This window comes from Streptococcus mitis, assembly GCF_016658865.1.
GTDB lineage: Bacteria > Bacillota > Bacilli > Lactobacillales > Streptococcaceae > Streptococcus > Streptococcus mitis_BT.
Genome location: NZ_CP067992.1, coordinates 1,070,073 through 1,127,743, shown reverse-complemented (window position 1 = coordinate 1,127,743; position 57,671 = coordinate 1,070,073). Strand labels below are relative to the sequence as shown.

At 39.7% G+C, this 57,671-nt stretch carries 53 protein-coding genes and 1 tRNA gene (2 of these 54 cut by a window edge); 41 read left to right on the top strand and 13 right to left on the bottom strand.

From position 1 onward, the window contains the following. Positions 1–790, top strand: partial view of a methionyl aminopeptidase gene (locus tag JJN14_RS05480; protein WP_201058072.1) — the 3' portion only. 71 nt of this gene lie to the left of the window's left edge; only the last 790 of its 861 coding nucleotides appear in the window; its start codon lies beyond the left edge, outside the window; the stop codon is at positions 788–790. A 172-nt stretch (positions 791–962) separates the two neighbouring features. Here JJN14_RS05480 and JJN14_RS05475 read toward each other — a convergent pair whose 3' ends face one another. Next, a complete protein-coding gene (locus JJN14_RS05475) occupies positions 963–1,262 on the bottom strand; it encodes a YbaB/EbfC family nucleoid-associated protein (protein WP_000981526.1) in 300 nt (99 codons plus the stop codon). A 185-nt stretch (positions 1,263–1,447) separates the two neighbouring features. On the opposite strand from JJN14_RS05475, the gene efeO reads away from it, so the two are divergent. The 28 genes from efeO to JJN14_RS05335 all read left to right on the top strand — a co-directional run bounded on the left by efeO (position 1,448) and on the right by JJN14_RS05335 (position 32,037). Beyond that, positions 1,448–2,320 (top strand): iron uptake system protein EfeO, encoded by an 873-nt coding sequence (efeO, locus tag JJN14_RS05470; RefSeq protein WP_201058071.1) that lies wholly within the window; start codon positions 1,448–1,450, stop codon positions 2,318–2,320. Positions 2,321–2,325: 5 nt separating this feature from the next. Beyond that, entirely contained in the window at positions 2,326–3,540 is a 1,215-nt protein-coding gene (gene efeB, locus JJN14_RS05465) for an iron uptake transporter deferrochelatase/peroxidase subunit (protein ID WP_201058070.1), read from the top strand. Then, positions 3,515–5,203: an FTR1 family protein gene (locus JJN14_RS05460; RefSeq protein WP_201058069.1), complete on the top strand. Its 1,689-nt coding sequence runs from the start codon at positions 3,515–3,517 to the stop codon at positions 5,201–5,203. The genes efeB and JJN14_RS05460 overlap by 26 nt, the downstream gene beginning before the upstream one ends. Next, positions 5,204–5,935, top strand: coding sequence for a twin-arginine translocase subunit TatC (gene tatC, locus JJN14_RS05455; RefSeq protein ID WP_201058068.1), 732 nt, complete (start codon positions 5,204–5,206; stop codon positions 5,933–5,935). Continuing rightward, positions 5,919–6,089, top strand: coding sequence for a twin-arginine translocase TatA/TatE family subunit (tatA, locus tag JJN14_RS05450; protein ID WP_020902402.1), 171 nt, complete (start codon positions 5,919–5,921; stop codon positions 6,087–6,089). The genes tatC and tatA overlap by 17 nt, the downstream gene beginning before the upstream one ends. Positions 6,090–6,424: 335 nt before the next feature. Next, positions 6,425–7,132 carry a 2-C-methyl-D-erythritol 4-phosphate cytidylyltransferase gene (locus tag JJN14_RS05445; protein WP_004259627.1) on the top strand — a complete coding sequence of 236 codons (708 nt, stop codon included), beginning with the start codon at positions 6,425–6,427 and terminating at the stop codon, positions 7,130–7,132. 4 nt (positions 7,133–7,136) lie between these two features. Continuing rightward, complete coding sequence (locus tag JJN14_RS05440) at positions 7,137–8,159, top strand: ribitol-5-phosphate dehydrogenase (protein WP_049488776.1); 1,023 nt, start codon at positions 7,137–7,139, stop codon at positions 8,157–8,159. Between the two features lie 16 nt (positions 8,160–8,175). Continuing rightward, positions 8,176–9,045 carry a choline kinase LicA gene (licA, locus tag JJN14_RS05435; RefSeq protein WP_201058067.1) on the top strand — a complete coding sequence of 290 codons (870 nt, stop codon included), beginning with the start codon at positions 8,176–8,178 and terminating at the stop codon, positions 9,043–9,045. Next, on the top strand, positions 9,035–9,913 hold the full coding sequence (locus JJN14_RS05430) for a DMT family transporter (protein ID WP_201058066.1): 879 nt from the start codon (positions 9,035–9,037) through the stop codon (positions 9,911–9,913). Before licA ends, JJN14_RS05430 begins: the two co-directional genes overlap by 11 nt. An 11-nt stretch (positions 9,914–9,924) precedes the next feature. Continuing rightward, positions 9,925–10,614, top strand: a complete 690-nt coding sequence (locus JJN14_RS05425) for a sugar phosphate nucleotidyltransferase (protein ID WP_201058065.1) — start codon at positions 9,925–9,927, stop codon at positions 10,612–10,614. 87 nt (positions 10,615–10,701) lie between these two features. Next, the gene (gene dprA, locus JJN14_RS05420) at positions 10,702–11,550 is read left to right on the top strand and encodes a DNA-processing protein DprA (RefSeq protein ID WP_201058064.1); all 849 of its coding nucleotides are present in this window, start codon (positions 10,702–10,704) and stop codon (positions 11,548–11,550) included. 117 nt (positions 11,551–11,667) lie between these two features. Beyond that, complete coding sequence (gene topA / locus JJN14_RS05415; RefSeq protein WP_201058063.1) at positions 11,668–13,755, top strand: type I DNA topoisomerase; 2,088 nt, start codon at positions 11,668–11,670, stop codon at positions 13,753–13,755. Positions 13,756–13,860: 105 nt separating this feature from the next. Continuing rightward, entirely contained in the window at positions 13,861–14,220 is a 360-nt protein-coding gene (locus JJN14_RS05410; RefSeq protein WP_001220352.1) for a YbaN family protein, read from the top strand. 93 nt (positions 14,221–14,313) lie between these two features. Further along, positions 14,314–14,946 (top strand): copper homeostasis protein CutC, encoded by a 633-nt coding sequence (locus JJN14_RS05405; protein ID WP_201058062.1) that lies wholly within the window; start codon positions 14,314–14,316, stop codon positions 14,944–14,946. A 43-nt stretch (positions 14,947–14,989) separates the two neighbouring features. Then, positions 14,990–15,646 (top strand): MmcQ/YjbR family DNA-binding protein, encoded by a 657-nt coding sequence (locus JJN14_RS05400; protein WP_201058061.1) that lies wholly within the window; start codon positions 14,990–14,992, stop codon positions 15,644–15,646. A gap of 313 nt (positions 15,647–15,959) precedes the next feature. After that, positions 15,960–17,522 carry a 2-isopropylmalate synthase gene (locus tag JJN14_RS05395; protein ID WP_201058060.1) on the top strand — a complete coding sequence of 521 codons (1,563 nt, stop codon included), beginning with the start codon at positions 15,960–15,962 and terminating at the stop codon, positions 17,520–17,522. A gap of 11 nt (positions 17,523–17,533) precedes the next feature. Next, complete coding sequence (leuB, locus tag JJN14_RS05390; RefSeq protein ID WP_201058059.1) at positions 17,534–18,571, top strand: 3-isopropylmalate dehydrogenase; 1,038 nt, start codon at positions 17,534–17,536, stop codon at positions 18,569–18,571. Further along, positions 18,568–18,837: a DUF1294 domain-containing protein gene (locus tag JJN14_RS05385; protein ID WP_201058058.1), complete on the top strand. Its 270-nt coding sequence runs from the start codon at positions 18,568–18,570 to the stop codon at positions 18,835–18,837. Before leuB ends, JJN14_RS05385 begins: the two co-directional genes overlap by 4 nt. 3 nt (positions 18,838–18,840) lie before the next feature. After that, positions 18,841–20,223 (top strand): 3-isopropylmalate dehydratase large subunit, encoded by a 1,383-nt coding sequence (gene leuC / locus JJN14_RS05380; RefSeq protein ID WP_201058057.1) that lies wholly within the window; start codon positions 18,841–18,843, stop codon positions 20,221–20,223. 9 nt (positions 20,224–20,232) lie between these two features. After that, positions 20,233–20,826, top strand: a complete 594-nt coding sequence (gene leuD / locus JJN14_RS05375; RefSeq protein ID WP_201058056.1) for a 3-isopropylmalate dehydratase small subunit — start codon at positions 20,233–20,235, stop codon at positions 20,824–20,826. A gap of 27 nt (positions 20,827–20,853) precedes the next feature. After that, a complete protein-coding gene (locus JJN14_RS05370; RefSeq protein WP_201058055.1) occupies positions 20,854–21,633 on the top strand; it encodes an L-threonylcarbamoyladenylate synthase in 780 nt (259 codons plus the stop codon). 209 nt (positions 21,634–21,842) lie between these two features. Then, complete coding sequence (locus JJN14_RS05365; RefSeq protein WP_201058054.1) at positions 21,843–23,849, top strand: McrB family protein; 2,007 nt, start codon at positions 21,843–21,845, stop codon at positions 23,847–23,849. Next, positions 23,833–25,152, top strand: coding sequence for an McrC family protein (locus JJN14_RS05360; RefSeq protein ID WP_201059139.1), 1,320 nt, complete (start codon positions 23,833–23,835; stop codon positions 25,150–25,152). Before JJN14_RS05365 ends, JJN14_RS05360 begins: the two co-directional genes overlap by 17 nt. A 173-nt stretch (positions 25,153–25,325) precedes the next feature. Continuing rightward, the gene (locus JJN14_RS05355; RefSeq protein WP_078238407.1) at positions 25,326–26,312 is read left to right on the top strand and encodes a GMP reductase; all 987 of its coding nucleotides are present in this window, start codon (positions 25,326–25,328) and stop codon (positions 26,310–26,312) included. Positions 26,313–26,378: 66 nt separating this feature from the next. Then, a tRNA-Arg gene (locus tag JJN14_RS05350) sits at positions 26,379–26,450 on the top strand. Positions 26,451–26,738: 288 nt separating this feature from the next. Next, a complete protein-coding gene (gene rnc, locus JJN14_RS05345; protein ID WP_201058053.1) occupies positions 26,739–27,437 on the top strand; it encodes a ribonuclease III in 699 nt (232 codons plus the stop codon). Further along, positions 27,428–30,967, top strand: a complete 3,540-nt coding sequence (gene smc / locus JJN14_RS05340; protein ID WP_201058052.1) for a chromosome segregation protein SMC — start codon at positions 27,428–27,430, stop codon at positions 30,965–30,967. The genes rnc and smc overlap by 10 nt, the downstream gene beginning before the upstream one ends. A 143-nt stretch (positions 30,968–31,110) precedes the next feature. Continuing rightward, on the top strand, positions 31,111–32,037 hold the full coding sequence (locus tag JJN14_RS05335) for a bifunctional riboflavin kinase/FAD synthetase (protein ID WP_049491741.1): 927 nt from the start codon (positions 31,111–31,113) through the stop codon (positions 32,035–32,037). Positions 32,038–32,120: 83 nt separating this feature from the next. On the opposite strand, the gene JJN14_RS05330 is transcribed toward JJN14_RS05335, so the two are convergent. From JJN14_RS05330 to JJN14_RS10200, 3 genes are read right to left on the bottom strand one after another with little or no spacing between them, the layout of a single operon-like run. Next, a complete protein-coding gene (locus JJN14_RS05330; RefSeq protein WP_201058051.1) occupies positions 32,121–32,936 on the bottom strand; it encodes a TIGR03943 family putative permease subunit in 816 nt (271 codons plus the stop codon). Continuing rightward, complete coding sequence (locus JJN14_RS05325) at positions 32,933–33,838, bottom strand: permease (RefSeq protein ID WP_201058050.1); 906 nt, start codon at positions 33,836–33,838, stop codon at positions 32,933–32,935. The genes JJN14_RS05330 and JJN14_RS05325 overlap by 4 nt, the downstream gene beginning before the upstream one ends. Beyond that, a complete protein-coding gene (locus JJN14_RS10200; protein ID WP_265342526.1) occupies positions 33,839–33,970 on the bottom strand; it encodes an SPJ_0845 family protein in 132 nt (43 codons plus the stop codon). Positions 33,971–34,124: 154 nt separating this feature from the next. On the opposite strand from JJN14_RS10200, the gene JJN14_RS05320 reads away from it, so the two are divergent. The 4 genes from JJN14_RS05320 to JJN14_RS05305 all read left to right on the top strand — a co-directional run bounded on the left by JJN14_RS05320 (position 34,125) and on the right by JJN14_RS05305 (position 37,879). Continuing rightward, complete coding sequence (locus JJN14_RS05320; protein ID WP_201058049.1) at positions 34,125–34,505, top strand: PBECR2 nuclease fold domain-containing protein; 381 nt, start codon at positions 34,125–34,127, stop codon at positions 34,503–34,505. Positions 34,506–34,982: 477 nt separating this feature from the next. Beyond that, on the top strand, positions 34,983–37,112 hold the full coding sequence (locus tag JJN14_RS05315) for a Tex family protein (RefSeq protein ID WP_201058048.1): 2,130 nt from the start codon (positions 34,983–34,985) through the stop codon (positions 37,110–37,112). Further along, entirely contained in the window at positions 37,099–37,548 is a 450-nt protein-coding gene (locus JJN14_RS05310) for a SprT family protein (protein ID WP_201058047.1), read from the top strand. The genes JJN14_RS05315 and JJN14_RS05310 overlap by 14 nt, the downstream gene beginning before the upstream one ends. Positions 37,549–37,606: 58 nt before the next feature. Continuing rightward, positions 37,607–37,879 carry a PspC domain-containing protein gene (locus tag JJN14_RS05305; protein WP_001085048.1) on the top strand — a complete coding sequence of 91 codons (273 nt, stop codon included), beginning with the start codon at positions 37,607–37,609 and terminating at the stop codon, positions 37,877–37,879. 94 nt (positions 37,880–37,973) lie between these two features. On the opposite strand, the gene JJN14_RS05300 is transcribed toward JJN14_RS05305, so the two are convergent. Both JJN14_RS05300 and JJN14_RS05295 read right to left on the bottom strand, forming a co-directional pair. Next, a complete protein-coding gene (locus JJN14_RS05300) occupies positions 37,974–38,621 on the bottom strand; it encodes an ABC transporter ATP-binding protein (protein ID WP_201058046.1) in 648 nt (215 codons plus the stop codon). 1 nt (position 38,622) lies between these two features. Then, a complete protein-coding gene (locus JJN14_RS05295; protein ID WP_201058045.1) occupies positions 38,623–40,617 on the bottom strand; it encodes a DUF1430 domain-containing protein in 1,995 nt (664 codons plus the stop codon). Positions 40,618–41,061: 444 nt separating this feature from the next. On the opposite strand from JJN14_RS05295, the gene JJN14_RS05290 reads away from it, so the two are divergent. Together JJN14_RS05290 and JJN14_RS05285 are read left to right on the top strand one after the other, a co-directional pair. After that, on the top strand, positions 41,062–41,820 hold the full coding sequence (locus JJN14_RS05290; protein ID WP_000173358.1) for an ABC transporter ATP-binding protein: 759 nt from the start codon (positions 41,062–41,064) through the stop codon (positions 41,818–41,820). Position 41,821: 1 nt separating this feature from the next. After that, entirely contained in the window at positions 41,822–43,813 is a 1,992-nt protein-coding gene (locus JJN14_RS05285) for an ABC transporter permease (RefSeq protein ID WP_201058044.1), read from the top strand. A 193-nt stretch (positions 43,814–44,006) separates the two neighbouring features. On the opposite strand, the gene JJN14_RS05280 is transcribed toward JJN14_RS05285, so the two are convergent. Beyond that, the gene (locus JJN14_RS05280) at positions 44,007–44,702 is read right to left on the bottom strand and encodes a VIT1/CCC1 transporter family protein (protein ID WP_094753126.1); all 696 of its coding nucleotides are present in this window, start codon (positions 44,700–44,702) and stop codon (positions 44,007–44,009) included. 229 nt (positions 44,703–44,931) lie between these two features. Between JJN14_RS05280 and JJN14_RS05275 the strand changes: the two genes are divergently transcribed. From JJN14_RS05275 to ftsY, 3 genes are read left to right on the top strand one after another with little or no spacing between them, the layout of a single operon-like run. Next, positions 44,932–45,723, top strand: a complete 792-nt coding sequence (locus JJN14_RS05275; protein WP_201058043.1) for a Cof-type HAD-IIB family hydrolase — start codon at positions 44,932–44,934, stop codon at positions 45,721–45,723. Next, positions 45,723–46,541, top strand: a complete 819-nt coding sequence (locus tag JJN14_RS05270; protein WP_201058042.1) for a Cof-type HAD-IIB family hydrolase — start codon at positions 45,723–45,725, stop codon at positions 46,539–46,541. Before JJN14_RS05275 ends, JJN14_RS05270 begins: the two co-directional genes overlap by 1 nt. Before the next feature lie 3 nt (positions 46,542–46,544). Further along, on the top strand, positions 46,545–47,834 hold the full coding sequence (ftsY, locus tag JJN14_RS05265; protein ID WP_201058041.1) for a signal recognition particle-docking protein FtsY: 1,290 nt from the start codon (positions 46,545–46,547) through the stop codon (positions 47,832–47,834). Between the two features lie 45 nt (positions 47,835–47,879). Here the strand turns inward: ftsY and zwf are convergent, their stop codons facing one another. The 3 genes from zwf to JJN14_RS05250 all read right to left on the bottom strand — a co-directional run bounded on the left by zwf (position 47,880) and on the right by JJN14_RS05250 (position 52,408). Continuing rightward, a complete protein-coding gene (gene zwf / locus JJN14_RS05260) occupies positions 47,880–49,367 on the bottom strand; it encodes a glucose-6-phosphate dehydrogenase (protein ID WP_201058040.1) in 1,488 nt (495 codons plus the stop codon). Positions 49,368–49,517: 150 nt separating this feature from the next. Further along, the gene (locus JJN14_RS05255) at positions 49,518–50,258 is read right to left on the bottom strand and encodes an amino acid ABC transporter ATP-binding protein (RefSeq protein WP_201058039.1); all 741 of its coding nucleotides are present in this window, start codon (positions 50,256–50,258) and stop codon (positions 49,518–49,520) included. Next, positions 50,258–52,408 (bottom strand): ABC transporter substrate-binding protein/permease, encoded by a 2,151-nt coding sequence (locus tag JJN14_RS05250; protein WP_201058038.1) that lies wholly within the window; start codon positions 52,406–52,408, stop codon positions 50,258–50,260. Before JJN14_RS05250 ends, JJN14_RS05255 begins: the two co-directional genes overlap by 1 nt. A gap of 173 nt (positions 52,409–52,581) precedes the next feature. Between JJN14_RS05250 and JJN14_RS05245 the strand changes: the two genes are divergently transcribed. From JJN14_RS05245 to JJN14_RS05235, 3 genes are all read left to right on the top strand, one after another. Continuing rightward, positions 52,582–53,535: a CPBP family intramembrane glutamic endopeptidase gene (locus JJN14_RS05245; RefSeq protein ID WP_201058037.1), complete on the top strand. Its 954-nt coding sequence runs from the start codon at positions 52,582–52,584 to the stop codon at positions 53,533–53,535. 76 nt (positions 53,536–53,611) lie between these two features. Continuing rightward, positions 53,612–55,600, top strand: coding sequence for an excinuclease ABC subunit UvrB (uvrB, locus tag JJN14_RS05240; RefSeq protein WP_201058036.1), 1,989 nt, complete (start codon positions 53,612–53,614; stop codon positions 55,598–55,600). A gap of 22 nt (positions 55,601–55,622) precedes the next feature. After that, a complete protein-coding gene (locus tag JJN14_RS05235; RefSeq protein WP_201058035.1) occupies positions 55,623–56,090 on the top strand; it encodes an 8-oxo-dGTP diphosphatase in 468 nt (155 codons plus the stop codon). On the opposite strand, the gene JJN14_RS05230 is transcribed toward JJN14_RS05235, so the two are convergent. The 3 genes from JJN14_RS05230 to JJN14_RS05220 all read right to left on the bottom strand — a co-directional run. After that, positions 56,087–56,602: a transcription repressor NadR gene (locus JJN14_RS05230; RefSeq protein WP_070843033.1), complete on the bottom strand. Its 516-nt coding sequence runs from the start codon at positions 56,600–56,602 to the stop codon at positions 56,087–56,089. The genes JJN14_RS05235 and JJN14_RS05230 overlap by 4 nt on opposite strands. Before the next feature lie 12 nt (positions 56,603–56,614). Further along, positions 56,615–57,142 (bottom strand): ECF transporter S component, encoded by a 528-nt coding sequence (locus tag JJN14_RS05225; protein ID WP_042751246.1) that lies wholly within the window; start codon positions 57,140–57,142, stop codon positions 56,615–56,617. A 175-nt stretch (positions 57,143–57,317) separates the two neighbouring features. Next, positions 57,318–57,671: the 3' portion of an ECF transporter S component gene (locus tag JJN14_RS05220; RefSeq protein ID WP_000747412.1), read on the bottom strand. 210 nt of this gene lie beyond the right edge of the window; only the last 354 of its 564 coding nucleotides appear in the window; its start codon lies beyond the right edge, outside the window; the stop codon is at positions 57,318–57,320.

The window sequence follows — 57,671 nt, the reverse complement described above, 5'->3', positions numbered from 1 at the left end:
TATCGGCTTACGTGATTTGATTAAGCCTGGCGTAGATATGTGGGAAGTAGAAGAGTATGTTCGCCGTCGTTGTAAGGAAGAAAATTTCCTTCCACTTCAGATTGGGGTTGATGGTGCCATGATGGACTATCCTTATGCTACCTGTTGTTCTCTTAACGATGAAGTGGCTCATGCTTTCCCTCGTCACTATATCTTGAAAGATGGTGATTTGCTCAAAGTTGATATGGTTTTGGGAGGTCCAATTGCTAAATCGGATTTGAATATCTCAAAATTAAACTTCAACAATGTTGAGCAAATGAAAAAATACACTCAGAGCTATTCTGGTGGTCTAGCAGATTCTTGTTGGGCTTATGCTGTAGGTACACCATCCGAAGAAGTGAAAAACTTGATGAATGTAACTAAAGAAGCCATGTATAAGGGCATTGAGCAAGCTGTTGTTGGGAACCGTATTGGTGATATTGGTGCAGCCATTCAAGAATACGCTGAAAGTCGTGGTTATGGTGTAGTGCGTGATTTGGTTGGTCATGGTGTTGGCCCAACTATGCACGAAGAACCAATGGTTCCTAACTATGGTATTGCTGGTCGTGGGCTTCGTCTCCGTGAAGGAATGGTATTGACCATTGAACCAATGATCAATACAGGTGACTGGGAAATTGATACAGATATGAAAACTGGCTGGGCGCATAAGACCATTGACGGTGGACTGTCATGCCAATATGAACACCAATTTGTCATTACTAAGGATGGTCCGGTAATCTTGACTAGCCAAGGTGAAGAAGGAACTTATTAATAAAAAGTGAAAAGGCTGCTGGATGTTGATTTTGATAAAAATTTCAGTAGATCTTTTCATATAAAATAAACGCATTGTATTGATGTTTTCAGGCTTTTGAAGACAACAAAATAGGCTCCATAATATCTGTAGGAGACTTATCTACAGATATTATGGAGCTTTTTTCTTATGCTCAGAATGGCAATTTCCCAGCGAAAGCACCCAGTTTTTTCTTGGTAGTTTCATCGATTTGTTCAAGAGCAGAGTTGATTGCTTGAACGGTCATATCAGAAAGAGTTTCAAGGTCTTCTGGGTCAACGACAGCTGGATTGAAGTCAATGCTGACAACTTTCTTATCTCCAGTTAAGGTCGCTTGGACAAGGTCTTGAGCAGATTTGCCGACAAATTGCATAGCCGCAAGTTCTGCTTGGCTTTGTTCCATTTGTTTTTGAAGTTTTTGTGCTTGACGCATCATATTTTGCATGTTCATCATGGTGATATATAGTTTCCTTTTCCAATTATTTTCTTTTTTATTTTATCAATTTTGAAGTTAAAAGTCTATTATTAGTATAAATTTAAAACATTAAATTTTCTGACAATTCATTGAAAAATGAGTGAAAACATGGTATAATGAAACGTAAAATTAATTCAGGTTTCCTGAACCAATAGGAGTAAACAATGAAAAAACTAGGTTTTGTCCTTTTATCTTCAGCCTTGCTATTGACAGCTTGTGCTAACAACCAATCTAAGCCAAGCAACACAAGTGATTCGTCTAAGGTGACAGCCCTTTCTGAAGACAAGCAAAAAATGCTTGATAAGGCCACTGCTGACTATAAGATTTTTGTGCAAGAGCAAATTGATAAACTCTTGACAGATACGGAAGGCTTTGTCAAACTGTTGAAAGAAGGTAAGTTAGAAGAAGCCAAGAAGGTTTATCCACTGATTCGTATGTCTTATGAGCGTTCAGAACCGATTGCCGAGAGTTTTGGTGAGTCAGATGTCAAGATTGACTTCCGTTTGGCAGACTACATGGACGAAAACAAGACAGAAGAAGGTTGGTCAGGTTTCCACCGTATCGAGCGTATCCTTTGGGAAGACAATACAACTAAAGGAACTGAAAGCTATGGCGATCAATTAGTCAATGATATCAAGGAATTGAAAGCCAAGATTGCAACTGTAGATGTGGATTACAAGGTTATGTTGACTGGAGCAGTTGACTTGCTTAATGAAGTAGCGACAAGTAAGATTACAGGTGAAGAGGAAATTTATTCTCATACAGACTTGTATGACTTCCGTGCCAATATCGAAGGAGCTGAGAAGATTTTCCAACTCTTTAAACCATTACTAGAAAAATCAGATGCTGATTTAGTTAAAGAATTAGAAGTTGATTTCAAATCTGTTAATAGTTTGCTGGATAAACACATGACTGACAAGGAACATTACAAGCTCTACACAGATTTGACAAAAGAAGATACCAAAGAATTGTCAGAAGCTGTGACAAAACTTGGTGAGCCTCTATCACAAATGGGTAAATTTCTTAGTGGAGAATAAGAGTCATGACTGAAAAAGACGAAAAGTTTTTTGAGAAGAAAATGGACCGTCGAGAATTTCTAAAAAAAGCAGGGATTGGAGGGGCTGGTTTAGCGCTAGGACTCTCTGGTGCTTCTGCTTTTTTCGCACCTAAGCTTGGGAATCAGGAAAAAATCTCGTACGGAAATGAAAAAATTGCTTTTTACGGCAAGCATCAAGCAGGCATTAGTACGCCCATGCAAAAGAATATCTATTTTGTTGTCTTGGATTTGCATACGACAGATAAGGATAAGATTATCCAGTTGTTTAAGGATTGGACAGATTATAGTGCCAAATTAGTAGAGGGAGAATTGGTCAAAAAAGATGGCCAGAATGCTCTCTTACCTCCGAGTGATACTGGTGAGACAGTCGGGCTCAATCCGCATCGTTTGACCCTGACTTTTGGTGTGTCTGCAAGTTTCTTGAAAAAGATGAACTTGGAAAACAAGCGTCCTCAATTGTTCAGAGATTTACCGCCTTTTCCTAAGGAGCAATTACGTGAAAAATATACTGGCGGGGATATTGTCATCCAGGCCTGTGCAGATGATGAGCAGGTTGCCTTTCATGCCATTCGCAATCTCATCCGTAAGGGGAGAAATGCAGTGACCCTTCGTTGGAGTCAGTCTGGTTTTGCAGCTATTGGTGACCGGATGGAAACACCGCGTAATCTCTTTGGTTTTAAAGATGGAACAGCAAATCCAACCAAGGAGCAAGACTTTGACCGCGTTATCTGGGCTGATAGTAAGGACTGGATGGAAAATGGTTCTTATATGGCAGTGCGTCGGATTCAGATGTTTTTAGAGACCTGGGACCGCACTAGTCTTGAAGAACAAGAAAATACTTTTGGTCGTTACAAGGAAAGTGGTGCCCCCTTTGGTAAGAAGAACGAGTTTGATGAAGTGGATTTGAGTCTTTTGCCAGATGATTCGCATGTTCGTTTAGCCAAGGAAGTGGACAAGCCCCTTTTGCGTCGTTCTTATTCTTACTCAGATGGGATTGATGAAAAGACTGGTCAGTTTGATACGGGCTTGCTCTTCATTTCTTTCCAGAAGGATCCAGATAACTTTGTCAAGGTTCAAACCAATCTAGGTGCTACAGATAAGATGAATGAATACATCACTCACATCGGTAGTGGACTCTTTGCTTGCTTTGGTGGTGTGAAGAAAGGAGGCTACATTGGTCAGAAATTATTGGAAGGCTAAAAGCTGGTTCTTGGTTTTTGCTCTGTTATTTTTAATCTTTTCCCCAGTAGGTGCCCAAGAGAGTTTGAGTTCTTACTTTGTGAAAATCACAGATGCGTCCAAAGCAGTCAAAAATGGTAATAAGTCTGAGGCCCAGAAACTCGTTACAGAGATGTCATCAGATTTTGAAAGAGTGGAAGATAGCAATTCTGATGCTGGTAAAGTCGTTAAGGAAAAGTTAGCCCATTCAGGTGAGATTACTGAAGACAAACTCACCCAACTTTCTTCAGCCTTATTGGCTTTTGAAAAAGAACAAAATCCTGTTGACTTAGATGCGGAAAAGGAAAAATTGGTTAACCGTCTAAGTCCTCGTTTTGAAGCCTTGGAACAAGCCATTGCCTCCAAAGATTTGGAAAAGGTTCGAGAGGCCTTTAAGAAAATGAATTCTACTTGGACCATCAATGAAAGTGTGGTTCGTGACAACAGTACGGCCTATTATGGACGTGTTGAAACAGCTATTTCCTTTCTACGTAGTAGCATGGAAACCGAGCCTACAGATTTTAACTCGATTCAAACTTCCTTTGAGGACTTGAAAAAGGCTATTGATGATTTTGTGAGTGGAAAAGAAGTCGCAGAAGCATCTTCTGATTTGAGTCTTAAAGACGGCACTGCCCTTTTGAAGAAGGCTTTGGAACAATTCCAAGCTGGTGATTTACCATCAGGAGCAGCTAGTATGAAGGAATTTATTACTATCTGGCCAACTATTGAAGGTTCTGTCAGCACGACCAATCCATCCCTCTATACTAGAGTGGAGAGTGAAAGCCCTGTGATTATGGTCAAAGGAAGTGAGAAGGAATACCAAGAAAAATTAGAAAAACTAATTGCAGATCTATCACAAATTGATACTAGCGCACGTTACAATGCCTTTGATGCTATGCTGATCCTCTTGAGAGAAGGAGTAGAAGCTCTCTTAATCGTTATGGCCTTGGTGACAACCTTGAAAGCAGCCAAGTTGCGAAAAGGCCTCAAGTGGGTTTATGGTGGTGCTATCACTGGAATCATGGCCAGTCTTCTTATTGCTTTTATTCTGCAAATTGCCTTTCCAGCAGTAACATCAGGCTCCAATCGTGAAATCATCGAAGGAGCAGTTGGGATTTTTGCAGTTGCTATGATGATTTTGATTGGAATCTGGCTCCACAGCAAATCTTCTGTCAAAAAATGGAATGCCTTTATGGAGTCGCAAATGGAAACAGTGACTAAAACAGGTTCTTTCATTTCCATGTTTGCCCTCAGTTTTCTAGCTGTTTTCCGTGAGGGAGCAGAAACCATTCTTTTTTATGTTGGGATTTTACCAAGAATTTCCAGTTTTGAATTTGTCTTGGGAATTTCACTTGCCTTGCTGGTTCTGGTAATTATTGCTATTGTGATGAACAAGGCCAGTCAATTCTTCCTGCCTCATAAGGTCTTCTTTATCTTGACTTGGATGATTTATGCTTTGGCATTCAAGATTCTAGGGGTTAGTGTCCACGCTCTTCAGTTGACTAATATGGTACCAAATCACTTGCTGACAGGATTTCCAACAATCGACTTACTTGGAATTTATCCAAGTTGGGAAGGTTTGGTTAGCCAGCTAGTCTTTGTTGTTATTGTCTTGATTGTCACTTTCAGGCAGGGTGAAAAATAGATGGATAGAAAAGAATTGACAATCGTTGAACATTTGGTAGAATTTAGAAAGAGATTATTGGCAGTGGTCATTTGCTTCTTTTTGGTATTCTGTGTCTCCTTGCTTTTTGCAGACCAGATTTACCAGTATGTGACCCAAGCTTTTCAGCAAAAGTTGATTGTTTTAGGCCCTAATGATATTTTATGGATATACATACGTTTGGCTAGTCTGATGGCCTTTACCATCACCTTGCCTTATACGGTGTATCATATTTGGTCTTTCATCAAGCCAGGTCTAAAGAAGGAAGAAGCTAGAGCGATTTTTGCCTATATTCCAGCTAGTTTCCTTTGTTTTCTAGTTGGACTGGCTTTTGGTTTTTACTTTGTAACACCAGTCTTACTTCAGGTTTTATTAGGGCTAGGAGAAGGTCTATTTGAAACGCAGTTAACCGCTCAAAATTATCTGTCCTTTGTTTTTCAAACGACCTTGCCTTTGGCTCTGATTTTTGAATTGCCAGTTATCATTGCCTTTTTAACGTCAATTGGACTCATTGGACCAGAATTATTGATTACTTATCGCCGATATGCTTATTTTATTTTATTGGTACTCGCAGTCATCTTGACACCAGCTGACTTTGTCAGCGATTTGGCAATGACTGCCCCCTTGATATTACTCTATGAATTGAGTATTGCTATCAGCAAACACATTATGAAACGCAAGCAGAAAGGAGAGAGAAATGGGAATCTTACGTGATATCGGAGCACCAGGATTGATTATTATTGTTTTAGGAGCTCTCTTGATCTTCGGACCAAAGCGATTGCCTGAACTAGGAGAGTCAATCGGTAAAATGCTGTCTGAATTTAAAAAAGCAGTTAAAGGAACTGAAAATCAAGATAAGAAAGATTAAGACTGGTGAGTTTTACTAAAAATAAGAAGTTAGGAAGTGTGTCTCTATTGGACATTTATCATTTCCTAGCTTTTTCTTGTATTAAGAAAATATAAATTTAAGCTTTCTTTAAGAAAACTATATTATTCTGAAGAACTCTAAAATTTCACAGCCATTTATTAGTAATGACTATTGAATTCCTAGTCACTACTAGAAATGGACTAGTTTCTTTGAATAATGGAACTGCTTAATCCTCCTATTCTAGAACGGGATGACTAGTATTTCTTTTATGATAGGACTAGATTGTGGTATAATAGAGAGAATAAGTTTTTTTAGTAAGACAAAGGAGAAAATAGATGATTTATGCAGGAATTCTTGCCGGTGGAACTGGCACACGTATGGGAATCAGTAATTTGCCAAAACAATTTTTAGAGCTAGGTGATAGACCTATTTTGATTCATACAATTGAAAAATTTGTCTTGGAACCAAGTATTGAAAAAATTGTGGTTGGGGTTCATGGAGACTGGGTTTCCCATGCAGAGGATCTTGTAGATAAATATCTACCTCTTCATAAGGATCGTATCATCATTACAAAAGGTGGTGCTGACCGTAATACGAGTATTGAGAAAATCATTGAAGCCATTGATGCTTATCGTCCGCTTACTCCAGAGGACATCGTTGTTACCCACGATTCTGTTCGTCCATTTATTACGCTTCGCATGATTCAGGACAATATCCAACTTGCTCAAAATCATGACGCAGTGGACACAGTGGTAGAAGCGGTTGATACTATCGTTGAAAGTACTAACGGTCAATTTATTACAGATATTCCAAATCGTGCTCACCTCTATCAAGGACAAACACCTCAAACATTCCGTTGCAAGGACTTCATGGATCTTTACGGTTCTCTCTCTGCCGAAGAGAAAGAAATCTTAACAGATGCATGTAAAATCTTTGTAATCAAAGGAAAAGATGTAGCCTTGGCTAAGGGTGAATATTCAAATCTGAAAATTACTACAGTAACAGATTTGAAGATTGCAAAAAGCATGATTGAGGAAGAGTAATAAAATGATTAATCAAATTTACCAACTAACAAAGCCTAAGTTTATCAATGTCAAATATCAGGAAGAGGCTATTGACCAAGAGAATCATATCCTCATCCGCCCTAATTATATGGCGGTCTGTCATGCGGATCAGCGTTACTACCAAGGAAAACGTGACCCGAAGATTTTGAATAAAAAACTTCCAATGGCAATGATTCACGAGTCATGTGGAACCGTTATTTCTGACCCGACAGGAACCTACGAGGTTGGTCAAAAAGTTGTCATGATTCCCAATCAGCCTCCTATGCAGAGTGATGAAGAATTCTATGAAAACTACATGATAGGGACCCATTTCTTGTCTAGTGGCTTTGATGGCTTTATGAGAGAATTTGTTTCTCTCCCTAAAGATCGTGTGGTGCCTTATGATGCTATCGAAGATACGGTTGCAGCCATTACAGAGTTTGTCAGTGTCGGTATGCATGCTATGAATCGCTTATTGACACTTGCTCATAGCAAGCGGGACCGAATCGCCGTCATCGGAGATGGAAGTTTAGCTTTTGTGGTTGCCAATATTATCAACTATACTCTACCAGAAGCAGAGATTGTGGTTATTGGTCGTCATTGGGAAAAGTTGGAACTCTTCTCTTTTGCCAAGGAATGCTATATTACTGATAATATTCCTGAAGATTTGGCCTTTGACCATGCTTTTGAGTGTTGTGGTGGTGATGGTACTGGACCAGCTATTAATGACTTGATTCGCTACATTCGTCCTCAGGGAACGATTCTCATGATGGGAGTTAGTGAGTATAAAGTCAATCTCAATACACGCGATGCCTTAGAAAAAGGTTTGCTCTTGGTTGGTTCCTCTCGTTCTGGTCGCATTGATTTTGAAAATGCGATTCAAATGATGGAAGTCAAGAAATTCGCTAATCGTCTTAAAAATATCCTTTATCTAGAAGAACCTGTAAGAGAAATTAAAGATATTCACCGTGTCTTTGCTACCGATTTAAATACAGCCTTTAAAACCGTGTTTAAGTGGGAAGTATAAGTGCTGGAGGTTAATTGTGGAGAAAATCATTAAAGAAAAAATTTCTTCCTTACTTAGTCAAGAAGAGGAAGTCCTCAGTGTTGAACAACTGGGGGGAATGACCAATCAAAACTATTTGGCCAAAACAACAAATAAGCAATACATTGTTAAGTTTTTTGGTAAAGGGACAGAAAAGCTGATCAATCGTCAAGATGAAAAGTATAATCTTGAACTACTAAAGGATTTAGACTTAGATGTAAAAAATTATCTTTTTGATATTGAAGCTGGTATCAAAGTTAATGAGTATATCGAATCTGCGATTACGCTGGATTCAACGTCGATCAAGACCAAATTTGATAAAATTGCTCCAATATTACAAACTATTCATGCTTCTGGCAAGGAATTAAGAGGAGAATTTGCTCCGTTTGAAGAAATCAAAAAATACGAATCCTTGATTGAAGAGAAAATCCCTTATGCCAACTATGAAGCTGTTCGAGAAGAAGTCTTCTCCTTGGAGAAAAGACTGGCTGACTTAGGTGTTGACAGAAAATCTTGTCATATCGATTTGGTGCCTGAAAACTTTATCGAATCACCTCAAGGACGTCTTTATCTGATTGACTGGGAATATTCATCAATGAACGATCCAATGTGGGATTTGGCTGCTCTCTTTTTAGAGTCTGAATTCACTCTTCAAGAGGAAGAAGCCTTCTTGTCTCGCTATGAGAGTGACCAAACACCTGTCTCTCGTGAAAAGATTGCTATTTATAAAATTTTACAAGATACTATTTGGAGTCTATGGACAGTCTATAAAGAAGAGCAAGGTGCAGATTTTGGTGACTATGGTGTAAATCGTTACCAAAGAGCTGTTAAAGGTTTGTCCTATTATGGAGGTTCAGATGAAAAATAAAAATGGAGTTTCCTTCGGCCTACTCTCAGGTGTTTTCTGGGGTTTAGGTCTAACAATCAGCGCTTACATCTTTTCAATTTTTACAGATTTGTCGCCCTTTGTGGTGGCCGCTGCTCACGATTTCTTGAGCATCTTTATCTTACTAGTTTTTCTCTTAGTAAAAGAAGGAAAAGTTCGTCTTTCAATTTTCTTAAATATTCGCAATGTGAGTGTGATTATCGGAGCCTTGCTAGCTGGTCCTATCGGTATGCAGGCCAATCTTTATGCAGTTAAGTATATCGGAAGTTCTTTAGCGTCATCAGTATCGGCTATTTATCCTGCGATTTCAGTTTTATTGGCTTTCTTCTTTTTGAAGCACAAGATTTCGAAAAATACTGTGTTTGGGATTGTCTTGATTATTGGAGGGATAATTGCTCAGACCTATAAGGTTGAACAGGTTAATTCCTTCTACATTGGGATTCTCTGTGCTTTGGTTTGTGCTATTGCATGGGGAAGTGAGAGTGTTCTTAGCTCTTTTGCTATGGAAAGTGAACTGAGTGAAATCGAAGCCCTCTTAATCCGTCAAGTAACTTCATTCTTGTCCTATCTTGTGATTGTGTTCTTCTCTCATCAGTCATTTGCAGAAGTGGCCAATGGGCAATTGCTAGGTCTTATGATTGTCTTTGCAGCCTTTGATATGATTTCCTACTTGGCTTATTATATTGCTATAAATCGCTTGCAACCAGCCAAGGCTACAGGTCTTAACGTGAGCTATGTAGTATGGACTGTCTTGTTTGCAGTTATTTTCTTAGGTGCACCGTTAGATATGCTGACAATTATTACGTCACTTGTCGTCATTGCTGGAGTTTATATTATTATTAAAGAATAAAGGAGATTCGTGTGAAAGCCATCATCTTAGCAGCGGGATTGGGAACTCGCTTGCGTCCTATGACTGAAAATACCCCTAAAGCCTTGGTTCAGGTTAATCAAAAACCTTTGATTGAATACCAAATTGAGTTTCTCAAAGAAAAAGGAATCAATGACATCATCATCATCGTTGGTTACCTTAAGGAACAATTCGATTATTTGAAAGAAAAATACGGTGTTCGCCTCGTTTTCAATGATAAATACGCTGATTACAATAACTTTTACTCTCTCTATCTTGTAAAAGAAGAATTGGCCAACAGCTATGTTATTGATGCAGATAACTATCTCTTTAAAAATATGTTCCGTAATGATTTAACACGTTCGACTTATTTTAGTGTTTATCGTGAAGATTGTACCAACGAATGGTTCTTGGTCTATGGAGATGACTACAAGGTTCAAGACATCATTGTTGATAGCAAGGCAGGTCGTATTCTTAGTGGTGTATCTTTCTGGGATGCTCTAACAGCAGAAAAGATTGTCAGCTTTATCGACAAGGCTTATGCAAGTGGTGAATTTGTTGATCTCTACTGGGACAATATGGTTAAGGACAATATCAAAGAGCTAGATGTCTATGTTGAAGAATTAGAAGGCAATAGTATCTATGAAATCGATAGTGTCCAAGACTATCATAAATTAGAAGAAATTCTTAAAAACGAAAATTAAAAATTCCAACATCTGGCTGAAATAGTCGGATGTTTTTTTGATTTTTTACGAATAAATAGATGAGTAGAAAAAGAAATGGAGTTATTTATGAAAATTACAAACTATGAAATCTATAAGTTAAAAAAATCAGGTTTGACCAATCAACAGGTTTTGAAAGTGCTAGAATACGGTGAAAATGTTGATCAGGAGCTTTTGTTGGGTGATATTGCAGATATATCAGGTTGCCGAAATCCAGCTGTTTTTATGGAACGTTATTTTCAGATAGACGATGCGCATTTGGAGAAAGAATTTCAAAAATTTCCATCTTTCTCTATTTTAGACGACTGTTACCCTTGGGACCTGAGTGAAATTTATGATGCGCCTGTGCTTTTATTTTACAAGGGAAATCTGGATCTCTTGAAATTTCCAAAAGTAGCGGTTGTGGGTAGTCGTGCTTGTAGCAAACAGGGAGCTAAGTCAGTTGAAAAAGTCATTCAAGGCTTGGAAAATGAACTGGTTATTGTAAGTGGTCTTGCTAAGGGCATTGATACAGCAGCTCATATGGCAGCTCTCCAGAGTGGTGGCAAAACCATTGCAGTGATTGGAACAGGGCTGGATGTGATTTATCCTAAAGCCAATAAACGCTTGCAAGACTACATCAGCAATGACCATCTGGTTATCAGTGAATATGGACCTGGTGAACAACCTCTGAAATTTCATTTTCCTGCCCGTAATCGCATCATTGCTGGACTTTGTCGTGGTGTGATTGTAGCAGAGGCTAAGATGCGCTCAGGTAGTCTTATTACCTGTGAGCGAGCAATGGAAGAAGGGCGCGATGTCTTTGCTATTCCTGGTAGCATTTTAGATGGACTATCTGATGGATGTCATCATTTGATTCAAGAAGGAGCAAAATTGGTCACCAGTGGGCAAGATGTTCTTGCGGAATTTGAATTTTAAGACGAAATTTTGCTTTTTAAACCAACTTTTCTTCTATATATAGGAGCTAAGTCTTGACAGTTATGGCAAAATGGTTTACACTTTATAAAGTTTATTACTTTGAAAAGGTGTGATACTGTGGCTACGGCAACAAAAAAGAAAAAATCAACAGTTAAAAAAAATCTAGTAATCGTGGAGTCGCCTGCTAAGGCCAAGACGATTGAAAAATATCTCGGCAGAAACTACAAGGTTTTAGCCAGCGTCGGCCATATCCGTGATTTGAAGAAATCTAGTATGTCCGTCAATATTGAAAATAATTATGAACCGCAATATATCAATATCCGAGGAAAAGGTCCTCTTATCAATGACTTGAAAAAAGAAGCTAAAAAAGCTAATAAAGTCTTTCTGGCGAGTGACCCGGACCGTGAAGGAGAAGCGATTTCTTGGCATTTGGCTCATATTCTCAGCTTGGATGAAAATGATGCCAACCGTGTGGTCTTCAATGAAATCACCAAGGATGCAGTCAAAAATGCTTTTAAAGAACCGCGCAAGATTGATATGGACTTGGTAGATGCCCAACAAGCTCGTCGTGTTTTGGACCGCTTGGTAGGCTATTCGATTTCGCCTATTTTGTGGAAAAAGGTCAAGAAGGGTTTGTCAGCAGGGCGCGTACAGTCCATTGCCCTTAAACTCATCATTGACCGTGAGAATGAAATCAACGCCTTCCAGCCTGAAGAATACTGGACAATTGATGGTGTCTTTAAGAAGGGAACCAAGCAATTTCAGGCTTCCTTCTATGGAGTAGATGGTAAAAAGCTAAAACTGACTAGTAATGATGAGGTCAAGGAAGTCTTATCTCGTCTGACTAGTAAAGATTTTTCAGTGGATCAAGTAGATAAGAAAGAGCGCAAACGCAATGCTCCATTACCCTATACCACTTCATCTATGCAGATGGATGCTGCCAATAAAATCAATTTCCGTACTCGAAAAACCATGATGGTTGCCCAACAGCTCTATGAAGGAATTAATATCGGTTCTGGTGTTCAAGGTTTGATTACCTATATGCGTACCGATTCGACTCGTATCAGTCCTGTAGCGCAGAATGAAGCAGCAAGTTTCATCACGGACCGTTTTGGTAGCAAGTATTCTAAGCATGGTAGCAAGGTCAAAAATGCTTCAGGAGCTCAGGATGCCCACGAGGCTATTCGTCCGTCTAGTGTCTTTAATACACCTGAAAGCATCGCTAAGTATCTGGATAAGGATCAGCTCAAGCTTTATACTCTTATTTGGAATCGTTTTGTAGCTAGCCAGATGACAGCTGCTGTCTTTGATACCATGGCTGTTAAATTGTCTCAAAATGGAGTTCAATTTGCTGCAAATGGTAGTCAGGTTAAGTTTGATGGTTATCTTGCCATTTATAATGATTCTGACAAGAATAAGATGTTACCAGATATGGCTGTGGGAGATGTGGTCAAACAGGTCAATAGCAAACCAGAGCAACATTTCACCCAACCACCTGCCCGTTATTCTGAAGCGACCCTTATCAAGACCTTGGAGGAAAATGGTGTTGGCCGTCCGTCAACCTACGCGCCAACCATTGAAACCATTCAGAAACGTTATTATGTTCGCCTTGCATCCAAACGTTTTGAACCGACAGAGTTGGGAGAAATTGTTAACAAGCTCATCGTTGAATATTTCCCAGATATCGTAAATGTGACCTTTACAGCTGAAATGGAAGGCAAGCTGGATGATGTCGAAGTCGGAAAAGAGCAGTGGCAACGTGTTATAGACTCCTTTTACAAACCATTCTCTAAAGAAGTGGCCAAGGCTGAAGAAGAAATGGAAAAAATCCAGATCAAGGATGAACCAGCTGGATTTGATTGTGAAGTGTGTGGCAGTCCAATGGTTATTAAACTTGGTCGTTTTGGTAAGTTCTACGCTTGTAGCAATTTCCCAGATTGCCGTCATACCCAAGCAATCGTGAAAGAGATTGGTGTTGAGTGTCCAAGTTGTCATCAGGGACAAATCATTGAGCGTAAAACCAAACGTAACCGCCTCTTCTATGGTTGCAATCGCTATCCAGACTGTGAATTTACCTCTTGGGACAAGCCTGTTGGTCGTGACTGTCCAAAATGTGGCAACTTCCTCATGGAGAAAAAAGTCCGTGGTGGTGGCAAGCAGGTTGTATGTAGTAATGGCGACTACGAAGAAGAAAAGATTAAATAAGAGGAGAGTCCTGAAAGTTAATTTCAGGCTCTTTTTGGTTGGAGCTTGACAAAATTCATCATTGTATGCGAAACTAGAAGAAGATTATTTTCACGAGGAGAAGTTATGCGTATTATTTATCTTATTATTGGTTTTTTATCACTGGCCTTGGCTATTGTTGGGGTTGTTTTACCTTTGTTGCCAACAACGCCTTTCCTTTTGTTGTCTATTGCTTGTTTCTCAAGAAGTTCCAAGCGCTTCGAAGACTGGCTTTATCATACCAAGCTCTATCAAGCATATGTAGCTGATTTTCGTGAGACTAAGTCTATTGCGCGTGAACGCAAGAAAAAAATCATCGTATCTATCTACATTTTGATGGGAATTTCAATTTATTTTGCCCCTCTTTTACCAGTAAAAATTGGTCTGGGTGCTTTGACCATCTTTATCACTTATTATCTCTTCAAGGTCATTCCAGATAAAGAATAAGTAAAATTTGTAACTATTTCCCTTGATAAAAATGAAAACATATTCACAACAATATGATATAATAAATTTAAAGTAATCTTCAAGGAGAATCAAATGATTTACGAATTTTGTGCTGAAAATGTGACCTTGCTTGAAAAAGCGATGCAGGCTGGAGCTCGTCGAATTGAACTCTGTGATAATCTAGCAGTGGGAGGAACAACACCAAGCTATGGAGTGACCAAGGCAGCGGTTGAATTGGCAGCTAACTACGATACGACCATCATGACCATGATTCGTCCACGTGGTGGAGACTTTGTCTACAATGACCTAGAAATTGCTATTATGCTAGAAGACATTCGTTTAACTGCTCAGACTGGAAGTCAAGGGGTTGTATTTGGAGCTTTAACTGCTGATAAGAAGTTGGATAAACCTAATCTTGAAAAGTTAATTACTGCATCAAAAGGAATGGAAATTGTCTTCCACATGGCCTTTGATGAATTGAGTGATGAGGATCAACTGGAAGCTATTGACTGGCTTAGTCGAGCTGGTGTCACTCGAATCCTGACTCGTGCGGGTGTATCTGGCGATTCACTAGAAAAACGTTTTGCTCACTATCACAGAATTTTAGAGCACGCTAAAGGTAAGATTGAAATTCTACCAGGTGGGGGGATTGACCTTGACAACCGTCAAACCTTTATTGACCAGCTGGGCGTGACACAATTGCACGGAACTAAGGTTGTCTTTTAAAAAATAGAAAGGAACTGCTAGCTTTGGGTAGCAGTTTTAACTTATGTTTGAAATTTTTAAATCCTATCAGTTGAATCAAGAAAAGGCTTATGATTATGGTTTTGTAGAAAATAGGGGAGTTTGGACCTATAGTTGCCAGATTTTGCAGGGTGATTTTATCATGACTGTGTCCATCACTACTGATAATGTGAGTTTTCAAGTCTTTGACCAGGAGACTGGTGATCTCTATCCTCAAGTCCATATGGAAAGTTTTAAAGGAAGTTTTGTTGCAAGTGTCCGTGAGACTTGTTTGGAGATTCTTTACCAGATTCGGAAGGCTTGTTTTGAGGTACAGGATTTTATCTGTCCTCAGACTAAGCGTATCATGGTTCAGGTTCAGGAAAAGTATGGAAATCAGTTGGAGTATTTGTGGGAGAAATCGCCTGATACAGCAGTGTTAAGACACGAAGGCAATCAAAAGTGGTATGCCGTCTTGATGAAAATTTCTTGGGATAAGTTGGAAAAGGGAAGAGAGGGGCAAGTGGAAGCAGTCAACCTCAAACATGATCAAGTAGCTGATTTACTTTTAAATAAAGGTATTTATCCAGCTTTTCATATGAACAAACGATACTGGATTAGTGTGGCGCTTGATGATACTTTATCAGATGAAGAAGTACTGGAATTGATAGAAAGAAGCTGGAATTTAACCACTAAAAAATGAAATATTTCAAGATTTTTCAAGAAATTTCAATTAGCAAAATATTCTCTACTGAAGAAATTTTCAGAAAATATTGGATTTTTTCTTGACAAGTACTTTTGCCTATGCTAAAATACTAAACAAGATATCAAACGAAGGAGAAAGTCAAACATGAAAGCAGCTAAGTTTAATCAATTTGCTTTGTTGTTGAGGTACTCGGGCTAGTGCAAAAAGCATTAGTCCTGTTTGGCTTACCAAGCGGGAGTGAATCAACATCTCGCTTGGGTTTCTGAGCGAGATGTTTTTTTAAAACCACATTTGGAAAAGGGGAAATCTTATGAGAACAGTTGAATTTCTAGATACCAGCCTTCGGGATGGAGAACAGACACCTGGCGTTAATTTTTCAATCAAGGAAAAAATTGCCATAGCAAGACAGCTGGAGAAATGGGGCATTTCAGCAATTGAAGCTGGTTTTCCAGCGGCGAGTCCTGATTCATTTACAGCAGTGCAGGAGATTGCCAAAGTCTTGAAGAAAACAGCGGTAACTGGTCTGGCTCGCTCTGTCAAGTCTGATATTGATGCTTGTTATGATGCTCTCAAGGACGCCAAGTATCCACAGGTTCACGTCTTTATCGCTACCAGTCCGATTCATCGTAAGTATAAGCTCAATAAGAGCAAGGAAGAGATTTTGGAGGCAATTAGTGAGCATGTCTCTTATGCCCGTTCTAAGTTTGAAGTGGTCGAATTCTCTCCTGAGGATGCGACTAGAACAGAGTTGGATTTCCTCTTGCAAGTTGTTCAAACAGCGGTTGATGCAGGTGCGACTTATATCAATATCCCTGATACGGTAGGATTTACCACTCCAGAAGAGTACGGAGCCATCTTCAAATACCTGATTGAGAATGTCAAGACGGATCGTCAGATTATCTATTCACCACACTGTCATGATGACCTCGGAATGGCAGTGGCTAACAGCCTTTCTGCTGTCAAGAACGGGGCAGGACGAGTCGAAGGAACCATCAATGGTATTGGTGAGCGAGCTGGAAATGCTGCTTTGGAAGAAATAGCAGTGGCGCTCAATATTCGCCAAGATTACTACCAAGCAGAAACTAGTATTGTTTTAAATGAAACCATCAATACGTCAGAAATGGTTTCTCGCTTCTCAGGTATCCCAGTTCCTAAAAACAAGGCCGTTGTTGGTGGCAATGCCTTCTCTCACGAATCTGGTATTCACCAAGATGGAGTCCTTAAAAATCCTCTTACCTATGAAATCATCACTCCTGAATTAGTCGGTGTTAAGAGTAATAGTCTTCCACTTGGAAAATTGTCTGGTCGCCATGCCTTTGTTGAAAAACTAAGAGAATTGGCCCTAGACTTTTCAGAAGAGGATATCAAACCACTCTTTGCTAAGTTCAAGGCGCTGGCTGATAAAAAGCAAGAAATCACAGATGCAGATATTCGTGCTCTGGTAGCTGGAACCATGGTTGAAAATCCAGAAGGCTTCCATTTTGATGATTTACAACTGCAAACCCATGCAGATAATGACATTGAAGCACTCGTTAGCCTAGCCAATATGGATGGTGAGAAAGTCGAATTTAATGCGACAGGACAAGGCTCTGTTGAGGCTATCTTTAACGCTATCGATAAGTTCTTTAACCAATCTGTTCGCTTGGTATCCTATACTATCGATGCGGTGACAGATGGAATTGATGCCCAAGCTCGGGTCTTGGTCACTGTTGAAAACAGAGATACAGAAACCATCTTTAACGCAGCAGGTCTTGATTTCGATGTGTTGAAGGCTTCGGCTATTGCCTACATCAATGCGAATGCCTTTGTTCAAAAAGAGAATGCTGGTGAGATGGGACGTAGCGTTTCCTATCGCGATATGCCTAGTGTGTAAAGGAGAAGGCTATGACAAAGAAAATAGTAGCTCTAGCAGGGGACGGAATCGGCCCAGAAATCATGGAGGCTAGTTTAGAGGTTCTGGAAGCTCTAGCTGAAAAAACAGGTTTTGATTATGAGATTGATAGAAGACCTTTTGGAGGTGCAGGTATCGATGCTGCAGGGCATCCTTTACCTGATGAAACCCTCAAGGTATGTCGTGAAGCAGATGCCATTCTACTAGCGGCTATCGGAAGTCCTCAGTATGATGGAGCAGCGGTTAGGCCTGAACAAGGCTTGCTAGCTCTTCGTAAGGAACTCAATCTTTATGCCAATATTCGGCCTGTAAAAATCTTTGACAGTCTTAAGCATTTGTCACCTCTCAAACCAGAACGAATTGCTGGTGTGGACTTTGTCGTGGTGCGGGAGTTGACAGGTGGGATTTACTTTGGAGATCATATCCTTGAAGAGCGCAAAGCGCGTGATATCAACGACTATAGCTATGAGGAAGTGGAGCGGATTGTTCGCAAATCCTTTGAAATCGCAAGAAGTCGGAGAAAAATCGTTACTAGTATCGATAAGCAAAATGTTCTAGCGACCTCAAAACTCTGGCGGAAAGTAGCTGAGGAAGTCGCACAGGATTTCCCAGATGTGACCTTGGAACACCAGTTGGTGGACTCAGCTGCCATGCTTATGATTACCAATCCTGCTAAGTTTGATGTCATCGTGACAGAAAATCTTTTCGGAGATATTCTCTCTGATGAATCAAGCGTTCTATCTGGCACACTTGGAGTTATGCCATCAGCCAGTCATTCTGAAAATGGACCAAGTCTCTATGAACCCATTCATGGTTCGGCGCCTGATATCGCAGGCCTAGAAATCGCCAATCCTATTTCTATGATTTTATCAGTTGCCATGATGTTGAGAGATAGTTTCGGACGTTATGAGGATGCGGAGCGTATCGAGCGTGCTGTTGATGCAAGTTTAGCAGCTGGAATTTTAACGAGAGATATAGGAGGACAGGCTTCGACCAAGGAAATGACAGAAGCTATTATTGCAAGGTTATGAAGTTAGACGAAAAAATTACTCTAGTCCTTTTGATTTGGAATGTCATGGTTTTCTTGATTTATGGTATTGACAAATCCAAGGCAAGGAGAAGAGCTTGGCGCATCCCAGAGAAAATCTTACTCATTTTAGCCTTTACTTGTGGTGGTTTTGGTGCCTGGTTAGCAGGAATCATCTTTCATCACAAGACTCGAAAATGGTATTTTAAAACAGTTTGGTTTCTCGGGATGGCGACCACACTAGTAGCCTTATATTTTATTTGGAGGTAATGGATGGCAGGAAAATCGATTTTTGATAAATTATGGGACCGTCATGTCATCACAGGAGAAAAGGGGCAGCCCCAACTCATGTATGTGGACCAGCACTATATTCATGAAGTGACCAGCCCTCAAGCCTTTCAAGGTTTGCGAGATGCAGGTCGCAGATTGAGACGACCAGACTTGACATTTGGAACTTTTGACCACAATGTCCCGACGGTCAATATCTACGATATTCGAGATGTCATTTCTAAGGCACAAATTGATAAGCTGGCTGAAAATGTTGAGGAGTTTGGGATTGAACATGCTGCCCACGGTTCCGAAAAGCAAGGAATCGTTCACATGGTTGGTCCAGAGACAGGACGGACCCAACCAGGAAAATTCATCGTCTGTGGAGACAGCCATACGGCAACCCACGGGGCTTTCGGAGCGATCGCTTTTGGGATTGGGACTAGTGAGGTTGAGCATGTCTTCGCTACCCAGACACTCTGGCAGGTTAAACCCAAGAAAATGCTGGTAGAATTCACTGGTGTTCCTCAAAAAGGAGTTTATTCTAAGGATTACATTCTCGCCCTGATTGCCAAGTACGGCGTTGCCTGTGGAGTTGGCTATGTGGTGGAATATCGTGGACAAGCTATTGATGAACTGAGTATGGAAGAACGAATGACCATCTGCAATATGTCCATCGAGTTTGGCTCTAAGATGGGAATCATGAATCCGGACCAAACCACCTATGATTATCTCAAGGGACGGGAATGTGTTCCAGAGGACTTTGAAGAGGCTGTGGCGGATTGGAAAACAATTGTCAGTGATGATAATGCTGTTTACGATAAGGTTATCCAGATGGATATCTCAGACCTTGCTCCTATGGTTACCTGGGGAACCAACCCTGCTATGGGGGTTGACTTTGACAGTAGTTTCCCAGAAATTAAGGATATGAATGATGAGCGAGCCTACAATTACATGGACTTGGAGCCTGGTCAAAAGCCAGCGGATATTGAACTAGGATATATCTTTATAGGTTCATGTACCAATGCTCGACTCAGTGATTTGCAACTGGCTGCTCGATTTGTCAAAGGAAAGAAGATTGCTCCTAACTTAACGGCTATCGTAGTCCCAGGCTCTCGTCCTGTCAAACGAGCTGCGGAGAAGTTGGGTTTGGACAAGGTCTTTCTGGATGCTGGATTTGAGTGGAGAGACCCGGGTTGCTCCATGTGCCTAGGGATGAATCCGGACAAGGTCCCTGATGGTGTTCACTGTGCCTCAACAAGCAATCGCAACTTTGAAGACAGACAGGGATTTGGTGCTAAGACCCACCTCTGTAGTCCAGCTATGGCAGCTGCGGCAGCTATTGCAGGGCGCTTTGTAGATGTTCGACAAATGCCAGAAGCCCAGTAAGGAGAGGATATGGAGAAATTCACAGTTTATACGGGAACGACCGTTCCTCTCATGAATGATAACATCGATACCGACCAAATCCTTCCCAAGCAGTTTCTCAAGTTAATTGATAAAAAAGGCTTTGGTAAGTACCTCATGTATGCTTGGCGTTATCTGGACGAGAAGTATACTGAGGATCCTGACTTTGTCTTTAACCGACCTGAATATCGGAAAGCTAGTATTCTCATCTCAGGGGATAACTTTGGCGCAGGTTCTTCGAGGGAACACGCAGCTTGGGCTCTATCTGACTATGGTTTTAAAGTCGTAATTGCAGGGTCTTTTGGAGATATTCATTACAATAATGAACTCAATAATGGTATGTTGCCTATTGTTCAGCCCAGAGAGGTTCGAGAGAAACTAGCCCAGCTACAACCAAGTGACCAGGTAACTGTAGACTTGGAACAACAAAAAATCATCTCACCAGTTGGAGAATTCACTTTTGAAATCGATAGCGAATGGAAACATAAGCTCTTAAATGGTTTGGATGATATCGGTATTACTTTGCAGTATGAAGACTTGATTGCTGCTTATGAAAAACAACGACCAGTCTACTGGCAGGATTAGAAGAAAATTAGAAAAGGAAATAGAATTATGACAAAACACATTCAATGGAACGGAACACTTTCACAAGAAGGCTATGACATTTTAAAAGGTGAGGGCGGATGTATCGTTTGTCCTACAAAAGTTGGCTACATCATCATGACTAGTGACAAGGCTGGTCTTGAACGCAAGTTCGCAGCCAAAGAACGTAACCGTAATAAACCAGGTGTTGTACTTTGTGGTAGCATGGACGAGCTTCGCGCTTTAGCACAACTCAACCCAGAAATTGAAGCCTTTTACCAAAAACATTGGGACGAAGACATTCTCCTTGGTTGTATTCTTCCTTGGAAACCAGAAGCTTTTGAAAGACTCAAAGCATACGGTGATGGCCGTGAAGAACTGATGACTGACGTCCGTGGTACTAGCTGTTTTGTTATCAAGTTTGGGAAAGCTGGTGAACAATTGGCTGCCAAACTTTGGGAAGAAGGCAAGATGGTTTATGCCTCATCTGCAAATCCATCTGGAAAAGGAAACCGTGGTAAGGTAGAAGGTATCGGAGAACGTATCGAAGGAGCAGTGGACCTTGTCATCGAGGCAGACGACTACGTGGCATCTATCCAGCCTGACAAAACGATTGAAACTCGCTACGAGCAAGGTGTGATGGTGTCTATGGTCGATAAAGATGGTAAACTCATCCCAGAACAAGGAGGAGCACGCTCAACTTCACCAGCTCCAGTTGTAATCCGCAAAGGGCTTGATATTGATAAGATTATGATGCACCTGTCAGACACCTTTAACTCATGGGACTACCGTCAGGGTGAGTATTATTAAGATAAAAAGAGTCTAGTGTTATGAGGTAATAAAGCTCTCTACACTGGGCTTTTTCTTTAGAAATTCTTTTCTTTTTTAAATAGATATGATATGCTAGATGCAGAATATATTAATAGAATGTAGTTTCTGAAAAGTAAAATATCTTACTTTGAACGAAACAAATATAATTTAAGTCTAACAATAAATTTTTAATAAGCAAGGAAAACACAATGGTTTCAAAACAAACTTTCATTGACAGGATAAAAAAAGAATTCCCAGATGCAATTGAAAATCAAACAAAAAGTTATATTTCTTTTCAGGTTAAAAATAGGAAAGGGAAGTTACAAAATTTTATAGAGATTAATTTTCAAAATAAAGGAATAAAGATTGCCGTTCTCTCTAAGAGTCTTCATAATTCAGATATTTTGTTGTTTAATAAGAAGCCTGATTCATTCGGTTGGACACTTGATGCTGAGTATTTTATTGAGGATGAAAATTCATTAAATGAGATTTTACATTTTATAAATAAATCTTATGAATTTGTAAAAAGTGGAATTAAATCAGAGTGTTATAAAGTCTTCAAAGAATTTTTGTCTAAATTTGTGAATCAAGCAAATATCTATAATTCAAAAGATATAGAAATTAAACGTTCTCAAAAATTAGATGGAGCTGAACATATTTACCCTGCTCTGACTATTGAGGGTATTCCGTACAAAGTTGAAATGCTTAACACAGGTCATTTTGGTCCAAAGAGTGGTAATGGATATATTAAATCACCTTACTTTGGTTATCGGCTGAGTGACATGGATAACTCATGGATAAATATAAGGTGTGGTTTTCAGAAATTTAAACTCACAGAATTTAAAATAGTAAAATGGTATAGTAATAATCGAGATGAAGATTTAGATTATAAATACTTTGTCAAGGACTTAGAGTTGGAATCAACTGCTGAACCTAACGATATTTTAAAAGAGTTTTATGATAATTTCACTAGTTTTTATAGAGAATCAGAAAAGGAAGAGATAAACATGTCAGAAAATATCAACGAGTATAAGAATATCTTATTACAATCAAAAAACCTCATCCTCCGTGGTGCTCCTGGTACAGGAAAAACTTATCTTGCTAAAGAAATTGCTAAAGAATTAACGGATGGCAACGAAGATCAAATAGGCTTTGTACAGTTTCACCCATCTTATGATTATACGGATTTTGTTGAGGGTTTAAGACCGGTATCAAATGGGGATGGAGCTATTGAGTTTAAATTACAAGATGGTATTTTTAAGAAATTTTGTCAGAAGGCTAAAGAAGCTCAGAAGATTGGAGGACAAGATAATTTTGATGAAGCTTGGGATCTTTATCTTGAGTATGTAAATAGTAGAGATGAAAAAGAATATTTGACAGAATTTTCCTACCTAACAGTAAATAGTCGAAATAATTTTAATATCAATTATGAAACTAAAGCCCAAGGAACTGTCTTAACAAAATTTTATGTTTATGAACTTTATAAGGATGAAAACTATCTGAAACAGCCCTATTATCGTAACCAAGGAAAAAAAGTCCTTGAAACTTTAAAGAAAAGATTTGGTTTGAAAGACTATATCTCTCCAACAGAGATCAAGACAGACAAGAATTTTGTCTTCATCATTGATGAGATCAATCGAGGTGAGATTTCTAAGATTTTTGGAGAACTATTTTTCTCAATTGATCCTGGCTATCGTGGTGAGAAAGGAAGTGTTTCTACCCAGTATGCTAATTTACATGAGACTGATGAGAAATTTTATATCCCTGAAAATGTCTATATCATCGGAACTATGAATGATATTGACCGCTCAGTGGATACCTTTGATTTTGCTATGCGTCGTCGTTTCCGTTTTGTTGAAGTTACTGCTGAAAGCCAATTAGGTATGCTTGATCCTGCTCTTGGTAATAAAGCTGAAGAAGCGAAAAAACGTCTAAGAAACTTGAATGTTGCTATCGAAAACGTTCAGGAATTAAATAGCCATTATCATATCGGACCAAGTTATTTACGTAATTTAAAAGAATTGGATTATGATTATGAATTACTCTGGTCTGATTATCTCAAGCCACTTTTGGAAGATTATGTACGTGGTTCTTATGAAGAAGCAGAAACTCTTGAAATATTGAAGAAGTCATTTGATCTGACAAAGAATGAGCAAAAAGATCAGGCAGTAGCTGATGACAATGAAGGCGATGAAAACGATGATGCGGATCACTGATAATCAACACAAGATTGTTAAAGAAGAATTTGTTGAAGAATATCCTAAACTAAGCAATCTTCTTTTAGACAGAACCTTGGAAAGTCTATTCCAAGATGAACGTATTTTTATTTTTCCAAATGATTTGAAGAATTCTCCTGACTTAGAAAAGGACCAAAAAATCTTTGAAACAGTTAATAAGGAAGTCAAGACAGGAAATGTAATTGGTTTTCTGGGGTGTGGTCAGGAAAGATTAACGATTTCCTCTCGCTTTTCTGATGAGAGTAATGACCATTTTTTGCATTATCTCTTACACAAGGTTCTTCATATCAATCTCACTAGTTTAGATGTTGCTTTGTCTCGTGAAGAGAGGCTTTATCAACTTTTGATGTATCTCTTCCCCAAGTATCTACAAGCAGCTATTAAAAAAGGTTTTTATAAGGAATACCATCGATTTTCTTATAACGACAGTAATGTTAAGGGAGTGATTGATGTAAGAAACCATCTCAAGAAAAATCTTCCTTTCACGGGAAATATTGCCTACACAACGAGAGAGTTCACCTATGATAATCCCCTCATGCAGTTGGTCCGTCACACTATTGAATACATTAAGAACCAGAAAAGCATTGGTCAAGGGGTTCTTGATAATCTCTTTGCTAGTCGTGAAAATGTAGCAGAAATCGTGCGGGTAACTCCTTCTTATAAACTAGCTGATCGTGTTAAGATTATTCGGGGAAATCAATCTAAACCTATACGTCATGCATACTTTCACGAGTACAGAAAGTTACAAGAACTTTGTCTGATGATTCTAAACCAAGAAAAGCACGGTTTAGGGTATCAAGATCAAAAAATTCATGGTATTCTTTTTGATGTTGCCTGGCTTTGGGAAGAGTATGTTCATACTTTGTTGCCAAAAGATTTCATCCATCCACGAAATAAAGATAAGACGGACGGAATTTCAGTATTTTCTAGTCGAGAAAGAAAAGTATTTCCAGATTTTTATCAAGAAGAGCTTAAAATAGTATTAGATGCTAAGTATAAAAAACTGGAATTGACTGAAAAAGGAATCAACCGTGAGGACTTATTCCAGCTGATTTCCTATTCTTATATTTTGAAAGCTGAGAAGGCTGGTCTTGTTTTTCCGAGCGAGGACAAAGTTGTTGATAATGAGATAGGAAAGCTAGCAGGTTATGGAGCTTTGTTAAAGAAATGGTCTATCCAAATTCCTAGAGAGTCTTCATCCTATCGTGAATTTTGTGAAATGATGGAAAACTCTGAAGAAGCTTTTAAAAGGAATATTACTAAAGAAGTGGAGAGAAAATAATCTCTCCACTTTCTTTTTTTATCCATAGAAGAAAATCCGAACAATATATTTTTATTTATAAAATTATTTGACAAAAACCTTACTTTGTTTTATAATTAATCAAGGAAACGTCAGGAAAGACGTAGGGATGCGCAAGCATAGGTAGGTCATTACAAAAGAAACGAGACATCGATATGTTAAATGAATTCCCAATTTTTGATTACGAAGATATTCAGTTGATTCCAAATAAATGTGTTATTAAAAGCCGTGCAGAAGCAGATACAAGTGTCACTCTAGGAAATCACACCTTTAAACTACCTGTTGTGCCAGCTAATATGCAGACAATTTTGGATGAAAATGTAGCAGAGCAATTAGCTAAAGGTGGCTACTTCTACATTATGCACCGTTTTGATGAGGCAGGACGCATTCCTTTTATCAAACGCATGCACGATCAAGGGCTTATTGCTTCTATCTCTGTCGGTGTTAAGGACTATGAGTATGATTTCGTTAGCCAGCTCAAGTCTGATGCTCCAGAATACATCACGATTGACATTGCTCATGGTCATGCAGATAGCGTGATTTCTATGATTCAACACATCAAGAAAGAATTGCCAGATACTTTTGTTATTGCTGGAAATGTGGGAACACCAGAAGCTGTGCGTGAATTGGAGAATGCTGGTGCGGATGCTACTAAGGTTGGAATCGGTCCTGGTAAGGTTTGTATCACCAAGGTCAAGACTGGTTTTGGTACAGGTGGTTGGCAGTTGGCTGCCCTTCGTTGGTGTGCCAAGGCTGCCCGTAAACCGATTATTGCTGATGGAGGGATTCGTACTCACGGCGATATTGCCAAGTCTATCCGTTTCGGTGCCAGCATGGTCATGATTGGTTCCCTCTTTGCAGGACATATCGAAAGTCCAGGGAAAACGATTGAAGTTGATGGTGAACAGTTCAAAGAGTACTATGGTTCAGCTTCACAATATCAAAAAGGTGCATACAAAAACGTGGAGGGCAAACGAATCTTGCTTCCTGCCAAAGGTCATTTGCAGGACACTTTAACTGAGATGGAACAAGACCTTCAAAGCGCTATTTCATACGCAGGTGGTCGTCAGGTTGCTGACCTTAAACACGTTGATTATGTAATCGTGAAAAACTCCATCTGGAATGGGGATGCTTCTCACTAAGACAGGGCATCTCACCAGAAAAAAACTTGTTATTAGAGCAAATTTCTGTTATAATAAAACAAGTTTCCACCCTTAGTGTAATGGATATCACGTAAGATTCCGGTTCTTGAGATGGGGGTTCGATTCCCTCAGGGTGGATGTAAACATCCTAAGAAGCCTTTAATAGGGCTTTTTCTCTTTACACTCCCCTAAATTTGCCCCTAATACTCTTCGAAAATCTCTTCAAACCACGTCAGCGTCGCCTTACCGTACTCAAGTACAGCCTGCGGCTAGCTTCCTAGTTTGCTTTTTGATTTTCATTGAGTATAAAACTGAAAAACTCTTTTTAAAGAATACCCAAATCCCCTCTAGTCCCGTTTTAAAGTGACTCAGGGGGCTTTTTTTGATATAATAAAAAGGACTGTTATCAGTTAGAAAGAGGTTGGTATGAAAGAATTACAAACTGTACTAAAAAGCCGTTTTGCAATCGAATTTGCAGACAAAAATTTATTGGAAACTGCCTTTACTCATACGAGTTATGCCAATGAGCACCGCCTCTTAAAAATTTCACACAATGAACGCTTGGAATTTTTAGGAGACGCTGTTCTACAGTTATTGATTTCAGAATATCTGTATAAAAAATATCCTAAAAAACCTGAAGGTGATTTGTCCAAACTCCGTGCCATGATTGTCCGCGAGGAGAGTTTGGCTGGTTTTGCGCGTGATTGCCAGTTTGATCAGTTTATCAAGCTGGGTAAGGGGGAAGAGAAGTCTGGTGGACGCAATCGTGACACCATTCTTGGTGATGCCTTCGAAGCCTTTCTTGGTGCTCTCCTTTTGGACAAGGATGTGGCCAAGGTCAAGGAATTTATCTATCAAGTCATGATTCCTAAGGTTGAAGCAGGCGAATTTGAGATGATTACAGACTACAAAACCCATCTCCAAGAGTTACTTCAGGTCAATGGCGATGTGGCTATTCGTTATCAGGTGATTTCTGAAACGGGTCCTGCCCACGATAAGGTCTTTGATGTAGAAGTTCTTGTCGAAGGTAAGAGCATTGGTCAAGGTCAAGGTCGTTCTAAGAAACTAGCAGAGCAGGAAGCTGCCAAAAATGCCGTTGAGAAAGGGCTGGATTCATGTATTTAAAGGAAATCGAAATTCAGGGATTCAAGTCTTTTGCTGATAAGACCAAGGTCATCTTTGACCAAGGAGTGACTGCAGTTGTTGGTCCCAATGGATCTGGAAAGTCCAATATTACAGAAAGTCTTCGTTGGGCCTTGGGGGAGTCAAGTGTTAAGAGTCTCCGTGGTGGCAAGATGCCAGATGTCATCTTTGCTGGAACTGAAAGTCGCAAACCGCTCAATTATGCTTCTGTAGTTGTGACTCTGGATAATAATGACGGATTTATCAAGGATGCAGGTCAAGAAATCAGGGTAGAACGTCATATCTATCGCAGTGGAGATAGCGAATACAAGATTGACGGCAAGAAAGTCCGTCTGCGTGATATTCATGATCTTTTCTTGGATACTGGCTTGGGACGCGATTCCTTCTCTATCATTTCTCAAGGGAAGGTTGAGGAGATTTTCAACTCCAAGCCTGAGGAACGTCGAGCTATTTTTGAAGAGGCTGCTGGAGTTTTGAAATACAAGACTCGTCGAAAAGAAACTGAGAGTAAACTGCAGCAAACTCAGGATAATCTAGACCGCTTAGAGGACATTATCTACGAGTTGGATAATCAAATCAAGCCTCTTGAGAAGCAAGCTGAAAATGCTCGTAAGTTTCTAGACTTGGAAGGGCAACGCAAGGCTATTTACTTGGATGTCCTTGTTGCTCAAATCAAGGAAAATAAGGCTGAACTAGAGTCTACAGAAGAAGAGTTGGCACAGGTTCAGGAACTCTTGACGAGCTACTACCAGAAGCGTGAACAATTAGAAGAAGAAAATCAAACTCTTAAAAAGCAACGCCAAGATTTACAGGCTGAAATGGCCAAAGACCAGGGCAGTTTGATGGATTTGGCCAGTCTGATTAGTGATTTAGAGAGAAAATTAGCCCTATCGAAACTGGAATCTGAGCAAGTAGCTCTGAATCAACAGGAAGCACAAGCTCGTTTGGCTGTTTTGGAGGATAAGAGAAATTCACTCAGCAAAGAAAAATCTGATAAGGAAAGCTCTTTGGCACTTTTAGAGGAAAATCTAGTCCAAAATAATCAAAAACTCAATCGTTTAGAAGCTGAATTGCTGGCTTTTTCAGACGATCCTGATCAGATGATTGAGCTCTTACGTGAACGCTTTGTAGCCCTTTTACAAGAAGAAGCAGATGTCTCAAACCAATTGACTCGTATTGAGAATGAGTTGGAAAATAGTCGTCAGCTTTCTCAAAAACAAGCAGATCAATTAGAAAAGCTGAAAGAACAGTTGGCTACAGCTAAAGAGAAGGCTAGTCAGCAAAAAGAAGAGCTTGAAACTGCCAAGGAGCAGGTTCAGAAACTACTGGCCGACTATCAAATCTGTGCCAAGGAGCAAGAGGAGCAGAAAACTTCCTATCAAGCTCAACAAAGTCAACTCTTTGACCGTCTGGATAATCTCAAAACCAAGCAGGCTAGAGCCCAAAGTTTGGAAAATATCCTGAGAAATCATAGTAACTTTTATGCAGGTGTCAAGAGTGTTCTCCAAGAAAAAGACCGCCTTGGTGGGATTATTGGTGCAGTCAGTGAGCATCTGACCTTTGATGTGCATTATCAAACTGCCCTAGAGATTGCCTTAGGGGCAAGTAGCCAGTATATCATCGTAGAAGATGAACATGCAGCAACTAGGGCCATTGATTTTCTCAAACGGAATAGATCCGGTCGTGCGACTTTCCTTCCTTTGACAACGATCAAGGCGCGTACGATTTCTAGTCAGAACCAAGATGCTATCGCTGCAAGTCCAGGTTTCCTTGGTATGGCAGATGAGTTGGTGACATTCGATAGTAGGTTGGAAGCTATTTTCAAGAACTTGCTAGCAACAACAGCTATTTTTAATACTGTAGAACATGCGCGTGCAGCAGCGCGCCAGGTTCGTTATCAGGTGCGCATGGTGACACTGGATGGGACAGAGCTTCGTACAGGTGGTTCCTATGCAGGTGGAGCCAATCGCCAGAATAACAGTATTTTCATCAAGCCAGAACTGGAGCAATTGCAAAAAGAAATTACTGAGGAAGAAGCAAGTCTTCGTTCAGAAGAAGCATCTTTGAAGACCCTGCAAGACCAGATGGCTTCATTGACAGAAAGATTAGAAGAAATCAAATCTCAAGGAGAGCAGGCTCGTATTCAGGAGCAGGGCTTGTCCCTTGCTTATCAGCAGACTAGTCAGCAAGTTGAAGAGTTAGAAACTCTTTGGAAACTTCAAGAAGAGGAATTAAATCGTCTTTCTGAGGGAGATTGGCAAGTAGACAAGGAAAAATGCCAAGAGCGACTTGCTACTATCGCCAGTGAAAAGCAAAATCTGGAAGCTGAGATTGAAGAAATTAAGTCTAACAAAAACGCCATCCAAGAACGCTATCAAAACTTGCAGGAAGAGGTAGCGCAAGCTCGCCTGCTTAAGACAGAACTGCAAGGGCAAAAACGTTATGAAGTGGCTGACATTGACCGTCTAAGCAAGGAATTGGATAATCTGGATATTGAACAAGAAGAAATCCAGCGTCTTCTCCAAGAAAAGGTTGATAATCTGGAGAAGGTTGATACAGAATTGCTCAGTCAACAGGCGGAAGAAGCCAAAAACCAGAAAACAAATCTCCAACAAGGTTTGATTCGCAAACAGTTTGAGTTGGATGATATTGAAGGGCAACTAGATGATATTGCTAGTCATTTGGATCAGGCTCGCCAACATAATGAGGAGTGGATTCGCAAGCAAACACGTGCTGAAGCTAAGAAAGAAAAGGTTAGCGAGCGCTTGCGTCATTTACAAAGTCAATTAACAGACCAGTACCAGATTAGCTATACTGAAGCTTTAGAAAAGGCGCATGAGTTGGACAATCTCAATCTGGCAGAGCAAGAGGTGCAGGATTTAGAGAAGTCTATTCGCTCACTAGGTCCTGTCAATGTAGAAGCTATTGACCAGTACGAAGAAGTTCACAACCGTCTGGATTTCCTAAATAGCCAACGAGATGATATTTTGTCAGCGAAAAACTTGCTGCTTGAAACAATTACAGAGATGAATGATGAGGTCAAAGACCGCTTTAAATCAACCTTTGAGGCTATACGTGAGTCCTTTAAAGTGACCTTCAAGCAGATGTTTGGTGGAGGTCAGGCGGACCTGATTTTGACTGAAGGAGACCTGCTGACAGCTGGGGTTGAGATTTCTGTTCAACCTCCGGGCAAGAAAATCCAATCTCTCAATCTGATGAGTGGTGGGGAAAAAGCCCTGTCGGCTCTAGCTTTGCTTTTCTCTATCATTCGAGTTAAGACTATCCCATTTGTTATTTTGGATGAGGTAGAGGCTGCGCTGGATGAAGCCAATGTTAAACGTTTCGGGGATTACCTCAATCGATTTGACAAGGATAGCCAGTTTATCGTCGTGACCCACCGTAAGGGAACCATGGCAGCGGCTGATTCTATCTATGGAGTGACTATGCAAGAATCAGGTGTCTCAAAAATTGTTTCGGTGAAGTTAAAAGATTTGGAAGAAACAGTAGACTAGTTACCAAACGATAGCATCTCTTAGGGGATGCTATTTTTTAAAACTAACATCTTGAATGATTTTTTAAGGTCAGTTCAGGGGCAAAAAACGACATTTGGGCTTTCCTTTTAGCGAAAAGGCTTTCTCTATGATATAATAGTTTCATGATTACAACAGTACCTATAAAAAATGAAAAAGACATTGCAGTACCGGATAAAACAGTTCTTGTATTAGGCTATTTTGACGGTATTCATAAGGGACATCAGAAGCTTTTTGAAGTAGCTAGCAAGGCTTCTATGAAAGATTATCTACCAGTTGTCGTGATGACCTTTACAGAGTCTCCTAAGCTTGCTTTGCAACCGTACAAGCCAGAATTAATGCTTCATATTGTCAGCCATGAAGAACGGGAACATAAGATGAAATGGCATGGAGTAGAAGCTCTTTTCTTACTTGACTTTAGTAGTAAATTTGCTAGTTTAACGGGTCAAGAGTTCTTTGATACCTATGTTAGAGCATTAAAACCAGCGATTATTGTAGCGGGATTTGATTACACGTTTGGTTCTGATAAGAAAACTGCGGATGATTTGAAGGATTATTTTGATGGAGAAATCATCATTGTTCCTCCTGTTGAGGATGAAAAGGGGAAAATTAGTTCTACTCGTATTCGTCAAGCTATTCTTGATGGGGATGTCAGAGAAGCTGGTCATTTACTTGGCACTCCTCTACCATCACGTGGCATGGTTGTTCATGGCAATGCTCGTGGACGGACTATCGGTTACCCAACAGCAAACTTAGTTTTAAGAGATCGAACCTATATGCCAGCAGATGGTGTTTACGTAGTCGATGTCGAAGTACAGCGTAAAAGATACCGTGGAATGGCGAGTGTCGGGAAAAATGTTACTTTCGATGGAGAAGAGCCACGTTTTGAAGTCAATATTTTTGATTTTTCAGATGACATTTACGGTGAAACAGTCATTGTCTACTGGCTAGACCGTGTCCGAGAAATGGTCAAATTTGACTCTGTTGAAGAACTGGTAGATCAACTCCAGAAAGATGAAGAAATTGCTCGGAATTGGAAGGATGCTGAGTAGGAAATCGGAGTTTTATATAAAATTATCCATACTTTAGATTCTTATTTCTAAATAGAAAAAGTAGCCCTTTCCAGGCTACTTTTTTAAAACACGCGATACACATAGGGATTCTCTGGTTTATCGACTTTGGTAAAGCTATCGATTTCCAAGGTTGGGAGGTTTTGTTTGAGTTCTTTATGATAGTGATTGACCAGTTTTCCTTTGGCTGTTATCCAGGTGTTATTCTCATACTGACGGGTATTTCCCTTGGTCAGCAATCCATAGACACCGGAATCTGCGATACAGTGGATAATGCCGAAGCGGAACAGAAATTGACTATCAGCATGACTGGGGTCGTTATAGACAAAGCCTGTGAACTGGACTGTCTTACCCTCAAACTCATCTGGATAGTCGTAGATAGCCTCCATGACTTCCATATAGTTTTCATTAGTGATCTGAATACTATCTTGGGATAAGTATTTATCCGCCGCAGTTCGCATTTCCTTTTCATAAGCTGATTTTGAAAAATAAGAACTGGTATCTGGTTTCAAATATTGGCTTGTCGTCCCTTCACTGGTCTGAATGGCTTGATCCGTGCCTTCTGATAAGGGGAAATGATAGCCTTTGGCAGAAACGGTCTGAGAATCCAAGCTAACAGTTGGAAAAGTTAAGCCGACGACAATAGGAATAGCCAGAAGAGCAATACTAGTAACCTTGGCCAATCGGCTGTTCAGATGAGTGTGGGTTTTGACTTGCTTCATCCAGATATACAATTGAACAATTGCCAAAATAAAGGAAAGTACCATGGAAATATAGGCCAGATAGGAATAGTGCATGTTGATGTACTGGTTTAATTTGCCCGACAGATGGAGATAAATGGTCAGTTCAAAATAGCCAGCTAAAACTAAAAATCGAATCATAGAATGACTCCAATCAATAGAGAATATACTAAGACAACGAGTGTCACAATCGTTATGAAGTGACTGATAAATCGTACTTTCAAGTAATTTTTCATCATGAGAATATTTTTGATATCCAGCATTGGGCCAATGACGAGAAAGGCCAAAACTGGTGCTAAGCCGAAACTCGAGAGAAGAGAAGCGCCGATAAAGGCATCGGCCTCACTACAGAGCGACAGAAGAAAGGCCAAAAGCATCAAGAGCAGGATAGCAAAAAGAGGGGTCGCACTGATAGAGGTCAGAATCCGAGTCGGAACGTAGACCTGTATAACAGAGGCGAAGAGACAGCCAAATACCAAATAACGCCCCGTATCAAAAAATTCATCAATGGCTTGCACAAAGACCTGAAAAACTTTTTTTGCAGGACTCAAATGAGAAAAATCGTGCTCATGACAGGAAAAACGATTTTCTTTTTGAATCGGTTCTTGCCAGAAAAATCCTAGAAAAATCCCAAGTATCACAGCTACAAGAATGGAACCAAGAGCTCGTAACAAGGCGACGTGGAAGGAGTTGCCAAAGGCAGAATAGGTCGCAAAGAGAACAATAGGATTGATAACAGGCGCTGTTACGAGAAAGGGAACTGCTGTGTAACTGGGCACCTTCTTTTCCAGAAAACGATTGATAATGGGGACGATTCCACATTCACAAGAAGGGAAAAGTATCCCAACGAAGGTGCCAAAAAAGATTCTCCCCCAACGATTTCGAGGGAGAAAATGATAAACCTTGTCAGGTGTGATATAGACCTCAATTAGCCCTGAGACAATACTTCCTATCAGAACGAAGGGTAGGGCTTCAATGATTATAGAGAGAAAAATAGCCCCAGTCTGAAGCACACTAGACGGGAGTTGTTGGAAAGCAGTCATCTAGTTTTTCTTTTCTGCTTTGGCTTTTTTCTCTTTGTCATCAGTGAAAGTGACTTGTTTCAAATTAGGGAGTTTCGCAAATTCTTCAAACATCTTGTCCAAGTCGTCTCGTTTTGTAAATTTTACAGCCATTGGTGTACCTCGATTCTAAATTCTACCTCTATTATACTATTATTTTAAGGAAAAGGGAAAAGTTAAAATTGAGTATCTAACGAATAATAGAGCGTGATATATCCTAATATACACTATGATTGTGATATAATAATTGTGAATAACGGAGGAAATGATGGAACATAAAAAGATCGGTCAGGTTACTGACGAAATAAAAGAAATTTTTAATATTGTTCTTGAAGCTAGTGATATCAAAGTTAACAAAGAAGGTTTAAGAAGTCATATGTTGAAACGGCATCATAATGATGTGATTCATCATATCGAAGATTTGGAACTTATACTAAGTAATCCAGATTTCGTTGGGGTCAATCCTAGAGAGAAAGGCGCCAGTTTTGAATATGTTAAAAGATTTGATGATAATGTTCTTGTTGCCATCAAGTTACATAAAAGTGGAGATTTCTTTTATGTTCCGACCATGTATCGTTTACAAGATTACAAGTTACAAAGTCGTATTAAGTCTGGTAGATTGATAAAGCTTGACAAAAGAAGTAGATAGTGCTAGAATTACATTAACGAAAGACATTTGAGGGCAGAAAGGTTCCTGCCGCACCTTGAAAAAGGTATCTGAGATGCTGGGTACACCGACCAGCCAAATGTCCGTTATTTCAAAGGAGGGGCTTAAATGCTCCTTTTTTATTTAAAATTTTAAAATAGATTACACTCACCGCAGGCTCAGGCTTGCGGTTTTTTATTTTTCAAAAATCACGCATTTTGGACGATTAGAAACAGAAATCTAAATCCTATTCTTCAAAAAAGCGTTTTCTTGAAGAATAGAGAGGGAGAATAGTGGCGCATTATTGTCAAAAATAAAAACAGTGCAATTAATCACTGATCCTTTTGTAAACTATTAGAATTAAATTGCAACCTTCTCAATGAATAGAATATTGAAATGAAGTAAATCTATTCCCCACATATTGTTTTTAAATACTGTAAGAGCTAATTTGAAACGTTTAGCTTGTGGTATAATAGATTCATGGATAAAAAATATTTAAAAATTTCCCAAGATTTGGGTGTGACCTTAAAACAAATTGATACTGTCTTGTCTTTAACAGCTGAAGGGGCAACTATTCCCTTTATCGCGCGTTATCGCAAGGACATGACTGGTAGTCTGGATGAGGTGGCGATTAAGGCTATTATTGACTTGGATAAAAGTCTGACCAACCTCAACGACCGTAAGGAAGCTGTCTTAGCTAAGATTCAAGAACAAGGTAAGCTGACCAAGGAGTTGGAAGAAGCTATCTTAGCAGCTGAAAAATTAGCAGACGTAGAAGAACTCTATCTTCCATATAAGGAAAAACGTCGGACCAAGGCAACCATTGCCCGTGAAGCTGGACTATTTCCTCTTGCTCGCTTAATTTTGCAGAATGTAGCTGACTTAGAGAAAGAGGCAGAGAAGTTTGTCTGTGAAGGATTTGCGACAGGGAAAGAAGCTTTGGCTGGTGCAGTTGATATCTTGGTCGAAGCCTTATCGGAAGATGTCAATTTACGTGCTATGACTTATCAGGAAGTGTTGAGACACTCTAAACTCACTTCTCAAGTCAAAGATGAAAGTCTCGATGAAAAACAAGTTTTTCAGATTTATTATGATTTTTCAGAGACAGTTGGCAATATGCAAGGTTATCGTACTTTGGCCCTCAATCGTGGGGAGAAACTTGGTGTCTTGAAGGTCGGTTTTGAACATGCGACGGAACGTATTCAATCTTTCTTTGCAGCTCGTTTTAAGGTGAAAAACGCCTATATTGATGAAGTTGTTCAACAGTCAGTTAAGAAAAAAGTATTGCCTGCTATCGAACGACGAATTCGGACAGAATTAACTGAAAAGGCAGAAGAAGGAGCTATCCAACTCTTTTCTGACAATCTGCGCAATCTTCTCTTGGTTGCTCCTCTGAAAGGGCGCGTGGTTTTAGGATTTGACCCTGCCTTTCGTACAGGTGCAAAGCTAGCTGTCGTTGATGCAACTGGGAAAATGCTGACAACTCAGGTTATTTATCCTGTCAAACCAGCCTCTGCTCGTCAAATCGAAGAAGCCAAGAAAGATTTGGCAGACCTGATTGGTCAATACGGCGTGGAGATTATTGCTATCGGAAATGGAACTGCCAGTCGTGAAAGTGAAGCCTTTGTGGCGGAAGTTCTGAAAGATTTTCCAGAAGTCAGCTATGTTATCGTCAATGAAAGTGGTGCTTCTGTCTATTCTGCCAGCGAACTAGCTCGTCAGGAGTTTCCAGACTTAACCGTTGAAAAGCGCTCTGCTATCTCAATCGCCCGTCGCTTGCAAGATCCCCTTGCGGAATTGGTCAAAATCGATCCTAAGTCAATCGGTGTAGGTCAGTACCAGCACGATGTCAGCCAGAAAAAACTGTCTGAAAGCCTGGACTTTGTCGTGGATACCGTGGTCAACCAAGTCGGTGTCAATATCAATACGGCCAGCCCAGCTCTTCTTTCCCATGTTGCTGGACTCAACAAAACCATTTCTGAAAATATCGTCAAATACCGTGAAGAAGAAGGAAAAATCACTTCACGAGCTCAAATCAAGAAGGTTCCACGTCTGGGTGCTAAGGCCTTTGAGCAGGCTGCTGGTTTCCTTCGCATTCCAGAAAGTAGCAATATCCTTGATAATACAGGAGTTCATCCAGAAAATTATGCTGCCGTCAAGGAACTCTTCAAAATTTTGGATATCAAGGCACTGAACGAAGAGGCCCAAAGCAAACTCAAGTCCCTATCAGTCAAGGATATGGCTCAAGAGCTAGACCTTGGTCCCGAAACTCTTAAAGATATCATTGCAGACCTTCTCAAACCAGGTCGTGATTTCCGTGACTCCTTTGATGCACCTGTGCTTCGCCAGGATGTCCTAGATATCAAGGATTTAGTGGTTGGTCAGAAGCTAGAAGGAGTAGTGCGTAATGTCGTTGACTTCGGTGCTTTTGTTGATATCGGAATTCATGAGGATGGATTGATTCATATTTCCCACATGAGTCGCAAATTTATCAAACATCCTAGTCAAGTGGTGTCTGTCGGTGATTTGGTTACCGTTTGGGTCAAGAAAATCGATACTGAACGGGAAAAAGTTAATCTGTCGCTCCTGGCTCCAAATGAAACTGACTGATTACGTCGAGCAGGTTTCGCTAGAAGACTTTGGAAGACCTTTTATCCATCAAGCCCAGTGGAATTCTCGTCTGCGAACGACAGGTGGGCGATTTTTCCTAAAAGATGGGCATTTGGATTTTAATCCCAAGGTTTATCAGGAACTGGGTTTGGATGTTTTTAGGAAAATTGTCCGCCATGAACTCTGTCATTATCACCTCTATTTTCAAGGGAAGGGCTATCAACACAAGGATCGGGATTTTAAGGAACTGTTGAAAGCAGTGGATGGATTACGCTTTGTGCCACCCTTGCCAAATAGCAACTCCAAGCCAATCAAGCTCTATCGTTGTCAATCCTGCCAGCAAACTTATAAGCGCAAGCGCAGGATTGATACCAAACGCTATCGCTGTGGACTTTGTAGAGGCAAATTACTACTAGTAAATCAGCCTGAGGACTGATGAAAGCCGATCCTATCCGTGATATACTAAGTCTAACCTAGCAGAAAGAGGAAATAACATGAACAGTAAATTTTATAAAATGAGACGAAATCGCATGATTTCAGGAGTTCTGGCAGGTCTGTCAGACAAGTGGAACTTTGATGTTACCCTTGTTCGTTTCTTGTTTGCAATTTTTACAGTTGCAAACTTTGGACTTGGCGTGATTATCTATATCATCCTAGCTTCTGTCATGCCGACTAAGGAAGAAATCGAAGCAGAAATGTACGGAACAGGACCACGCAAACGCAAAGAAGCCCAAGCCATTGACGATAATGAAGGCTGGTTTTGGTGAGGCATAAAGTGGTCATTGATCTCTTACGATTAACTATTTAAATAAACGACTTAAAACCCCTTATGATTCGTTTAAGCATAAGGGGTTTTAGTATTTAATCACATTTTTTAATATGTTTGGAGAGATCGATTACACAATCTGACATTTCCCAAATACTTGGATTATGAGTAGCAATAATAATTGTTCTATTAGAATTGCGAAGTTCAAGGAGAATTTCCATTATTTCCTTAGAATTGTTTGGGTCAAGAGAAGCTGTTGGTTCATCAGCTAGAATCAAAGGTGGATTTTTGAGGATAATTTTAGCAAGTGCTACGCGTTGGGCCTCCCCTCCAGATAATTCATAGATTTTTTGATTTAGCCTTAGATAATCTAATTTAACAGCTTTCAGTGCTTGAAGAAGAAGTTTTTCTTTTTCAACTTTATTTTTCCTTTTTCCAATTAACCCCAGCTCAAGGTTTTCTCTTATAGTTTGACTTTCTATAAGACCGAAATTTTGAAAAAGATATCCTAGTTTGTTACGGTAGAATTCCTCATCTTTTATAGAAGTTAAAGATTTTCCTTTGTAAAATATTTCTCCACTATCAAAAGTCTCCAGTTTTGCTAGCATATTTAGCAAAGTGGTTTTACCACAGCCGCTATTACCTACTAAGGCATATACTATACCACTTTGAAAATTCAGATTTAAGTCTGAAAAAATGATACGAGAGCCAAATTGTTTACAGATGTTTCGCAGTTCAATCATATTACCCTCCTTTGATAATGCTAGCATAAGTTTTAGTTTCCTTTTTATCACAAATTTTTAATAGAAGAATAGCTAAACTTGAAAAGCTGAGAAATAGAAGCAACGTAATCCAGAAATTCTTAGAGATATATAGTGCTATACTACTTCCAATGAAGAGAGCGATTATCTGAGAAATGATATATCTGCTATGTAATTCTAAGAAATAATAGCCAGCTATTTTTTTCAAGAATATACTTTTTCTAAAGGATTCAAAATAGAGTAGGTTTAAACTTGTAAAAAGTAAAATTGAAGTCAAGATAGCAAAAATCCCACTCGCTAAATTACTATAAATTTCGATTTTAATTTTTTGATTTAACTGGAGGTAGGTCTCTCTAGCAAAGGATAATCTTGAAATCATAGGATCAAGTTGATAGTACTTCAAAAGTTCTTGTGTTTGCTGTAAATCGGTAAAATAGAGATATTCTAGATTCGTAAACCAAAATATAGAAGAATCTTTTCCAAGTGCCTTAGGAGAAACTACGATAAAAATAGGGGTTGACAACCATTGATCATAAGAAATATGGGTAGTATTATAAATGAATACATCTTTTTTTTGATCAGTATAAGTTATACTAACTTCGACTCTATGCTTTGTATCACTACTGTATAATCGATTAGTTAAATCTTCTTGTATGTTTTGTTTTATTTGTTCCTCATTTTTCTTTTGTTCTTGAGGTAGTATTACAAGAACCTGTCCATCGTTTAGATTATTGATTTTTTTAAAGGTTTCTGATGTTAACTCTATACCTTCTTTTTTGAAGTAGTCAGGTGTTACATAGAGAATATTTTTCCCTTCCAAGTCATAGGGATTTTGTTCAGAATCATTATGAGTTGAAAGAGAATGTTTTATAGCTTGAATAGCGAGATTATGTTTGACTAGAAAGGCATTTCCATTTTCTAAAGAATATTGAATAAAGTCAAACCATTTATTGGCATTCATTTTGAGTTCATCTATATTTTTTCTTTGACTTGAACGACCTGTTTGAAGATTAACAATATTGGAGTGTTGTTTCCAAGTAGCTTGTCCAGCCTCATTTTTCATAAATATATGATGATAAATGGACAAGCGCCCAAATCCTACAATAACTAATAAGATAGACAGAGCTTGACCAAAGTAAAGAATACGTAAGATTGACTTAATTGGTAATTTTCCTTTAATGATAGAGATAAGATGAACTCTTTTCAAAGAAATAGTAAAAAGAAAAGCGATGAGAAGACTTAGCAAGAGAAGCAGGCTATTATAAAAAATAAATAGTATTACGAAAAAAGTCTGAATTTCATAAGGATAGCCTAGGTAAATTACTAAAACACTAGCTATTAGGAAAGCAGGCAAGCCGAAAAGAAGGATATCAAGTCCGTCTCTTATGATAGAACGAAAGAAGAGATTTCTGAGATGTTCTCCATTAATCAGTCTTATTCCTGATTGAGAGAGAGATTGAATCTGTCCGATAACAATAAGTGATAAAAAGGTTAATAAAAAAATGAAAAGACTAGTAAGTTGATTGGGTTGGGCAATGAGGGCCAATACGAAGGAGACTCTATTATTTTCAAATGTGTTAACTTTTTCTAGTCCAAGTTGTTTAAGGTGAATAGCTAATTCTTGATTTGTTAGCGATCCACTGATAATATTGTAATTGTTGAGAAGATTACTTTTATTGATACTTTCTTGACTTGCTTGAGGCATCCAGTCTGGAAGTTTTCCATCTCCAAAAACTTCGTAGTAAGTTTGTGATTTTCCATCACTATCTACTTCCCAAATGGTTCTTGCGATAAGACTATTATGTTCTTTAGCAAGACTATTTAATTCTTCTTTAACGGTAGAATAATCTGCTTGACCGCTTAATACTGCTGCACCTGGGAACAGGATTTGTGGAAGAGAATCTTTCCAAAAGGACAAAGCACCAATCAGAAAGAGTGCCAGAAGAAGATTGCTGATGAAGAGAAATATACGTTTCATAGGAACCTCTTTCTAAAAAAGAGGGAGATCAACCTCCCTCTTCATTGCAGTTATGCGAATTATAGCTTACTACTTTTTAAAATAAGCACTAAAAAACTAAAGTTTTACAAGATATCGAAGAAAACCCTTTCACAATTATATTTTACTCCTTTTTTAAAAATAAAACAAGTGATTATAGGACTTCGTATAGTAGATATTTTCAAAAAATTCTCCAATCTTACAAAAATGTAAGATTAAAGTCTCTTTTGTAAGGTTAGGTTATGGCAAGCGGTCTTTTTTTGATGTAAACTAGACTCATAAAGAACAAAGGAGTAACATCATGAAACAAATCTTACAGAAGAAAACAAGAAAACCAAGCCACAAAGATATCGAGCGCGTTCAGCTGGGATGCGCTATGATGCAAGAGACATTTCATTTGATGGGATATTAAGAAAGGAGATTCTCATGACACTTTTAGATGTAAAACACGTTCAAAAAATTTATAAAACACGTTTTCAGGGCAACCAAGTAGAGGCCCTCAAGGATATTCACTTTACCGTGGAAAAAGGTGACTACGTTGCCATCATGGGTGAGTCTGGTTCTGGTAAATCAACTCTTCTCAATATTCTAGCTATGCTGGATAAACCAAGTCGTGGCCAGGTTTACTTAAATGGAACTGACACAGCAACCATTAAAAATTCACAGGCTTCTAGCTTCCGTCGTGAAAAATTGGGCTTTGTCTTCCAAGACTTTAACTTGCTAGATACTCTGTCTGTTAAGGACAATATCTTGCTTCCGCTTGTCTTGTCAAGGAGACCTATTACGGAGATGATGAAGAAATTGGTGGTGACAGCTGAGAATCTTGGTATCAACCAATTGCAAGAGAAATACCCTTACGAGATTTCTGGTGGTCAGAAACAGCGTGTAGCAGTAGCCCGCGCCATCATCACAGAACCTGAAATTCTCCTTGCGGATGAGCCAACAGGAGCCCTTGATTCCAAGTCATCTGCAGCCTTACTTGATGTCTTTGATGAAATCAATGAGCGAGGCCAAACCATTCTCATGGTAACCCACTCAACAGCAGCAGCTAGCAGAGCTAAACGTGTACTCTTTATCAAAGACGGCATTCTTTACAACCAAATCTATCGTGGAGAGAAGACAGAACGTCAGATGTTCCAAGAGATCTCTGATACCTTGACTGTCATGGCAAGCGAGGTGAATTAGTATGTTTCGATTAACCAATAAGTTAGCGGTATCGAACTTGATTAAAAACCGCAAACTCTACTATCCTTTTGCGCTGGCTGTTCTCTTGGCAGTCACCGTCACCTATCTCTTTTACTCCCTAACCTTCAATCCCAAGATTGCTGAAATCCGTGGAGGAACAACCATTCAGGCTACACTTGGATTTGGTATGTTTGTCGTCACCCTTGCGTCAGCCATTATCGTCCTCTATGCCAATAGTTTTGTCATGAAAAATCGTTCCAAGGAACTGGGGATTTATGGCATGTTGGGATTGGAAAAGCGCCATCTAATCAGTATGACCTTTAAGGAGTTAGTGGTATTTGGGATTCTAACTGTTGGAGCGGGTATCGGTATTGGAGCCTTGTTTGACAAGTTAATTTTCGCTTTCTTGCTCAAACTGATGAAATTGAAGGTTGAGCTGGTTGCTACCTTCCAAATGAATGTTGTTATTGCAGTACTTGTTGTCTTTGGATTGATTTTCCTAGGCCTCATGTTCCTGAATGCCCTTCGAATCGCCCGTATGAATGCCCTCCAGCTCTCGCGTGAGAAAGCAAGCGGAGAGAAAAGAGGTCGTTTCCTACCTCTCCAAACTATTCTTGGTTCCATAAGTTTAGGGATTGGCTATTATCTTGCCCTTACAGTAAAAGATCCTCTGACAGCCTTAACAACCTTCTTCTTAGCTGTTTTGCTAGTTATCTTTGGCACCTATCTCTTGTTTAATGCAGGGATTACCGTTTTCCTTCAAATCTTAAAGAAAAACAAGAAATACTATTACCAACCTAATAACCTCATATCTGTTTCCAACTTGATTTTCCGTATGAAGAAAAATGCGGTTGGGCTAGCAACTATCGCTATCTTGTCAACAATGGTTTTGGTAACCATGTCAGCAGCGACAAGTATTTTCAATGCTTCAGAATCCTTTAAGAAAGTGATGAATCCGCATGACTTTGGCATTACTGGACAAAATGTTGAAAAAGAAGATTTGGACAAACTCTTGAGCCAGTTTGCAAGTGACAAAGGTTATAGTGTCAAAGAGAAAGAAGTGCTTCGTTACAGTAACTTTGGTATTGCAAATCAAGAAGGAACCAAGTTAACCATTTTTGAAAAAGGACAAAACCGTGTCCAACCTAAAACAGTCTTCATGGTATTTGACCAAAAAGATTATGAAAATATGACTGGTCAAAAGCTTTCTCTATCAGGGAATGAGGTCGGTCTTTTTGCCAAAAATGACGGACTGAAAGGACAGAAAGCTCTAACTCTAAATAACCATCAATTTTCTGTCAAAGAAGAATTTAATACAGATTTTATTGTCAACCATGTCCCAAATCAGTTTAATATTTTTACTACTGATTACAATTACCTTGTTGTTCCGGATTTACAAGCCTTTTTGGAACAATTCCCAGATTCGGCTATCTATAATCAGCTGTACGGTGGTATGAATGTAATAAATGTCAGTGAAGAAGAACAACTCAAGGTCGCTGAAGAATATGAAAACTACCTCAACCAGTTTAATACTCAATTAAACACAGAAGGTAGCTATGTGTATGGTAATAATCTAGCAGATGCTAGTGCTCAAATGAGTGTCCTCTTTGGCGGTGTCTTCTTTATCGGTATTTTCCTATCCATTATCTTTATGGTCGGAACCGTTCTGGTCATCTACTACAAACAAATTTCTGAAGGCTATGAAGACCGTGAGCGCTTTATTATCTTGCAGAAAGTAGGTTTAGATCAAAAGCAAATCAAGCAAACCATCAACAAACAGGTTTTAACTGTTTTCTTCCTTCCTTTGCTTTTTGCCTTTATACATCTAGCCTTTGCCTACCATATGCTTAGTCTGATTTTAAAAGTGATTGGTGTAATAGATACGAATATGATGTTGATTGTGACCTTGTCTATCTGCGCTATCTTCCTTATCGCCTATGTATTGATTTTTATGATTACTTCAAGAAGCTATCGCAAGATTGTACAAATGTAAAAAAGATACCTCGACTTGAAAATCGAGGTATTTCTTGTATTTTATACTCAATGAAAATCAAAAAGCAAACTAGAAAGCTAGCCGCAGGTTGCTCAAAGCACTGCTTTGAGGTTGCAGATAGAACTGACGAAGTCAGTAACCATATATACGGCAAGGCGAAGCTGACGTGGTTTGAAGAGATTTTCGAAGAGTATTAAATGCTGAAAAGTTGTCCGAGTATGAAAGTAACTCCCATGGTTAAAAGACCAATAGCAAGGTTCCGAATCATAGCCGTTTTGGTTGGTGCTTTTCCAAGTTTGGCACTAGTGTAACCAGTGAGAAGAAGGGCCACACCGACGATAAGGACAGTAACAGGGATGCGGTATTCACTTGGGAAAATGGTAATTGAAAGCATGGGTGGTAAGCTACCAAGGAAAAAAGAAATAAAGCTAGAGATAGCAGCGTGCCAAGGATTGGTAAACTCTTCATACTCTATCCCATATTTTTCCTCTACCAAAGCCTTGAGTGGATTATTTAAAAAGGCTTTGTTGGTGAGAAGTTGGGCTGATGTTTCACACTCGCCATTTTGAATATAGGCAGCGTAGAGAGACTTTTTAGCTAGCTCCATGTCTTGGTCTAGCAAGACTTGCTCACGCGCAACGGCTGCTTCCTCGGTATCTTTTTGAGTTGAAACGGATACATATTCTCCACCAGCCATTGAAAAGGCACCAGCTAAGATAGCCGCAAAACCTGATAAAAAAATAATCCAGATATTGCTCGTAGCACTAGCAACCCCAATAACTACACCAGCAATGGAAATAATTCCATCATTGGCACCAAGAACACCAGCACGCAGGATATTTAAACGACCTGCAAAATTTGAATCGATTTCGTGATTTGTTTCTGACATACTATTCTCCTTTTTATCCAGTATAAAGGAAACAGCTAATGAAATCAATCTTTTAAAAGTATCTGAAAAAAGTTGCACGATTTTAATTTTACGAGTTTTTTAAAAGATAGAAACAGCACTAGCTAGTAGAGAAGGATAAAAGAGAAACAAAGCTGATAGACTAGTCCTTTTTCTACTTATCTATGGTATAATAGGAGGTAGATTTACTAATCGGAGTAAGAAAGATTTTATGATTAAACTAGTAGCAACGGATATGGACGGAACCTTCCTAGATGAGAATGGACGCTTTGATATGGACCGTCTCAAGTCTCTCTTGGTTTCCTACAAGGAAAAAGGGATATACTTTGCGGTGGCTTCGGGGCGCGGATTTCTGTCACTAGAAAAATTATTTGCTGATGTTCGTGATGATATTATTTTCATCGCGGAAAATGGCAGTTTAGTGGAGTATCAAGGTCAGGACTTGTATGAAGCGACTATGTCTCGTGACTTTTATCTCTCAACTTTTGAAAAGCTGAAAACGTCTCCTTATGTAGATATCAATAAACTGCTCTTGACGGGTAAGAAGGGTTCTTATGTGTTAGATACGGTTGATGAGACCTATTTGAAAGAGAGTCAGCATTTTAATGAAAATATCCAAAAAGTAGCGAGTTTAGAAGATATCACAGATGACATTTTCAAATTTACAACCAACTTCACAGAAGAAACGTTAGAAGCTGGTGAATCTTGGGTAAACGAAAACGTTCCTGGTGTTAAGGCCATGACAACTGGCTTTGAATCTATTGATATTGTTCTGGACTATGTCGATAAGGGAGTGGCCATTGTTGAATTAGCTAAAAAACTTGGCATCACAATGGATCAGGTTATGGCTTTTGGAGACAATCTTAATGATTTGCATATGATGCAGGTTGTGGGACATCCTGTAGCTCCTGAAAATGCACGACCAGAAATTTTAGAATTAGCAGAGACTGTGATTGGTCACCATAAGGACCAGTCGGTTATAGCTTATATGGAGGGTTTATAATGGCAGATATAAAATTGATTGCATTGGACTTGGACGGGACCTTGCTGACTACTGATAAAAGGTTGACGGATCGTACCAAGGCAACCCTGAAAGCTGCACGTGATCGTGGTATCAAGGTCGTATTGACAACTGGTCGTCCCTTAAAAGCCATGGATTTCTTTCTCCATGAGCTAGGGACTGACGGCCATGAAGATGAGTATACGATTACCTTTAATGGTGGTTTAGTTCAGAAAAATACAGGTGAAATCCTTGATAAGACAGTCTTTTCATATGATGATGTAGCACGCTTGTATGAGGAAACAGAGAAATTATCACTTCCTCTTGATGCCATCTCAGAAGGAACTGTTTATCAAATTCAATCAGACCAAGAAAGTCTTTATGCCAGATTCAATCCAGCTTTGACCTTTGTTCCAGTGGATTTTGAAGACTTATCTAGTCAAATGACTTATAATAAATGCGTCACTGCCTTTGCTCAAGAACCCTTGGATGCAGCCATTCAGAAGATTTCTCCAGAATTGTTTGACAAATATGAAATCTTTAAATCACGAGAAATGTTGCTAGAGTGGTCACCAAAGAATGTTCATAAAGCAACAGGCTTGGCAAAACTAATCAGCCATCTTGGAATCGACCAAAGCCAAGTCATGGCCTGTGGTGATGAGGCCAATGATCTTTCTATGATTGAATGGGCAGGGCTCGGTGTTGCCATGCAAAATGCTGTTCCTGAAGTCAAGGCAGTCGCAAATGTAGTGACTCCAATGACCAATGATGAAGAGGCTGTCGCCTGGGCTATCGAAGAATATGTGCTAAAGGAGAACTAAGATATGGGATTATTTGACCGTCTATTCGGAAAAAAAGAAGAACCTAAAATCGAAGAAGTTGTAAAAGAAGCTCTGGAAAATCTTGATTTGTCTGAAGATGTTGAGCCAGCCTTAACAGAAGCTGAGGAAGTTCCTCAAGAAGAAGCAGAGGTTGAAAGTTCTGAAGAATCTGCGCTCGAAGAAGAGGATAATCAAGACACAGTTGAAGAAAGTCTGGATTCAGAACCAGCTGTAGAGGCTTCTCAAGAAGAAATAGAAGAATTTTCAAACTCAGAAGAAGTCTCAGATGAAGAGAAGCTTAAGCACGAAGGAACTGTAGAAGAAAATAGCTTTGAAGTGCTTGAAGCAGAAAGGTCTCAAGCAGAAGAAACTGTTCAGGAAAAATATGACCGTAGTCTCAAGAAAACGCGTACGGGATTCGGAGCACGCTTGAATGCCTTCTTTGCTAACTTCCGTTCTGTCGATGAAGAATTCTTCGAGGAACTGGAAGAATTACTGATTATGAGTGACGTCGGTGTGCAGGTCGCTTCGAACCTAACAGAAGAGCTCCGCTATGAAGCTAAACTCGAAAACGCTAAGAAGCCTGATGCACTTCGCCGTGTCATTATCGAGAAATTGGTTGAACTCTACGAAAAGGATGGCAACTACGATGAACAAATCCATTTCCAAGATGGCTTGACAGTCATGCTCTTTGTTGGTGTTAATGGTGTTGGGAAAACAACTTCTATCGGAAAACTAGCCCACCGCTACAAACAAGCTGGTAAGAAGGTCATGTTGGTTGCTGCAGATACCTTCCGTGCAGGGGCGGTAGCTCAGCTTGCTGAATGGGGCCGTCGTGTGGACGTTCCAGTTGTGACTGGACCTGAAAAAGCTGACCCAGCCAGTGTGGTCTTTGATGGCATGGAACGTGCTGTAGCTGAAGGTATCGATATTCTCATGATTGATACTGCTGGTCGTCTACAAAACAAGGACAACCTCATGGCTGAGTTGGAAAAGATTGGACGCATCATCAAGCGTGTTGTTCCAGATGCACCCCATGAAACCTTCTTGGCTCTGGATGCATCAACAGGTCAAAACGCTCTTGTACAGGCCAAAGAATTTTCAAAAATCACGCCATTAACTGGAATTGTCTTGACTAAGATTGATGGAACTGCTCGAGGTGGTGTGGTTCTAGCCATCCGTGAAGAACTCAATATTCCTGTAAAATTGATTGGTTTTGGTGAAAAAATCGATGATATTGGAGAGTTTAACTCAGAAAACTTTATGAAGGGTCTCTTGGAAGGCTTAATCTAATCAGAAGTAAAAATCCTGCAAGGCGTAAACTTGCAGGATTTTTTGTTATTCTAAACGATCATCTTGACGATAGGCGATATCTGGTTGCCAAGTCCATTTGGCACCGAATTTTTCAAGTAAGTCAAAGCTTGCTTGAGGTCCCATGCTTCCAGCTTTATAGTCATGAAGTGGGGCACCATTTTCAGCCCAGAGCTCTTCGATACGGTCAATCAATTTCCATGACGCACCAACTTCATCCCAGTGGCTAAAGTTAGTTGAGTTGTTATTTAAGACGTCATAAATCAATTTCTCGTATGGTTCTGGAGAAGCACCAGTTGCGGTCGCATCTGTACGGTAATCAAGTGAGTTAGGAGCCAAGTTGAACTCTTCTCCTACTTGCTTCCCATTTAGGCTAAGAGAGAAACCTTCTGTTGGCTGAATATAGATGGTCAAAATATTTGGAGCAAGTGCTTCTCCAAAGATAGAGTCCATTTGTTTAAAGACGATGTTGACATGAGTCCCTTTTTCAGTTAGACGTTTACCAGTACGGAAGAAGAAAGGAACGCCACGGAAGCGATCACTGTCCACAAAGAAGGCACCAGAAGCAAAGGTTTCAGTTGTTGATTCTGGATTTACATTTGGCTCGCTACGATAAGAGATGTATTTCATGCCATCAATCTTACCTGAACGGTATTGACCACGGATAAAGTATTCTTTAAGTTCTTCATCAGTTGGATGATAGAGGTTTTTAAAGACCTTAATCTTCTCAGCACGAATCTCGTCTTTTGTGAAGCTTGCTGGCTTGTCCATAGCAAGGAGAGAAAGAAGTTGTAGTGTATGGTTTTGTACCATGTCGCGGAGGGCACCAGATTGGTCATAGTAGCCACCACGCTCTTCTACACCCAAGCGCTCCGCAAAGGTAATTTGAACATTGTCGATAAAGTCCTTGTTCCACACATTTTCAAAAATCAAGTTTGCAAAGCGAACTGCAAAGATGCTTTGGATCATTTCCTTACCAAGATAATGGTCGATACGGAAAATTTGTTCTTCGTCAAATGTTGCTAGGAGCTCATCATTCAACTTGCTTGCAGTCGCGTAATCTGTACCAAATGGTTTTTCAACGATTAAACGTTCAAAACCTTTACCATCCACAATGTTTTCAGATTTGAGGTGTTTGGCAATAGTTCCAAAGAACTGAGGCGCCATAGACAAGAAGAAGAGCTTGTTGTGTTCAGCTTGGTACTTGTCATTTAGTTCAGCCTGCAATTGACGCAAAGCAATGTAGTGTTCTGTATCGTTGACATCATGACTTTGATAGTAGAAGTGGCTAGCGAACTCTTGAGCCTGTTCGGTACTATCTGCCAAATCAAGGATGGATTCGACTACAACAGATTCAAAATATTCCTTGCTCCAAGGACGACGGGCAGTTCCAATGACAGCAAAGTGCTCGGAAAGATTGCCGGATTTATAAAGTCTAAAAAGGGAAGGGTAGAGCTTGCGTTTAGCCAGGTCTCCACTCGCACCGAAAATTGTAACAATAACCTTAGATGACATCTAGCTACCTAATTTCTATTTTTATTCCTAGTCTTGCTAGGTATGAGGAAACCTCATTTCATAAACTTAATTCTAACATAATTTTCCGAAAAATCAAAAAATCCAATACGAGATAGAAAAAAACTGCAAGGAAATCCTTACAGTTTGTGTTTAGACGTTTAATACTTTGTCCAAGAACTCTTTCAGACGTGGGTGTTGTGGGTTATCAAAGATTTGATCAGGTGTTCCGTCTTCAAGGAATTCACCATCTGCAGTAAAGATAACGCGGTTGGCAACCTGACGGGCAAATCCCATCTCATGGGTTACGATAATCATGGTCATACCTTGCTCAGCCAATTCCTTCATAACGTTTAGTACGTCTCCAACCATCTCAGGGTCAAGGGCAGAAGTTGGTTCATCAAAGAGCATGATATCAGGATTCATTGCTAGTCCACGAGCGATAGCCACACGTTGTTTTTGACCACCTGATAGGCTATCTGGATTAGCATTAGCTTTATCTGCTAGCCCAACCTTGTCAAGCAACTCCATTCCCAATTTCTCAGCTTCTTCCTTAGTCATCAACTTGTGCTCAATAGGAGCAAAAGTGATGTTGTCCAATACAGACATGTGTGGGAAGAGGTTGAAGTGTTGGAAAACCATTCCAATATTTTCACGGACGTGGTCAACGTTGGTAGTTTTTTCAGTTAAGTCATAACCGTTCACAGTGATGTGACCACTAGTGACTTCTTCTAGAAGATTGAGGCTACGGAGGAAGGTTGACTTACCAGAACCTGAAGGACCGATGATACAAACAACATCTCCTTCATAGAACTTAGTTGTAATTCCTTTTAAAACCTCATTTTTTCCGTAGCTTTTGTGTAAATCATTTACATCAATTTTTAATTTTGCCATTAACGAATCCTCTTTTCTAAGCGTTTCGCTAGTTTAGTCAAAAGTGTGATAATTACAAGATAGAAGATAGCAAGGATTGCATACATCTTGAAACTTTGGTAGTTACGGGCAATGATAATCTTACCAGTTTGGAAGAGTTCAACCAAACCGATAGCAGATACGATAGTTGTATCTTTAAGAGCGATAACGAATTGGTTAACAAAGTTTGGCAACATCAATTTAGTTGCTTGTGGCAGGATAATCTTACGCATGGTTTTTCCATAAGAGATCCCCAAGCTTCGGCTGGCTTCCATTTGACCAACTGGAACGGCTTGAATACCACCACGAACGATTTCGGCGATATAAGCAGCTGCATTGAGTGAGAGGGCAATAGTACCAGCTACGAAGTCGTTAATTGGACTTTGTTGACCTGTCATAGACTCGATGAAGTTTGGAATTCCCCAGAAGATGAAGGCTGCAAGAATCATCAATGGAATACCACGGATAACGTCAACGAAAATCTCAGAGATGACGCGAAGAGATTTGTAGGGGCTAACGCTAAACATACCGAAGATAATCCCGATAACAATAGCAATAGCAAATGAGATAAGAGCTAGAGCAAGAGTGATACCAAGTCCGCTAAGGAGTTGTTTGTAGTTGTTTTGAAGCAAGCCCCAGATAGTTGTCTCATCAACAGTGCTTGTTGAAGCAGTTGAAGACTCACTAGCTAGGTATTTATCAAGAATCTTTTGGAATTCTCCGTTTGCTTTAAGGTTTGCAAGTCCGTTATTGAACATTTCAATCAATTCTGGATTTGCTCCTTTTTTAACGGCAAAGGCTGTTTCACCGATTGGAGTTTTCAATTTTTGACCTTGACTGATAGAATATTTGAGAACAGGTTCATCATCCATAACGGCATCGATTGCTCCAGTATTTAAACTGTCATACATTGAAGAACCATCAGCGAAGGTTTTGATTTTGTAACCGTATTTGCTTTGATTTTCTGTTAGGAAGGTTTGAGAAGCAGTCCCGTTTTTAACACCGACTGTCTTCCCTTTTAAATCTTCATAAGAAGCAATGGTGCTTGATTCTTTTACACCGAGGATAGTATTGGCTGTGTAGTAAGATTCTGAGAAATCAAAAGTTGCCTTACGAGCATCTGTGACAAACATACCTGCAATGATACCATCTGCTTGACCAGCCTGAACAGCGCTGATAGCAGCATCAAAACCAGGGTTGGTGATTTCAATTTCGAAACCTTGGTCTTTAGCGATGGCCTTAATCAAGTCCATATCAATACCAGTAAATTGGTTGCTTGAGTTTTGGAAAACAAAAGGTGCAAAAGAAGAATCGCTGGCAATGATGTATTTAGCTTTAACAGGAGTTGCTTTTAGACCAGCTGCAGTAGTTGTGGTTGGCACTGCTGAAGAAGATGATGCAGTCCATTTCTTGATGATTTTATCAAGACTACCATCTTTTTTCATTTCAGCCAAGGCTTGGTTAAATTCAGTAACAAGGTGTTCGTATTTGCTTCCTTTTTTAACACCGAAAGCAAAACTTCCTACAGCTTCACCATCCATTTCAATATGGAGGTCTTGACCTTGGTTAATAGCATACTCGATAACAGGTTTGTCATCCATCATGGCATCAATGGCACCAGCACTCAAGCTGTTGTTCATCAAATCACCAGTGTCAAATGTTTTAATACTAAAGCCGTATTTGTCCTTAATACTTTCAAGGAAACGTTGAGCGGCAGTTCCATTTTTAACCCCAACAGTTTTACCAGACAATTGGTCATACTGACTAATCTTGTGTGCCTTAGTAGTGGCAATGACAACTTTTGTATCATAGTAAGTATCAGACATGGTGAAAACTTTTTCACGTTCTGCAGTTTTTGTCATTCCAGCCATGATAGCGTCAGCTTGACCAGCTTGAACCGCATTGACCGCTGCGTCAAAACCAGGATAAGACATCTGAATGTTCCATCCTTTAATCTCAGCGACTTTGTTGATAATATCAACATCAATTCCTTTATAAGTTTGATCTGAATCTTTAAACTCAAAAGGTGCATAGGCGGTATCAGACACAATCTTAATTGTTTCTGCTTTAGCAATACCTAATGAGAAAATTGGGAATAAAATTAGCAAAAATGCTAGAAAATTTTTCTTCATTTTTAGTCTCCTTTTCCGAATATTTTCCCATTATATCAGAAAAAACTAAAAAATGCAAATCTAGGGGCTTTTATGTTATATCTTCTAACATAAAAGCCCTTTATTTCTTTCTTGAACTGTGACCACAAAGTGCTATAATAATAGTATATAATGGAAGAAAAGAGGACTGAGATGTGAAGAACAAAAGAATTTTTAAAGACTTCCAAGCTTCTCAAATGCGGTTAAACCTTTACACAAGCCCCTTGTTAGCCTTTGCTTTTGTCTTTATTGGAGAGTTTGTGGCTTATACTTTATATGGTATTAGTTTGTTAGCTCTCATCGGACTTGCTAGAAATTTTGGAGAGGCTGGTCAAGCTTTTGCAATCTACTTGCAGACCTTGCAGCAGAGCTTGATGGATAAAACAAGTGATTTTCGTTTAATTTTAGAATTGCTGGCCTTTGGTTTTATTCTCAACACTGTGTTCAGATGGACTAGAAAAGTTGAGAAAAGACCTATTCGAACCTTGGGATTTTATAGAGAGAATTTCCTCAGCAATCTTCTGAAAGGATTTGGGCTAGGTCTGGCACTTTTTCTTCTGACCTTGTTAGGTTTAGTAGCATTAGGGCAATATCGTTTTGAGTCCATTCATTTTAATCCTTATTCGCTTGCCTTTGTCATTTTTACCATTCCATTTTGGATTTTACAGGGGACAACAGAAGAAGTGGTGGCCCGTGCTTGGCTCCTTCCTCAATTGGCTTCAAGAACCAATCTAAAACTAGCTGTTGTTATATCTAGCATATTTTTTACCCTGCTTCATATGGGCAATTCTGGTCTAACACCACTATCTTTAGTAAATCTCTTCTTATTCGGAGTTGCCATGGCTCTTTACCTTCTCAAAACTGATACAGTTTGGGGTGTTGCAGGTATTCATGGAGCCTGGAATTTTGCTCAGGGAAATCTATTTGGGATTTTAGTTAGTGGTCAGCCGTCAGGAACATCGCTGATGACCTTTTTACCACAAGGCAATCAAGGCTGGCTATCAGGTGGATCTTTTGGTATTGAGGGTTCCATCATGACAAGTCTGGTCTTACTACTGCTGATTGTCTATCTCGCCTATCAATTAAAGAAAGAAAATGAAAGGATATGACTTTGGTCTGTCCTTTTCTTCGTGAAAATGCTACAAGTATGCTAAAATAGGAATAGCATATCGAGAGAGGATTCTTATGATCAATCGTATTACAGATAATCAATTTAAATTAGTATCAAAATATCAACCATCAGGAGATCAACCACAAGCTATCGAGCAGTTGGTTGATAATATCGAGGGTGGAGAAAAAGCTCAGATTCTGATGGGGGCGACCGGAACAGGGAAGACCTATACCATGAGTCAGGTCATTTCCAAAGTCAATAAACCAACTCTGGTTATTGCCCACAATAAAACTCTAGCAGGACAGCTTTATGGGGAGTTTAAGGAATTTTTCCCTGAAAATGCAGTTGAGTACTTCGTATCTTACTATGATTATTACCAACCTGAGGCCTATGTCCCTTCTAGCGATACCTATATTGAAAAGGATAGCTCTGTCAATGACGAGATTGACAAACTCCGCCACTCTGCTACTTCAGCCCTTTTGGAGCGTAATGATGTTATTGTCGTGGCCTCAGTCTCTTGTATCTATGGTTTGGGTTCGCCCAAGGAATACGCTGATAGTGTAGTTAGTCTCCGTCCAGGTCTTGAAATTTCTCGTGATAAACTCTTAAATGACTTGGTCGATATTCAGTTTGAGCGAAATGATATTGATTTCCAACGTGGAAAATTTCGAGTTCGTGGGGATGTAGTGGAGATTTTCCCAGCATCTCGTGATGAACACGCTTTTCGAGTAGAGTTTTTTGGAGACGAAATTGACCGTATTCGTGAGGTTGAGGCTCTGACTGGTCAGGTGTTGGGAGAAGTGGATCATTTGGCTATTTTCCCAGCTACTCACTTTGTGACCAATGACGACCACATGGAAGTTGCCATTGCCAAGATTCAGGCCGAGTTGGAGGAGCAGTTAGCTATCTTTGAAAAGGAAGGTAAATTGCTAGAAGCCCAGCGCTTGAAGCAACGTACAGAGTATGATATCGAAATGCTGCGCGAGATGGGCTATACCAACGGTGTTGAAAACTACTCACGCCACATGGATGGTCGTAGCGAAGGTGAGCCTCCTTATACGCTTCTTGACTTCTTCCCAGATGATTTCTTGATTATGATTGATGAAAGTCACATGACCATGGGGCAAATCAAGGGCATGTACAATGGAGACCGCTCGCGTAAGGAAATGCTGGTTAATTATGGTTTCCGTTTGCCGTCTGCCTTGGACAATCGACCTTTACGTCGCGAAGAGTTTGAAAGCCATGTGCATCAGATTGTTTATGTTTCAGCGACACCTGGTGACTATGAAAATGAACAGACCGAGACAGTGATTGAGCAAATCATTCGTCCGACAGGGCTTTTGGATCCTGAGGTGGAAGTCCGTCCGACTATGGGACAGATTGATGACCTCTTAGGTGAAATCAATGCCCGTGTTGAGAAGAACGAGCGAACCTTTATCACCACCTTGACCAAGAAAATGGCAGAAGACTTAACCGACTACTTCAAGGAAATGGGCATCAAGGTCAAGTACATGCACTCGGATATCAAGACCTTGGAACGGACGGAGATTATCCGCGACCTGCGCTTGGGTGTCTTTGATGTCTTGGTCGGAATCAACCTGCTCCGTGAAGGAATTGACGTTCCTGAAGTGAGCCTCGTAGCTATTCTCGATGCTGACAAGGAAGGTTTCCTTCGTAACGAGCGTGGACTCATCCAGACCATTGGACGTGCTGCCCGTAATAGCGAAGGGCATGTCATTATGTATGCGGACACTGTGACTCAGTCTATGCAACGTGCCATCGATGAAACTGCTCGTCGTCGTAAAATCCAGATGGCCTATAATGAAGAACACGGTATTGTGCCTCAGACAATCAAGAAAGAAATCCGTGATCTGATTGCTGTGACCAAGGCAGTTGCTAAAGAAGAAGACAAGGAAGTTGACATCAACAGTCTCAACAAACAAGAGCGCAAAGAACTAGTCAAGAAACTTGAAAAACAAATGCAAGAAGCCGTCGAAGTGCTTGATTTTGAACTAGCAGCTCAGATTCGGGATATGATGTTGGAAGTCAAGGCGTTGGATTAGAATATTACCTAAAGGAGAAAATATGTCCCGTTCCCAATTAACGATTTTAACAAATATTTGTCTGATTGAAGACTTAGAAACTCAGCGCGTAGTCATGCAGTATCGCGCTCCTGAAACCAATCGCTGGTCTGGTTATGCCTTTCCTGGAGGTCATGTTGAAAATAGTGAGGCTTTTGCGGAGTCTGTCATTCGTGAAATCTACGAAGAAACAGGATTGACTATCCAAAATCCTCAACTGGTAGGCATTAAAAATTGGCCTCTGGATACAGGCGGGCGCTATATTGTCGTTTGTTATAAGGCAACTGAGTTCTCTGGTACTCTTCGCTCTTCAGATGAGGGAGAAGTTTCTTGGGTGCAAAAAGACCAGATTCCAAACTTGGATCTGGCCTATGATATGTTACCCTTGATGGAGATGATGGAAGCTCCTGACAAATCTGAATTTTTCTACCCTCGCCGTACAGAAGACGATTGGGAAAAGAAAATTTTCTAGTCTTTTACTAAATAACCGAGCTGATCCAAGGCCTCCTCGATATATCGGAGGTCTTGTTGTGTTTCGGCTTCAACTAGGTGGTAATGGATGCCATCTGTCAATTCAGACAGAGGTCTAAAGTCAGAATGCTCGACTTGTTCTAGAAAATGTTGCACGTCTCGGCGACAAGACAGTTTCAGCAATGTTTCGATTTCTCCATAAACGGGATGGTCAATCAAGGTATTTTGAACACGCCCACCATTATCAACGATAGCAAGGAGTTCCTGACCGATTTCTTCAACTTCATGTTTCACTTTGAAAAGTTTGTGGACATATGGATTGGTTTCAATTTGCTTATAGACGTAGCCACGATTAGTGGATAGGATAGGAGCGCCATCGGCTCTCAAAATTGCAATGTCCTGCACAATGACCTGACGTGTGACATGAAAATGTTCCGCCAAACTTTGGCCGTTGAGGGCTTTAGGAGCTTCTTTCAAGAGTTGGAGCAGAGCTTGTTTGCGATCTTTTGTCATAGCTTTTCCTTTTTAACGGCGTTTTCGAAGCACTTTATAGACAGCTAGTGCTAATGTATAGTCTACCATACTATGGATAATTGTGCCAAATCCAACTAGTACAAATAGAACATAAAACATATTTTCTACATTGGTACCAGAAGTTGCGTAAAAAACGACACAGGCTAATACTTCAGCAAGGGCATGAACGACAGCTAACACAAAGTTAAAAATCCAGGAAGATTTTGGTTTATCTAGGGTATCGGGGAATTTTTGTAGGTAAAGAGCTCCTAGGGTACCAAAAACGATATGAGAGAAAGCTCGAAAAACGATAACCATAGGATAGCCAGCCATCAAAAATCCAAAACTAGAGGCTAGGATGACAAAAACTGCCATCAAGGGCGACAAGAACATAGCGATAAAAATAGCGATGTGGCTTCCTAAAGTATAGGAAGCAGGTGGAATGACGATCTTGAAAGGCATAACAATTGGAATCAAAATCGCAATAGCCGTTAAAAGGGCAGTCATTGTCATAAATTGTGTCTTTTTCCGTGTGTTCATAAGAATCTCCTTTTTAACTGTATATACACTAGTATAGTACTATAAACAAGATAATAAAGCAAGGATTTACTTAAGTTTATAGGCCATTTTAAATTAAATATTGGTAAAGATTTCACTAAAAAGGAACTACTTCAAACAAAATCTCCACCTTCAGGTTTGAAAGTGGAGATTGTTTTTATTTTTTCAAAGTCTGTAGTCTTGGAACAATGGCTAGGGTTAGAACTGCGGAAATGACTAATTCGGCAATCGAATTTGTTGAGATAACGGTTGCTAGGAGTTTTTGGATATTACCATCAAAAACATTTCCAAAAAGGTAGAAAATTCCACCAAGGACAAAGACTGTGTTGGTAAGTGAACCAAGGGCACCAGCTAGAATCAGACCAGTCTTGTTTTTCATTAGTTTATAGACTAGATAAGGAGTTAAACCAATCAAAATACGTGGGACGATAGCAATGATAGCTGAGTAGATGTTCCCGTTTGGGACGAATGGTGAGAAGAGGTAGCTTGTTGGTAGAATCGTAATCGTGTT

Bases quoted from the DNA above. Each gene is read 5' to 3' on its own strand.
- JJN14_RS05275 (WP_201058043.1), top strand. From the start codon at position 44,932: ATGATTAAACTAGTAGCAACGGATATGGACGGAACCTTCCTAGATGAG.
- JJN14_RS05235 (WP_201058035.1), top strand. From the start codon at position 55,623: ATGTCCCGTTCCCAATTAACGATTTTAACAAATATTTGTCTGATTGAA.
- JJN14_RS05250 (WP_201058038.1), bottom strand. From the start codon at position 52,408: ATGAAGAAAAATTTTCTAGCATTTTTGCTAATTTTATTCCCAATTTTC.
- smc (WP_201058052.1), top strand. From the start codon at position 27,428: ATGTATTTAAAGGAAATCGAAATTCAGGGATTCAAGTCTTTTGCTGAT.
- JJN14_RS05315 (WP_201058048.1), top strand. From the start codon at position 34,983: ATGGATAAAAAATATTTAAAAATTTCCCAAGATTTGGGTGTGACCTTA.
- JJN14_RS05320 (WP_201058049.1), top strand. From the start codon at position 34,125: ATGGAACATAAAAAGATCGGTCAGGTTACTGACGAAATAAAAGAAATT.
- JJN14_RS05295 (WP_201058045.1), bottom strand. From the start codon at position 40,617: ATGAAACGTATATTTCTCTTCATCAGCAATCTTCTTCTGGCACTCTTT.
- JJN14_RS05430 (WP_201058066.1), top strand. From the start codon at position 9,035: ATGAAAAATAAAAATGGAGTTTCCTTCGGCCTACTCTCAGGTGTTTTC.
- JJN14_RS05300 (WP_201058046.1), bottom strand. From the start codon at position 38,621: ATGATTGAACTGCGAAACATCTGTAAACAATTTGGCTCTCGTATCATT.
- JJN14_RS05440 (WP_049488776.1), top strand. From the start codon at position 7,137: ATGATTAATCAAATTTACCAACTAACAAAGCCTAAGTTTATCAATGTC.
- JJN14_RS05230 (WP_070843033.1), bottom strand. From the start codon at position 56,602: ATGACAAAAGATCGCAAACAAGCTCTGCTCCAACTCTTGAAAGAAGCT.
- JJN14_RS05270 (WP_201058042.1), top strand. From the start codon at position 45,723: ATGGCAGATATAAAATTGATTGCATTGGACTTGGACGGGACCTTGCTG.
- JJN14_RS05405 (WP_201058062.1), top strand. From the start codon at position 14,314: ATGATTTACGAATTTTGTGCTGAAAATGTGACCTTGCTTGAAAAAGCG.
- ftsY (WP_201058041.1), top strand. From the start codon at position 46,545: ATGGGATTATTTGACCGTCTATTCGGAAAAAAAGAAGAACCTAAAATC.
- efeB (WP_201058070.1), top strand. From the start codon at position 2,326: ATGACTGAAAAAGACGAAAAGTTTTTTGAGAAGAAAATGGACCGTCGA.
- JJN14_RS05410 (WP_001220352.1), top strand. From the start codon at position 13,861: ATGCGTATTATTTATCTTATTATTGGTTTTTTATCACTGGCCTTGGCT.
- zwf (WP_201058040.1), bottom strand. From the start codon at position 49,367: ATGTCATCTAAGGTTATTGTTACAATTTTCGGTGCGAGTGGAGACCTG.
- JJN14_RS05360 (WP_201059139.1), top strand. From the start codon at position 23,833: ATGATGCGGATCACTGATAATCAACACAAGATTGTTAAAGAAGAATTT.
- JJN14_RS05365 (WP_201058054.1), top strand. From the start codon at position 21,843: ATGGTTTCAAAACAAACTTTCATTGACAGGATAAAAAAAGAATTCCCA.
- tatC (WP_201058068.1), top strand. From the start codon at position 5,204: ATGGATAGAAAAGAATTGACAATCGTTGAACATTTGGTAGAATTTAGA.
- efeO (WP_201058071.1), top strand. From the start codon at position 1,448: ATGAAAAAACTAGGTTTTGTCCTTTTATCTTCAGCCTTGCTATTGACA.
- JJN14_RS05355 (WP_078238407.1), top strand. From the start codon at position 25,326: ATGTTAAATGAATTCCCAATTTTTGATTACGAAGATATTCAGTTGATT.
- JJN14_RS05280 (WP_094753126.1), bottom strand. From the start codon at position 44,702: ATGTCAGAAACAAATCACGAAATCGATTCAAATTTTGCAGGTCGTTTA.
- tatA (WP_020902402.1), top strand. From the start codon at position 5,919: ATGGGAATCTTACGTGATATCGGAGCACCAGGATTGATTATTATTGTT.
- JJN14_RS05370 (WP_201058055.1), top strand. From the start codon at position 20,854: ATGACAAAACACATTCAATGGAACGGAACACTTTCACAAGAAGGCTAT.
- JJN14_RS05395 (WP_201058060.1), top strand. From the start codon at position 15,960: ATGAGAACAGTTGAATTTCTAGATACCAGCCTTCGGGATGGAGAACAG.
- leuB (WP_201058059.1), top strand. From the start codon at position 17,534: ATGACAAAGAAAATAGTAGCTCTAGCAGGGGACGGAATCGGCCCAGAA.
- JJN14_RS05475 (WP_000981526.1), bottom strand. From the start codon at position 1,262: ATGATGAACATGCAAAATATGATGCGTCAAGCACAAAAACTTCAAAAA.
- JJN14_RS05335 (WP_049491741.1), top strand. From the start codon at position 31,111: ATGATTACAACAGTACCTATAAAAAATGAAAAAGACATTGCAGTACCG.
- JJN14_RS05385 (WP_201058058.1), top strand. From the start codon at position 18,568: ATGAAGTTAGACGAAAAAATTACTCTAGTCCTTTTGATTTGGAATGTC.
- JJN14_RS05305 (WP_001085048.1), top strand. From the start codon at position 37,607: ATGAACAGTAAATTTTATAAAATGAGACGAAATCGCATGATTTCAGGA.
- JJN14_RS05325 (WP_201058050.1), bottom strand. From the start codon at position 33,838: ATGACTGCTTTCCAACAACTCCCGTCTAGTGTGCTTCAGACTGGGGCT.
- JJN14_RS05400 (WP_201058061.1), top strand. From the start codon at position 14,990: ATGTTTGAAATTTTTAAATCCTATCAGTTGAATCAAGAAAAGGCTTAT.
- JJN14_RS05290 (WP_000173358.1), top strand. From the start codon at position 41,062: ATGACACTTTTAGATGTAAAACACGTTCAAAAAATTTATAAAACACGT.
- JJN14_RS05285 (WP_201058044.1), top strand. From the start codon at position 41,822: ATGTTTCGATTAACCAATAAGTTAGCGGTATCGAACTTGATTAAAAAC.
- leuC (WP_201058057.1), top strand. From the start codon at position 18,841: ATGGCAGGAAAATCGATTTTTGATAAATTATGGGACCGTCATGTCATC.
- JJN14_RS05445 (WP_004259627.1), top strand. From the start codon at position 6,425: ATGATTTATGCAGGAATTCTTGCCGGTGGAACTGGCACACGTATGGGA.
- leuD (WP_201058056.1), top strand. From the start codon at position 20,233: ATGGAGAAATTCACAGTTTATACGGGAACGACCGTTCCTCTCATGAAT.
- rnc (WP_201058053.1), top strand. From the start codon at position 26,739: ATGAAAGAATTACAAACTGTACTAAAAAGCCGTTTTGCAATCGAATTT.
- dprA (WP_201058064.1), top strand. From the start codon at position 10,702: ATGAAAATTACAAACTATGAAATCTATAAGTTAAAAAAATCAGGTTTG.
- JJN14_RS05310 (WP_201058047.1), top strand. From the start codon at position 37,099: ATGAAACTGACTGATTACGTCGAGCAGGTTTCGCTAGAAGACTTTGGA.
- JJN14_RS05330 (WP_201058051.1), bottom strand. From the start codon at position 32,936: ATGATTCGATTTTTAGTTTTAGCTGGCTATTTTGAACTGACCATTTAT.
- JJN14_RS05225 (WP_042751246.1), bottom strand. From the start codon at position 57,142: ATGAACACACGGAAAAAGACACAATTTATGACAATGACTGCCCTTTTA.
- uvrB (WP_201058036.1), top strand. From the start codon at position 53,612: ATGATCAATCGTATTACAGATAATCAATTTAAATTAGTATCAAAATAT.
- JJN14_RS05255 (WP_201058039.1), bottom strand. From the start codon at position 50,258: ATGGCAAAATTAAAAATTGATGTAAATGATTTACACAAAAGCTACGGA.
- JJN14_RS10200 (WP_265342526.1), bottom strand. From the start codon at position 33,970: ATGGCTGTAAAATTTACAAAACGAGACGACTTGGACAAGATGTTTGAA.